We start from the raw sequence: 56,684 nt of genomic DNA, 5'->3' as shown, positions 1-56,684 counted from the left end.
AGGAGCGGCCCTGGTAGAGAAAGACCTCGCCCGGCGCTTCCTCGGTCCCGGCGAGAAGCGAGCCGACCATGACGCAATGGGCGCCGGCGGCGATCGCCTTGGCCATGTCGCCGGAGAATTTGATCCCGCCATCGGCGATGATGCAGGCATCCGTGCCTTCCGCAGCGCGGCGGGCATCCATGATCGCGGTCAGCTGCGGCACGCCGACACCGGCGACGATGCGGGTGGTGCAGATCGAGCCCGGCCCGATGCCAACCTTGACGCAATCGGCACCCGCCTCGATCAGCGCCTTGGCGCCGTCATAGGTGGCGACATTGCCGGCCACGACGCGCGCCAGGCTGGACGCCTTCTTCACGCGGGTGACCTGGTCGAGCACGGATCTGGACTGGCCGTGCGCCGTGTCGATCACGACGACATCGACACCGGCATCGATCAGCGCCTCGGCGCGCTCGAACCCGCTATCCCCGACCGTGGTCGCAGCCGCACAGCGCAGCGCGCCCTGGGCGTCCTTGGCGGCATTGGGGAAGGCCTGCGCCTTTTCCATGTCCTTGACGGTGATCAGGCCGATGCAGCGGCCTTCATCGTCGACGACCAGCAGTCGCTCGATGCGATGCTTGTGCAGCTTGGCGCGGGCTTCGTCCTGCGAGGCGCCGACCTTCACGGTGACAACCTCACGCGTCATCAGATTGCCGACCTTCTCGTTGGGATCATCGGCAAAGCGGACATCGCGATTGGTGATGATGCCGACCAGCTTGCCCGGTCGTGACGGCGTGGCGCCCTCGACCACGGGAATGCCGGAGATGCGATGCTGGGCGATCAGGGCGCGCAGATCGGCAAGCGTCGCTTCCGGCGAGATTGTCACCGGATTGACCACCATGCCGCTCTCATAGCGCTTTACCCGCCGCACTTCCTCGGCCTGTTCGGCAATGGTGAGATTGCGGTGGATGACCGCAAGGCCGCCAGCCTGGGCCATGGCGATCGCCATGCCGCTCTCGGACACGGTGTCCATGGCGGCGGCGAGCATCGGAATCTTCAACGCGACATCGCTGGCCACACGCGTGGAAACATCGGCATCGGCGGGAAGGACTTCGGACGGACCCGGTTGCAAGAGCACGTCATCGAAGGTGAGACCTTCGCGAATCTCCATGGGAGACTCCTCTAAGCTGCTTGCGGCGCGGCAATAGAATGGATTCGAGCGTGTGGCAAGGGAGGTCTGCGGGCGGCCGCTGAAATGTCGCGTTGTGGAGGTGTTCAATGGACCCGAACGCATGAAGCGCTGAACAACGCGTCTTCGAACGCGCGCGGCGCAGCAATCGCCATAATTTGCTTGTCAGCGAGCAAGCAAACAATGGGGCAGTCCGCGCGCTGTGGCGCCTGACATCAAGACACCCGCCCCAGCCTCACCGCAACCAGGCAAAGGCCCGCTTGAGAAAAGCGTGTGCATCGTCCCGCACCGGCGCACCATGGGCGAACAGGACGGTTCTGGCCGGCCAGGCGAGGACACGGTCGATGACGACTCGCGCTGCCCGTCGATCACGGAAGGCGAGACGGAACTTGCCGGGGACGGCCGGCTCCTCCCCGGTCATCCGGTCCCAGCGGGCGACCCAGCGACGCCAGCCGGAATACCAGTTATCCGGCAAGTGCTGGATCAGGTCGGTAAAGATCACCGTGCCGCTGGCCCGGTGGAAGAAGACGACTTCAGTGGTGATGCGGTTACCGGGCACGACGAGCTGATCGATCTGGCCGGCCCAGGCCGGATCGGCGGTGTCGGTCAGCACGCGGTCGAATTCAAGATCGGGGAGCCGGGCGGCCATCCCCGGCGCGCCGTGCAGGCACGCAGCCGGATAGGCAGACTGCCAGTCGGCCAGGGCGAGATGGTGCAGGCTGTTGGGTGCCACGATATGGGCGACCCGTCCGAGCGCATCGATCTCGCGCTTGCAGGCTTCATTCAGCGCTACCGGTGACCAGACCCACAGACTGTCATCATCAAGACGGATGACGACCATCCTTGTGGGGTAGTGGAACCCGGCGACACCCGTGACGACATCACCGGACGCGGTCCAGATACCGTCTGAAAGGCGTTGCAGCGCCGAACTGTCCGGGCGGGTGTCCATGAGATCACGCTAGGCACCGCGCGAGCTGCGGGCAAGGCGGGGCGAACACGCGCCAGCCTCTCGCCGCATTTGCGCCTGCAAATGACCTTCCCGTCGCAATGGGCGCCCATGGCGTCCCGATGTCGATCCAGCGGACGGAGGACAGGGCGGGCTGAGACCCTACCCCTTGAACCCCATCGCGACCACAAAGGTCTCGGCGCTTTCCGAGCGGCTGGCGTCCGGCTTGAAGTGGCGGACCTTCTCGAAATTGGCCTTGAGCAGGTTCAAGAGCTCGCCATCAGAGCCGCCCTGGAAGACCTTGGCGATGAAGAAGCCGCCGGGCTTCAAGGTCTCGACCGCAAAATGGGCCGCCATTTCAGCCAGGGCAACGATGCGCAAATGGTCCGTGCTCTTGTGGCCGGTCGTCCACGGGGCAAGATCGGAGATGACCGCGTCGGCAGCGCCGCCCATTTCGGCTTTTACCAGGGCGGGCGCGTCTTCCTCGGTGAAATCCTTTTGCAGCAGGGTCGCGCCGGCGATGGCCTCGATTTCCAGCAGGTCGATACCGACCACTTCCGAGGCGCCGGCCTTCAGCGCCACCTGCACCCAGCCGCCCGGCGCCGAGCCGAGATCGACCACGCGCATGCCCGGCCTGAGGAGTTTGAAACGCTCATCCAGCTGCAGCAGCTTGTAGGCCGCGCGCGAGCGATAGCCCTCCATCTGGGCTTTCTTCACATAGGGATCATTGAGCTGCCGCTGCAGCCAGCGCGTGGACGAGGTCTTGCGGCCGCGGGCCGTCTTGACCCGTTCGAACATCTGCTTGGCGGCGCGCGCGTCACCGCCCTTCTTCATCGGGCCGGAGACACGGCGGCGACGCTTGTCGCTGCTGCCCCAACCGGGGATTTCGCCATCACCATCGCCGCCAGCGCCCTCACCCGACGGCTCGCCATTGGGGGTCTGATCGTCCGGCGGTGTCTTGTCGTCGTCGCTCATTCGTCCGGTCCCGTGGTCTGCGTCGCCGGGCCAGCTGTCTCGCCCTTGCGGCGACGGCGCCTGCGCTTCTTGGACTTTCGCATCAGATTGAGCAACATGCCTTCGCGCAAGCCCCGGTCACCGACCCGCAGCCGGTCGGCGGGCCAGAGCTCGGCGACGGCCTCGTAAATGGCACAGCCGGCGAGCACCAGCTCGGCCCGGTCGGCACCGATCGTGGGCTCCTGGGAGCGGCCGTGAAAGTCCAGCTCGCGCAAGCGCTTGCAAGCATCCAGCGCCTCCTCGCCGGTCATCCACAGACCATCGACCTTAGAGCGGTCATAGCGCGGCAGACGAAGATGCACACCGGCCATCGAGGTGACGGTGCCCGATGTTCCCACGAGATGGGCGCGACCATCGCGGAACAGCGGCCGCATCGTCTTGGCGCCACGCGGCGTCTTCATCAGATCGCGCGCATAGGTCTTCATCTCCTGGTACCACTCGGCGCGATCCTCGCGCTCGGGGAAACGTTCGGACAGCGTCACAACACCGACGGGCGTCGAGGTCCAGGACTTCATCGGCGGGCGACCGCCACTGTCGCGACCGCCGCGCCGACGCCACTCTGACAGATCAACCCATGACAGTTCGGTCGAGCCACCGCCGATATCGATAACCAGGGCGGCATCCCTGTCCTCGTCGAGCAGGTCGACACAGCCGTGCACGGCAAGGCGGGCCTCTTCCTCGGCGGAAATGAGATCGAAAATGAGCCCGGTCTCGCGCTCGACGCGGTCGAGAAACTCCTGGCCATTGGCCGCCATGCGGCAGGCCTGGGTCGCGATCGAACGATGCTTGACGACATTCTGGCGACGGATCTTGTCGGCGCAGACCTTCAGCGCTTCAACGGCACGGTCCATGGCGTCCTGTGACAAGGCCCCGGAGCCGGTAATCCCCTCGCCCAGCCGCACAACGCGTGAGAAGGCGTCGACCACATGAAAGCTCGCGCCCGAGCGCTGCGCCAGGAGCATGCGGCAATTATTGGTTCCCAGATCGATCGCGCCGTACACGGGAGATGGCGCGCGATTGCGACCTCTCCGCTTGCGTGCGGCGGTGTCCGTGCCCGGAGAGCCCCGGGGCGATGGCTCCGCCATGATATACCTCTTGCCGACCGGCGCGCCGCTTGCGGGTTCGCGGGGCGCGGCTCGAATCGGACTGATCTCGTTGTTGGTTGCAGGATACAAGGAAGCGCCCGACCTGCAAGGATGGGTGACCTATGGCAGCACAGGCCGTAGCTTATTGCTCCAAACGCCCTAAATAGGGGCTGCCGTGCGAGGATGGTCCACGCCGGCAAGTTTGTGTCAGAGTGTTGAGCATGATCGTTCGCAACGCCAAATTCGGACTCGGCGATGTGGTACGCCACCGTCTCTTCCCCTTCCGCGGGGTGGTGGTCGATGTCGATCCGGAGTTCGCCAATACCGAGGAATGGTATGAATCCATCCCGGAAAACGTCCGCCCGTCCAAGGACCAGCCCTTCTACCACCTGCTGGCCGAGAACGAGGACAGCTATTACGGCGCCTATGTGTCAGAGGGCAATCTCCTGCCCGACGCCGAGAACGGGCCGGTCGAGCATCCCCAGATCGCCGAGGCCTTCGAGGGCTTTGACGGGACCCGCTATCAGCTCAAGATGACGCCGGACCAGGCGCACTAGGGTCCGTTTAGGCCCGCGCCCAGCGGTCTTGCAGCTCGCGCTTCAACACCTTGCCAATGGCGCTGCGGGGCAGTTCGGCCATCAGGCGGACCGCACTGATCCGCTGCATCTTGCCCAATTGCGCATTCGCGTAAGCCTTGAGCGCCTCGGGCGTCACTGAACTGCCCGCCACCGGAACAACACAGGCGACGGGCGTCTCGCCCCAATCGACCGAGGGCACGCCGATCACCGCGACATCGGCAACATCGCCATGCGCGCGCAGGATCGCTTCCAGGTCGGCGGGGTAGATATTCATGCCGCCGGAAATGATCATGTCCTTGGCCCGGCCGACAAGGGTGAAGAAGCCGTCCTCGTCGCGTGAGGCCAGGTCGCCGGTGCGGATGAAGCGCTCGCCGTCCGGGCTGTACCATTCCGCCTCGCGGGTCTTTTCCGGCTGACCGTGATAGCCGGTCATCATCGCACCGGACCGGCCGACGACTTCCCCGATCTCGCCGGGCGCGCATTCTTGCCCGCCGGCATTGATGACGCGGATATCGTGTCCCGGCATCGCCTTGCCGACCGTGTGCAGCTTGTCGGGATGCTCGTGGGCGACCAGAACACAGGTGCCGCCGCCTTCCGTCATGCCGTAATATTCGACCAGACCGCCGGGCCAGCGCTTGAGGACGTCCGCCTTCAGCCCGGCCGGGAAGGGCGCCGAGGTACAGAATTTGAGCCGGTAGGCCGACAGGTCGAAACGATCGAACTCCGGGTCGGCGAGGATGCGCTGATACTGCACGGGAACCAGCATGGAATGCGTCGCCCGGTGCTGCTGTGCCAGCTCCAGAAAGCCGCGCGCGTTGAATTTCGGCATCAGGACCAGCGTGCCACCGCCCGCCAGGGTCGGCAGGACGCTGACCAGGGTCGTGTTGGAATAGAGCGGCGTCGAACACAGCGTCACCGCGTCCGGACCGAAGCCGACCGGATCGGTGAGGCTGTGATGTGGCCAGCGCATGCGGTGCGACTGGACGATGCCCTTGGGTGTGCCCGTCGTGCCGGACGAATAGATGATGTTGAAGGCCATGTCCGGCGTGATGGTGACCGGCTCGGGCGTCGCATCGCCCTCACCCAGCCAGTCATCCAGCGCCTCCCCGGCTGCGCCGGGTTCCAGCGCCAGGATGCGGGCCTGCAGCTCGCCGATCTCGGCCGCAAGATGGGCCGAGACGGCGGCATCAAGGCCGACATGGCTGGCATCACAATCCCGGATCATCGCCGCCAGCTGGGCCGGCGTCGCGGAGGGCGAGAGCGGTGAGATCGCCGCGCCGGCGCGCAGCGTGCCGAGAAACAGGCACATGTAATCGATACAACTGGCGGCGCAGACCGCGACCACGCCGCCGGGTTGCACGCCGTCGGCCTGGAGCCGGGCCGTGATGGCGTTGGCGCGGGCGTCGAAGCCGCGATAATCGAGCCGGTCATCACCGCAGCGAAGCGCGTTCCGGTCAGGGAGCGCTGCGGCCTGCATGGCCACCAGGTCGGAGAAGGTCCCGAATGCCTGTTTCACATAGGCCTGAATGGTGGACATGACGCACTCCCCGACAAAATCGGGGGCGAGGTATGCCACCCCGCCCCTCATTATGCGTCTGGAAGACTAGTGATCGTCGATGCGGTATGGAAGCCGTTCATTCAGCCTGACGGTCAGGCCTTGACCACTTCCTGTTCGATCGCGCCGAAGATCGACTTGTTGTCCTTGTCCCTCATCTCGATGCGCACCGTATCGCCATACTGCATGAAGGGCGTCTTGGGCGCGCCGTCATTGATGGTTTCGATCATGCGGATTTCCGCGATGCAGGAATAGCCGACACCGCCCTCGCCGATCGGCTTGCCCGGACCGTCATCGAGCTTGTTGGACACTGTGCCCGAGCCGACGATCGTGCCGGCGGTGACCGGACGTGTCTTGGCGAGGTGGGCGATCAGCTGGCCGAAATCGAAGGTCATGTCGATGCCGCACTCGGCCTTGCCGAAGAGCTCGCCATTATATTTCACCAGCAGTGGCAGGTGCAGCTTCCTGCCGTCCCAGGCCTCGCCCAGCTCGTCCGGCGTCACGGCGACCGGTGAGAAGGCGGTCGGCGGCTTGGACTGGAAGAAACCGAATCCCTTGGCAAGCTCACCGGGAATCAGCCCGCGCAAGGACACGTCATTGACCAGCATGACCAGCCGGATCGTTTTCGCAGCGTCATCGACCGAACAGCCGGCCGGCGCGTCGCCGGTGATGACGGCAATCTCGCCTTCCATGTCACAGCCCCAGGCCGTATCGCCCAGCGGGATGTCCGCGCGCGGCGCGAGGAAGGCATCGGACCCGCCCTGATACATCAGTGGATCGGTCCAGAAGGTGGCCGGCATCTCGGCATTGCGGGCCTTGCGGACCAGTTCGACGTGATTGACGTAGGCCGATCCGTCCGCCCACTGATAGGCACGCGGCAGCGGTGACAGGGCTTCGCGCTCGTGGAAGCGCTCGCGCGGGATGGTCTCGCGCTCAAGCTCGTCGGACAGCGAACGCAAGGCTGGCTCGCAGCGCTCCCAGTCATCGAGCGCCGCCTGCAAGGTCGGGGCAACCTGATGCGCGTCGGCACACCAGGCGAGGTCCCGGGACACCACGACGAGGCGTCCATCGCGGCTATCTGATTTGAGTGTTGCGAGTTTCATCCGGTTTTCCCTGTTGCTTGTAAGTGGTTCCGGTCCGTTCCCGACCGGTTGATCAGCGCGTTATGGCGAGCCTGACGACTGTTCCGACCGGTTCAGGCTAAACCGGATGGAATTCGCCGTCTGCCCCCATCCATTCCAGTATCCCGTCATGAATCGAGAAGCGCGCGCCGTGCAATTGCAGCCCGCGCGTGGCGATGGCCTGCTCGACGAAGGGGAATTGATGCAGCCGCTCGATCGAGTGGCGAATGGAATTGAGTTCGAGCGCATCGCACAATTGTTCGGTATCGGCGTCGGCATGGACCGCATGGACTTCGGCGCGGGCCGGCTCGAGCGGTTCGAGCCAGGGTCCCAAATACTTGAAGGACAGTGTGTCGAGGCCGGCGACGCTGGCGGCCACGCCGCCGCACTGCCCGTGCCCCATCACCACGATATGCTCGACACCCAACGCGCTGACCGCAAACTCGATTGCGGCGGAGACACCGTGGCGCCCACCGTCATCATCGCGCGGCGGCACCAGATTGGCGACATTGCGGACCACGAAGAGGTCGCCAGGGCGGGCACTGAAGACGACCGCCGGATCCACACGACTGTCCGAGCAGGCAATGATCAGCGTGTGCGGGTTCTGGCCCTTGGCGAGCTCGGCATAGTGGCTGCGCTGCGTCTTGTACGCCTCGCGGCGAAAATCACGATAGCCGTCCAGCAATGGTTTGGGCGGGAGGATCGTCATGGCGTGTCCCCTGCGTCGACCGGGCCAGACCCCGATACTCACATCGATACCGCCGTTCTAGTTGCAAGCGAAACCATTTAGAAGCCTGCGACAGCAGCCGCGCTGGCCCGCACCTCCGCGCCTAAAAAAGCGGCCGGAGCACAACACGCCCCGGCCGCCAGTCTGTGCAGCTTACAAACCAGTCTGGGAGGATCAGCTTGCTGTCATGCACGTGACAAGTGCGAGATTCGCCATCACTTCGTCCTCGCCGGGCGAGGCCGCTTCGGCAGCCCGGAAATCCGCGGCCGCAGAGTCATGATTGCCGGCCAGCCAATGTGCTGCCCCGCGATTGTTGAGCGCGCGCCAGGCAGCGTCATTCAACGCGAGCGCCGAATTGCAGGCCGAGACGGCCGCTTCGAATTCACCGGAGCCGGCATAACCGGCGCACAGGTTCGAATAGGCCGCGATCTTGTTGCGCGACGAAAGGCCGGTTTCGACGACACCTTCGCCAATATGCACGGCATCAGCCCATTCACCGCGCTCGACCGCGTTGTACTGGGCCCGAACCGCGCCATTCGCGGTCCGGTGACCGGCGAGTTCCGGTGCGGCTTCGCAGGATTGCGCAAATGACATGGGAGAAACTGCAACAGCGAGGGTTGCAGCGAGCAGGATTGAACGCACGATCATTGCCTCCGATACGAGCGATGCGGTGAACACTGTTTATATTTAGAACGAAGTTCCGCGAATGGAATTGACGATATCATCATCATCGGAATACATAATCGTATGGATGACTGGTCTGATTATCTCGTCTGCCTCGCTGTATCCGAGGCCGGCAGCCTGACCGCCGCAGCGCATGAGCTCGGGGTCAGTCAACCCACGGTAACGCGCCGACTTCAGGCGCTGGAATCCCGCTTCGGTGAACCCCTGTTCGAGCGCGAACAGGGACAGACCCGGCTGACCCCGCTGGGTCAGAAGGTGACAGCCCATGCGGCTCGCATGCGCGATGAGGCCTCGGCGATTGAGCGTGCGGCGATGGCGCAGGACCAGTCACTGGCCGGTCTTGTCGTGGTCTCCGCGTCGGAGGGTCTGGGCGCCGACTGGCTGCCGCGCGCCCTGGTTAGTTTCCAGGTCGCCAATCCGGGTATCGGAATCGACATTGCCATCAAGAACAACTCGGCCAATCTTGCGGATCGCGAGGCCGATATCGCGCTTCGCTGGAACGGGCCGGGCACGCAACAGAGCCTGGTCGGTCGCCGCGGCGCCACGGTGGGTGCCGGCCTGTATGCCTCACGCACCTATCTCGACACGCATGGGCGTCCGGAAACCGTGGAAGACCTCGCCGATCACGCCGGTGTCGGCTGGTCGATCGGTGACTATTTCGGCTGGCCCGCGACTGCAGCCGGCGCGCCGGTCCTGCCACGACATGTCTCCTTCAAGTCGAACAGCCCGGCCAGCCATGTCAAAGGGCTGGAGGCGGGTTTCGGGGTCGGTGTGACCTCTCACCGCCTCGCCCGCAGCAGCGAGGTGCTGGAACGCATCCTGCCTGATTTCGAGAGTTCGCTGGATCTTTGGGTTGTCGCGCACGAAACCGTCCGCAAGAGCGCCCGGGTCCGGGCCGCCTTCGACCACATCATTTCACAAATGAAGGCCGACGCGGCCTATTTCAGCCGCGGCGAACCCTCCATTCTCTAGTCGCCATGGCCCCGAATGTCGCCGACCTGCGGGGTCGGCCCGTCCTGCAGCGGCAGACGAGGCTTTAATCCTCGTCGCCATAGATCGCGACCACGGCGTCGCCGCCCTCGTTCTGGCGGGCGCGATACATGCCGGGCGTGTTGAAGCTCCAGGCGATTTCGCCGCCCGGGGTCAGCGCGACAATCCCGCCATCGCCTTCCATCGCCGTCAGCTCGTCCTGGATGACCTGGTCCGCTGCCGCCTGCAGGCTCAATCCCTGCAGTTCAACCAGTGCACAAATACGGCTGGCGACCGTCAACCGGATGAAATACTCACCGGTCCCGGTCGCGGAAACGCCGCAGCTGGCATTGTTGGCATAAGTGCCGGCGCCGATGATCGGGCTGTCGCCGACCCGGCCCCAACGTTTGGCCGTTGTCCCGCCGGTTGAGGTCCCCGCCGCGATATTGCCGGCCCGGTCGAGCGCCACCACGCCGACGGTCCCGAAACGGTGTTCGCGGGCATCGCGTTCAAGCTCGCCATGATCCACCTCGGCCGGAGCGGGCACGCCGTCCGGGCGCGGCGGGATTGCAAGACCCATTGCACCTAGCGATCTTTCCATGGCGGCCCAGCGACGTTCCGTGAAGAACCAGGCTGCCGGCACGATTTCCAGCCCCTGCTCGCGGGCGAAGGTCTCCGCCCCCTCACCCTGCAGCATCACGTGGCGCGAATTGTCCATCACAGCGCGGGCGAGCGAAATCGGATGGCGGACCTGGGTCACGCCGGCGACAGCGCCGGCATTGAGCGTCGCCCCGTCCATGATGGAGGCATCCAGTTCATTGCGCCCGGCCGCCGTGAACACGGCGCCCCGACCGGAATTGAACATCGGATCGTCTTCCAGCCCGTGAATGACGGCCTCGATCGCATCCAGTGCACTGCCATCGCTGTCGAGGACGGCCTCGCCACGGGCCAGCGCGGCGGCCATCGCGCCGCGATATTCCGCCTCGCGTTCCGGCGTCATGGCGCCGCGTTCAATCACACCGGCGCCGCCATGAACGACGATGGCCCAGCGTGAGCCGCCATCGGATTGAGCCATGGCCGGCGACGCGAAACAGGCGGCTCCCACCGCCAGGAAAACCGGAATCAGGAAACGCAGCATGATCAAGTCTCTCCCCATGTACGGGGCAGAGCTTCACGTGTGCGACCGGCTTAGGCAAGAGAGGGCTTCAGGTGGAATCGACACACAGCGGGCGCATGCCGACAAGACTGGCATGGCTTCGCCCGCCCGAGGGGCCGTCAAAATAGAGCTGCAGCCCCTGTACGGTCCAACCGCGCTGACACCAAACCGTCCGGTATTCCGTCACACACGCGCCGGCGCGCGCTGTCACGGCCTCGCCTGAAAACCTGTAGAGACGGATCGCGCCCACCTGTTCGTCTTCGGTAAAGCAGGCGGAGACACCGTTCACGCGGTCACCTGGATCGAGCACGCCTGTCGCTGCCTCGGCAATGTGCCGGCTTGTGACCCGCCCGGCGCAGAACTGCGCGGCCCGCGGCGGGGCACCATGAAAGAAGGCACGCACCTGGCAAGGGTGATGGCGCCGCACCGCGATCTTCACACCGTAGAAATCGTGACCGGGCGGGCCGATCAGGCTCGCGTCATGATCGGTGATTTGCCCGACCACCATCTCTTCGCCCTCACCCATGAGGCCGAGACTGAGGACCAGGGAAACGATCAACGATGTCAGCATGCGGGTTCGGCCTCCTGATCCGGCCAGACTAGGCGATGCACCAAGGATTGTCCGGACACACATCAATCACAAGCGCGTGCACGATCACGCCCTCACCGGGCCTGTCCGGCGCCACCACGGACCCGGACGCTGACCCGGCTTGCGCGGCCGAATTCGTCGACGGCGCTGACCGAATAAAAGCCCGGCCCGGGCGGAACCCAAACCGGTTCTCCCAGGGCATTGAGATCGACGGCACGGCCGTCCGCATACCATCGAACAGGTCCCGGCGCCTGGGCCGCTAGGATGAATCCGCGACCGGTCCGATCGGACCACACTTCGGCACCATCCGGGGGAAAAAGGATGTGCGGCGCGGTGTCCGCACGAAAATCCGCAAGGGTGGCCGGCAAGGACTCGGGCAGTGCTCCGGCCTCGTCCTCGACGCCCATATGCGCATCCGGACGCAGCTGACTGACGCCGTCGGCGATCCGGAACAGGACCGGCAAGGCTGCCTCCCGACCGGTCACGCCGTCGCGCGGCGCTCCATCGGCCCGGCCCGACCAGACCACAATCGTGTAGCGCCCGGCCACACCGGCAGCCCAGGCATCGCGGAAGCCGTAGGACGTGCCGGTCTTGAAGGCGATATCCGGCGCACCCCGGGCCAGAAGGGCCGGCATGCGGCCGCCCGGATGCGGCGCCCGGCGCAGCACGTCCAGGATTTCACCGGCAGACTCCGCCGACAGGATCCGGAAGCTGCCGCGCGGCTGGTCCGGGCCCGCCATGTCATCCTCGAGCCAGACCAGCGGTCGCGCCTCCCCGCCATCGCCGAGGGCGGCATACAGCGTCGCGACCTGCCGGACGGTCAGCCCGGCCCCGCCCAGGGCAACGGCCAGCCCGCTGTCCTGTCCTGCCTGGCGTGGCCGCAAGGGAGAGGCACCGGCAAAGCCGAGCGCGGCGTTGAAGCGGCGGGCGCCGACGCCGTCCAGCGTCGTCACCGCAGGAATATTGAGCGAATGTTGCAGGGCCTCGGCAATCGTGACATCGCCGCGAAAGCGCCGGTCGAAATTATCGGGCTGGTAGCCGGAGAAACGGCGCGGCAGATCTTCGATGCGCGTGCCGGGCGCGGCAATTCCGTCGTCAAACGCCATGCCATAGATGAAGGGTTTCAGGGTCGATCCCGGCGAGCGCGGCCGGTCGGTGAGATCGATCCAGCCACCGGGCCGGGTCCGGCTCGCAGATCCGGCCAGGGCGCGCACGGCCCGGCTTTCGGTCTCGATGATGATGGCGGCGAACTGGACGTCCTCGCCCGTCCCCGGCAGTTCCGCAGCGAGACGGTCCTGCAGCATGAGCTGGAGCGGACGCTCGATCGTCGACACCTGGTCGACAGCATCCGGACGGGCTGTCCGCAGCGCATCGGCTGCATGCCAGGCGTCGGCGGGAAAGGCGCGACGGGATGGCGCCGGATCACCAGCGGCGTCGATTGACGCACCCACCCGGGCCAGGCCGACCGAAGCGAGGCGGTCCAGCACCCGGCCGCGGGCCAGAATGGCTGCCGCCGGCCGACGGTCGGGCCGACGCGCTTCAGGCGATTGCGGCAGTGCAATCAGCATCGCGATCTGGTCGATCGTCAGATCATTCGGCTCACGACCGAAATAGGCCCAGCTGGCCGCCCTCACCCCTTCCAGATTGCCGCCATAGGGCGCCAGGGTGAGATAGAGCTCGAGAATCTCGGCCTTGCTGAGCCGCAATTCCAGCTGCACCGCACGAGCCATCTGGATCAGCTTGGCGCCGAACGTCCGCTCGCGCGGCTCGATGAGACGGGCCAGCTGCATGGTGATGGTCGACCCGCCGGACACGATCCGGCCCGCCGCCAGGCTGTCGCGACTGGCGCGGACCAGGGCGGGAAGGTCGACCCCCCAATGATCAAAGAAGCGCTCATCCTCATAGGCCAACAGGGCGGTGATGAAATCCGGATCGAGCTGATCGAGATCGGCGGCCAGCCGCCAGCGCCCTCCATCAACCGGGAAGGCACGCAGGACCTCGCCATTGCGATCGCGGACGACGGCCGACACCTCACCCGGTTCCGGCAGGGGCGGCGGCAGGGCACGGTCCAGCGCCAGCAGGCCGACCAGGGCGACCAGCGGTGCCAGGATGATCCAGTATGCCCGCCCCAGTCCGAACATGGTCAGTCGCGCGGCACAATCACGATGCGACGCGTCTCCGACCGGGCATAGACATCGCTGCGATACATGTCCTCGACCACGGCGCCGGGCAGGGTGTACTCACCCGGCGTCACGGCCCGGACGATATAGGCCAGGCGGCGCGGGCGCCGGTTGGTAAGATCCATTGCCGCTGCGTAGCGGTCATCCCGCGTCTCGCTCATCGCGGGTGAATAAATCTCGCCCAGCCAGCGATAGGGTCCCCGGGCGCCGGCATCGGACGGATTGAGTTCCGTCTCGATTTCAAAACCCGGCGGCAGGAGATCGACAAGGATCGCGGGGATCAGACGCTGTTCATGCGGCGAGACCGTGATGTCAATCATCAGGCGGTCGCCCTGGACCAGGCGTTCCAGGTCCACGGCCGAGCCGTCGAGCGCAAGCACGCGCTTTTGGACCGAAATCCCTTCGGCGGCTGCGCCGGGGGCTGCGCGGCTTTCACCATGGGCCAGCTGGGTGACCCAGACCGGCCCCGCACCGGCCGCCGAGAACTCAAGCGGCGTCCCGATCATGTCAGGCGTCAGCCGGAAGACCGGGCGGGCTGGATCATCGGCCTCGACCGGCCCCTCGATCACGACCGCGTCCGCGCCGCCGGACAAGCCCTGCGCGGCAAACAGCAAGAAAGCCTTCTCCTGCGTCGTCAGGCGCGACGGTTCGGGCAGCTCGGCGACAACACGTTCTGCCAGGCGGGCAATCCGCTCGGCGTCACCGGTTTCGGCGGCATAGGCGACCACACCGGCGAGATCGCGGCGGGCACTCTGGTACCAGTCGCCCGGGTTTTCGTATCCAAGCGCGGCCTCGGCGGCATCAAGGGCACTGCGGGATCGCGCCCGGTCACCGATCAGGTGCAAGGCGGCGCCGAGCTGGGCCAGGGCCAGCGGGCTGTCGATCCGGTCGAGCCTTTCATCATGCATGTAACGCAGGCGCGAGCGATCGACACGTCCGCCGCGGGCCAGCACGTAAAGCGCATAGGCCGCGCTGCGATCCGACAGGCGCTCCGCGGTGTCGGTCTGGCCACGCCAGGAATAGATGCTCGTATTGTAGCCGCTGGCGCGCCAGTTCTCCTGCGCCGCAACATGTTCAAGGACCGCATAGGCGCGATCGAGCGCGGTATCCGGGACGGTGAAACCGGCCTCTTTGGCGCGCGCCAGGAAATCGACGGCATAGGCGCCGATCCAGGGACGGCTCTGACGGTCGCCGATCTGCCAGAGCCCGATGGAACCATCATTGGCCTGGCGGTTGAGCAAGGTCGCAACGGCTTCCTGGATAATCGCCCGGCTGCCATCGATATCATCCAGCCCGGCGGCGCCCGACAGCGGTGCGGCCATCAGGAGCGGCATCGCCCGGCTGGTGATCTGCTCGGTACAGCCATAGGGGTAGCGCGACAGCGAGCGCAACAGGGCGGCCTCGTCGAGCGGGGTCGGCGAAAAGCTCAGCGTGACGGCTGAATTGCCCGGCAGATACGCAGCCAGCGCTTCGGAACCCAGGGTCCAGCGCTCTCCGGGCAGAAGGCGGCCGCGCGTCACCGTGGACGAGGGCAGCCAGGCCGAGCGCACTTCGATGGGATAGCCGCGCGAAACCGCGAAGCTGTCGGGACCGGCCACGTCCAGCCCGACCGACCCGATGCCGGCATCTTCGCCGGTCAGCGGGTAGCGGCGATCGGCCCGTTCGCCCTGTTCCAGGCGCAGGCTGTCATCAGCCGAAGCCGACACGGCGCCGGTGGCCGAGACGGTGGTCAGATACTCGCCAGCGACGCCATCGACATTGTCGATGGTCAAGGTCGCGGTGGACACGTCGCCGGGAGCCAGGAAACGCGGCAGGACGAGTTCGGCCGGAACATCGTCCCTGACGGTCAGGGGCTGCGAGAGCCCGCCAACTGCCGATGGGCTCCAGGCGACGGCCATCAGTCGCAATTCACCATTGAAATCGGGGATGTCCAGGCTGACCGTCGTGCGGCCATTGCGATCGACAGAGACCGGGCCGGAGAACAGCGCCACGGTGCGCGTCGGCACCACGGTCAGACCGGCCCCCCCAATCTGGTCGCCCCCGGAGCGCACGGCCGCCGCTGCGCCCTGGTTGGGATCGAGCAGGCGGCCATAATCGTCGTACAGCGCCACATCGAGGGCGGCCTGGCCAAAGAACCAGCTGACCGGATCGGGCGAGGCAAAACGGGTCAGGGCGAGAATGCCCTCATCGATAGCCGCCACCGTCACAAAGGCGCCTTCGCGCACGGGACCGTCGAGCGTCAGACCCAGGTCCAGCGTCTGGCGGGGATGGATGCGCTCGGGCACGTCGAATGCGAGTTCGAAGGTCCGACCGCCCATATCGACGGGCAGATAGGCAACGCCCACGGCGCGGCGCGGCGCCGGCTGGTCCACCGGGTGACGCGGGGTGAACAGCGAGACCATCGCATAGGCCCCGGCCCCCCATTCTTCGGTGACGCGGAAGCTCAGCTCGGCGCCTTCCGGCGGGATGGTGATCGAGCGGGTCTCGATCACATGGTCGCTGGCGATCACAATCTCGGCCTCGCCGGCATAAGGCGGCAGGAGGCTGAGCGTGACCTGGTCGCCCACCGCGGTCGGCGTGTCAGGCGTCGACAGCGCGACCCGGTCGGGCGCTTCGCTGCCGGACTCGGCAGTCGAACCCCAGCCGACCCAGAAATCGGTTGACGCGGTCTGCCCGCTCGCCGCATCGGTCACGACGAGGCGGTAGCTGCCCCAGTCCAGGGCACGGATATCGATCGAGGCCGGCCCGTCTGCCGGCGTCGTGACCACGCCTTGTTCGATCGGAATGATCTCGCGCGTGCGACGCCATTGCCAGCGACCACCATCGACCCGGTACCAGTCATACTGCCAGTCGATCCGGACCAGCTGCCAGTCGAGTGGCACGGCCAGTGCTTCGCCTGCCGGATCGAGGGCAATGACGTCGATCGCGGTTTCGCGATTGCGTTCGGCGCGACCGTCGAATTGGGGACGCAGGCCGAGATAGAGATCGGCCGGGCGATAGGGAATGCGCACATCATCAGCAACCGGACGACCGCCCGGCTCGATGGCCGCGATCACGGCGCGCAGACGCAGCGGCTGCGTCGCATCACGGCCGGATTCGCCCAGATCGATCGTCTGCACGGCGCGGCCCGCCCCGTCGGCCACCGTGTCAGGCAGGTCCTGCGTGAATTCGCGGAAGGGCTCGTCGCTGCGACCGAACCGGAAATCGGCGCGCTCGTCGAACGGGCTGGGATCGACCTCGACGCGCACCCGCCCCTCAACAACGAGTCCAGCGCCCGGGGCGCCATAGAGGAAGCGGACATTGGCCTCGACATCGCGCGCTTCGCCGGCACGGACAGGCGTCGCGTCGTCGGCATCGAGCGTCAGCGCCACGCGTTGCGGCACAAAGTCCTCGACCGAGAAGCTGACCTGTCCGACACGGCCATATCCGTCCATCTCGGCAAGAATGCGCCATTCGCCGCGGGCGGCATTGCGCGGGATATCCCAGGTCCAGGAAACGCCGCCGGCCTGTTCGGCAGCGGGGAAGCGGATATTGGCAGCCTCGATCCCGTTGGGTCCGAAAACAGTCAGGTCAACCGGGCGATCGCTGATCGCGCGCGCTTCGGCATCGCGCATCAGGGCGCTGACCTGAACGGCCTCGCCGGGCCGATAAATGCCGCGGTCGAGATAGACGAACCCGTCTGCCCCGTCCGGACGCTGACGCCCGGAAGTGTCAAGGCCGGACAGGTCGACCGGATTGCGCTGGAAATCGAGAATCGCGAAGTCATTGTCCGGCCCGTAGGCCGTCAGCATGCGCGGAGCCATGGCACCCTCGCCGCGGGTCAGCGGGCCGTCAAACCGGGCCCGCCCGCTGGAATCGGTGGTGGCACTGGCGAGGACCTCGTTCGATCGCGCCACCAGTTCGACCCGGACCCCGGCAACCGGGCGGGCGGTCTGCAGCGAGCGGACCATGAAGTCGACACCGTCAGTGCCGCGATAGGCCGTCAGGGCCAGATCGGTGATCACCAGCCAGCGGGTCGCCCGGGCAGGCGTACGGTAGTCGTCCTCGGCCTCGGCCGCATCGACAACGGTGATGTGATAGGCGCCCGGCTCCAGCGTGCCGATTGCTTCGGCAATCGGGAACACCGTACTGACCGGCGTATTGAGCAGGCCGGCAGTATCCATCTCGCCGCGCCAGATGGTCTCCCCAACCCCGTCAGGATCCTCCTCCTGACCGGTCCAGTAATAATCGCCGGCCGCGACATTGGCGCCGGACGTGATCGAGCGAAAGGCGAGCGCGCGATCATTGATGCGGTGAAGAGTAACCGCAACACTGTCGACATTGACCGTCTCGATCGCCAGGCCATCGGCATCGAGACGCGGCAGGATCACGCCGTCGCCGGCAATCCCGACATAAGCAGGCCGGTCACCGAAATCGACATCGACAGTTTCGTCTGCGAGCAGGCCATCGCCATTGGCGGCGGGCAGGCCGGCGCGCAGGGTCAGCGATTGTCCCTCTCCAAAGCCCAGACCACCGACGCACAGGGTCTGGCCATCCGCATCGAGAGCGATGGGACGCGCCGGTGTGACCGATACATAAGAGGTGTAGTCCGCTTCAGGATCGAGCGGATGGGTGAAGCCGAGGCACAGGGTTGGCGCGTCGCCGTCGACATCAATGGCATAGCGCAGGAATCCGAACTGGCCGGGGGTCGGCTCCGTGGCCCGAGGCGCGGAGGCATCGCGGGTTTCGAAGGTCGGCCCGTTGCTGGCCTCGTCCGAACCCCCTGAACAGGCGGCCAGAGCCATTGCGAGCATCCCGACAAGCCAGATCGCGGACCGTTGCACCATTACTGTCTCTCCCTGTCACAGCGGCGCAACCATAGGCCAACGCGACGCCGAGCGCATCCACAAAGCTTACGAAACATTAGGTTTTCTGGCGCTCGCCCCGATGGGCTGCAGAACGGCTCGCGGCTGTTCAGTCGAGCGGCAAGCCGCACAGCGCCGCGATGGTGCGCCACGGCACCGCGGCAGAGGCAAAGCCCAAAACCACGATGGCCAGCCCCACGCCCCATCGCAGGCGCGGCGTCCGCGCCAGCGCGAGGAATTGCGTCACGCCAAACGCGGCAGCCGTCACGGCGGGCAGGGTTCCAAGGCCAAAGCCCAGCATGATCAGGGCGCCGGACACTACCGACCCGGACAAGAGCGCGTAGAACAGCGTCGCATAGACCATCCCGCAAGGAAGCAGCCCCCAGACCAGGCCAGCGAGGACCGGGCTGGCGGCATGCAGGCGGTGGCCGAGCCGCGCTGAGACGAACGACTGGAAAGCGGCACCGGCCCGGTCAAGTCCGGCCAGCGATGGCGCCCAGCCTGCGACCGACAGGCCGATATAGACCAGAACCAGCGCCCCGGCCCAGCGCAGCACGAGATGGGCCGCCGCGCGATCGAACTCGAAATAGACCTGCGAACCCAGCGCCGCCAGCACAGCTCCCGCCGCGATATAGGCCGCCACACGGCCCAGCTGCGCGAGCAGAAGCGTGCGGATGCGGTCCGCCTTGCCCGCCGATGGCGACAGGGTCATCGTCAGGCTCGCCGCGATGCCGCCGCACATCCCGACGCAATGCAGGCTGGATGCGAAACCGGCGAGAAAACCGCCGACGATGCTGAGTTGTACGAGAGTTGCGTCCGTCATGACCGCTCCTTGCCACGAGGCTGGGGCCCGGGCCACTGTCAAGAAAGCTGGAAAGCCACAAAAAAAGTGTGGCGTAATGCCGCAAAGCCGACTTCAATCGGTACGCCAAGATGCATGGGGGAAAGCACGATGATGCCACTTCGGACCGTTAGACGCGATGCGCCTTGGCAATGGTTGCGCGCCGGCTGGAATGATTTCCGCCGGGCGCCCGGTGTCTGCCTCGCCTATGGCGGCATTTTCGTTGCGCTTGGCGCTCTGGTCATTCTCGGCCTGGTGGCGGTGGGAATGAGTTCGACCATCCCGGTCGCACTCAGCGGGTTTGCGCTGGTCGGCCCGGCGCTCGCCGTAGGCATCTACCAGGTCAGCCGGGCGTTCGAAAAAGGCGAGACACCCCGGTTTCGCGTCATCATTTCCCGCTTTCCCCAGCGCATTGCGCAGATCGGCTTTCTGAGCATCCTGCTCGGCCTGCTCTTGATGATCTGGATGCGCGTCGCGCAAATCCTGCTGGTCGTCCTCGCGCCGTTCGCGCCGCTGGAACCGGGCGCCTTCCTCAACTTCCTGCTGACGGATGGCGCCGGGCTTACGCTGCTGGCCGTCGGCACCGTCTTCGGCGGCGCGCTGGCCACGCTGTCCTTCGCCATTTCGGTCATCGCCTTTCCGCTGCTGGTCGATCGCGATGTCGATGCCATCACCGCGCTCGCGACCAGCTTCAATGCGGTCTTGAAACAGCCCTTCGTGATGGTCACCTGGGCCTGGCTGATCGCCTTCATTATCGGAGCCGGGATCGCCGCTTTCGGGATCGGGCTGGCAGTCGCCTTCCCCTGGATTGCGCTGGCCACTTGGCATGCCTATCGCGACTTCATGCCAAAGGACGAGGCCTGATCCGCTCAGCCCTCGCCCGGCTTGCTCTGGCCAAGCTTGATGTTGCCCGATTTGCCTTGCCCCGGCTCGGCCTGACCTGGCTTGGCCTGCACAGGCTTGGCCTGCCCTGGCTTGGCGTGCCCTGGCAGGGGTTCGTCATCATCCATCAGGATCCGCTGGGCCGCCCCGTCCATATCGTCGAACTGACCACTGCGCAGGCTCCACAGGAAGCCCACAAGGCCCAGCGCGCCCATGGTCAGGGCAACCGGTATGAGCCAGATCAGGACAGACATCAGCGACCGCTCCGTGCCAGCCGCAGCGCGTTGAGTGTCACCAGAACCGAGGAGGCAGACATGGCGATGGCGGCAATCAGCGGCGTCACCAGACCGGCAACCGCCATCGGTACGGCGATCGCATTATAGCCCGCCGCAAGCGCAAAATTCTCAAGCACCCGGCGCCTGGCGCCACGTGACACGTCCAGCGTCACCAGGCAGGCGGCGAGGCGATCGCCCTGCAGCACGAAATCAGCCGCTGCCTGGGATATCTCGGCCGCCGAGGCCAGTGAGACCGAGACATTGGCAGCCGCGAGGGCCGGCGCGTCATTGATACCGTCGCCGATCATCGCGACGCTCCCGCCATCGGCCTTGATGGCTTCCAGCCGGGTGATCTTGTCTCTTGGCTGCAATTCGGCCTGCCAGTCGGCAATGCCCAGTGATGCCGCCACGGCCGCGACAGGTCCCTCGCGGTCACCGGAAAGCAGCTCGACCCGGCAGCCGCGGGCCACGAGGCCGGCAACGGTTTCGGCCGCATCACTGCGCACACGGTCTTCAAACCGGAAGCGCACCGGCTCGCCCTCGCCGAGCTTCAGCCAGGCCTCGGTATGCGGATCACTCTTCGCGGTGATGCCAAGCCAGCGCGCCGCGCCAAAGCGGATCGTCGTGCCGTCGACCTCGGCTTCCAGCCCGCCGCCGGGCACTTCACGGACATTGGCCGCAGCCTCGCCCATGCCCGCCGCATCGGCGATGGCACGTGACAGGGGGTGGCGGCTGGTGCGGGCGAGCCTGGCGGCCTGATCGAGCGCCCCTTCGGGCAGGCTTTCAGGCGCGACGAGGCGCGGACGGCCCTCGGTCAGAGTGCCGGTCTTGTCAAACACGACGGTGTCGACGCCGGCAAAGCGTTCCAGCGCATCGCCGGACTTGACCAGCACGCCCTCGCGATAAAGCCGACCGGACGCCACCACCTGGACGGCCGGCACGGCCAGTCCCAGCGCACAGGGACAGGTGATGATCAGCACGGCGATCGCATTGATGATGGCCGGCCGCACCTCGCCACCAATCAGCAACCAGCCGACCAGGGTCAGCGCGGCGAGACCGTGCACGACCGGCACGTAGAGCCGCGCCGCATGGTCGGCCAGGCGCACATAGCGCGAGCGGGCCTGTTCACCGGCCTCCACCAGGCGCGTGACCTCGGCGAGCAGGGAATTGTCACGGTCAGCGCGCGCTTCCAGCACCAGCTTGCCGTCCAGATTGAGCATGCCGGACCAGACATCCAGCCCCGGCGTCGCCGTCACCGGTGCCGTCTCGCCGGTCACCAGAGAGCCGTCCAGCGCGCCCTCGCCTTCCAGGATGCGCGCATCCACGGGCACCCGGTCACCGGCAGCGAGGACCAGGTGATCGCCGGCCCGGACATCGCGCGCCGGTATGGCCCGGATACTGCCATCAGCCTCGAGCCGGTTGGCCGTGGCCGCCTGCATCGCGGCAAGACCGCGGGCCGCCTCGCCGGCACGCGCGCGCAGGCGCATGTCGAGAAAGCGTCCGATCAGCAGGAAGAAGAGCAGCATCACGGCGGCGTCGTAATAGGTCTGGCCGTGACCGATGAATGTCTCCCAGACCGACAGGCCGCACGCCAGCAGCACGGCCAGCGAGATCGGCACGTCCATATTGACATGACCGGACTTCAGGGCCGCAAGGGCCGAGCGGAAGAAGGGCTGACCGGCAAAGGCGGCGGCCGGCAGCACGATGAGCGCCGAGATCCGGTGCATCAAGGCCTGCATCGTCTCGGTCATCTCCAGCCCGCCGGACCAGACCGAGATCGACAACAGCATGACATTCATCATCGCGAAACCGGCCACCGCCATCGCGCGCAGCAGGCGTTTTTCTTCCTCACGCTGCGGGTCGGCATCGCTTTCCGGTTCATACGGCGTCGCCGGGTAGCCGAGCTGGCCGAGCTGGCGGACATAGCCGGAGGCCAGGGCCTCGTCGCCGTGCCAGCTCAGGGCCAGCCGGCCAGTCGACAGGTTCAGACGCGCGGTCTCGACCCGGTCATCGGCCTTCAATCCGCTCTCGATACGGGCGATGCATCCGGCACAGGTGGCGCCGCGAACCAGAAGGTCGAGATGGGACACGCCATCCTGCCGGCGCACGAAAGCCCGCGGGTCAGCGCCGCCTTGCGGGCGGGCATCGCCGGAATGAATGTCTAGGGCAGCCATAGTTCACTGACCATTTCAAACGGAGCATCGCCAAGTGTGTGCACCTGCAGCCGCCAGTCACCGGTCCCGCCGCAGGGCAGTGCCACACGGTAGACCCCGGGCCGCGCTTCGGCAAAATCAAGCGGGCAGTCGCGTCCGGTATCGGCCCGGTGGATCAGCGTACCGACCAGAGCCAGACCGGTCACCGGCGCGCCGTCGGCATCGGAAATGGCCACCAGCAAGTCCTGCTCGACCAGATTGACCCGGGCCTGCCAGCCCAGCGCCGCCTGGGCCTCACGGCGATCCAGCGTGTCGTTGTAATTCAGCCCCTGAACATAGGAGCGCGGCACGTCCTCGCCGGGATGGGTTTGCAGGGCCAGCGTGATGAAGGTGGCGTTGACGCCGATCGTGACGCCAAAGAAGGCGAGGATCATGATCAGCACATGCCAGCCGCGCAGCGGATTGAGCGGATTGCGCATCAGGGGGCTCCCGTGATCAGCACCGAGCGTGTGGTTGCGACCTCGCCGGTTTCCAGATCGACGACACGGAACCGGATTTCCTCGCGCGGGCCGTCAATCGCATCCGCCGGCAGGGTCAGATAGACAACATAATCCTGCGACCGGTCCGGCCCGATCAGGATCTGGTCTGGCTGTTCATCGCTGGCACCGAGAATACGCGGGCGGATCGCTGCGCCGCCCTCGACCTCGAGACGCATCACACGCCCGGAATTGGCCTTGTTGATGACATTGACCGTATAGCCGTTTCGCACCGATCCGTCTGACAGGCGCACATAATTGGGATTGCGGTCCCGCTGCGAATTCAGCTCAAGCTCGGTGCGCGTCAGCAGGGCGCCCAGCATGAGCGCCGAGACGATCACCAGCGCGACCGCATAGACCATGGTCCGCGGCCGCACGAAGCGGTAGATCGGTTTCTCGCCAGCCACGTAGCGATCAATATTGTCGTCGGTCTCGTAGGTGATGAGCCCGGTCGGGCGGCCGACCTTTTCCATGATGTCGTCACAGGCATCAATGCACAGGGCGCACTGGATGCATTCCAGTTGCGAGCCGTCGCGGATATCGATCCCCATCGGGCAGACGGCGACGCATTGCTTGCAGTCGACGCAGTCGCCGCGATCGTCCCAGCTATCCGATTTCTTGTGGGCACCCCGAGGCTCACCCCGGTCGATCCGGTAGGTGACATTGAGCGCATCGCGATCGGTCATCGCCGCCTGGATACGCGGCCAGGGGCACATATATGTGCAGACCTGCTCGCGCATGGTGCCGGCCAGCGTATAGGTGGTGAAGGTCAGGACCCCGGCGAACACATAGGATGACGGCGCTGCCGTCCCGGAGAAGAAATTGGCCAGCGTGTCCCAGGCATCGTGGAAATACAGGATCCAGGCCCCGCCGGTGGCAAAGGCGATGACCAGCCAGATCGCGTGCTTGCCGATCTTGCGCCAGGCCTTGTCGAACGACCACGGCGCCCGGTCCAGCTTGATACGGGCATTGCGGTCGCCCTCGAACAGGCGTTCGACCATGATGAAGAGATCGGTCCAGACCGTCTGCGGACAGGCATAGCCGCACCAGACCCGGCCAAACAGTGCGCTGGCGAGGAAGAGTCCGAGCGCGGCCATGATCAGCAAGCCGGTGATGTAGTAGATTTCCTGCGGCCAGACCTCGATGAAGAAGAAGTAGAAGCGACCGTGGGCGAAATCGACCAGGACGGCCTGGTCGGGCGCGTCCGGACCGCGGTCCCAGCGCAGGAAGGGGATGAGATAATACACCCCCAGCGCCAGGGCCATGATCACCCATTTGGCAAAGCGGAACTTGCCATGCGCGAGCTTGGGATAAATCGGCTCGCGCTTCTTGTAGAGCTCCCGGGTCTCGGCGGCATTGACGGCCTCGGCCCGGGATTGCGTGATACCGGGCGCGGCCATGCCCTGTTCGGCGGTGTCAGACATGACTGCTTTGAACCCGATCCATCACGCGTGCGCCATGCGACCTAGCGCCCCGTGGGACGAGCTGTCGCATCCTCGCCACCGCCCAGCAGGAAGACATAGGCCGCCAGGGCGTCAATCGTGGCCTCGTCAAGACGGTCCTCCCAGGCCGGCATCACACCGTAGGGGCCGCGGTGAATGATCGCCATGACCTGCTCGCGCGTACCACCATAGAGCCAGTCCTGATCGGTCAGGTTCGGGGCGCCCTGCAGGCGGTCTCCGCGACCGTCCGCCATGTGGCAGCTGGCACACTGGGCCTCGAAAATGGCCTCGCCGCGCTGGATGGCGCCGACATCGGCACTGGTGCCGGACAGGGACAGGACATAGTCGGTCACATCGCCGATCTGGGACCGGCTGAGCAGCTCGTCACGACCGAAGGCCGGCATCTGGGAAAAGCGCGTGTCGGGATGCTCGGAGCGGATGCCGACTGTCAGGGTGGTGCGGATATCCTCATAACTTCCGCCCCACAGCCAGACATCATCATTGAGATTGGGATAGCCGACAAAGCCCTGCGCGCCGACACCGTGACAGGTCGCACAATTATCACCGAACACCGCATCCCCCGCGGCCAGGACAAAGCCGAGCAGCTGCGGATCGTTTTCGATCTCCGCTATGGAAGCCCCCTCAAGCGCCGCGAAGCCGCCAGCCCGCTCTGCATCGAGCGCGTCCAGCGCCGCCGCGACATTGGCCCGCTCGGAGTGATTGCGAAGACCACGGGTGTGGTCGGTCTCGCCTGCGAGGCCCGGCAAGGCCGGCCAGGCAGGCATGAAGACCCAGTAGATCACGGCCCAGACGATGCAGCCGTAGAAGATATACAACCACCAACGCGGCAGTGGCGTGTCGAGTTCCTTGATGCCATCCCATTCGTGACCGGTCGTCTCGGTACCGCTGTGGGCATCGGTTTCGCGCTTGCTGTCATGCTCGGACATGGGTCTCGTCCTCGGTCTCACCGGCCATCGCCGGCGTGTCGTTTTCAGTCAGGGGCGCACTGGCTGCCGCGTCGAAACGGGCCTGGTTGCGCGGCCAAAGGGCATAGACCAGCGCCGCGCCGAACAGCGCCACGAAGATCAGGAGGCCCCAAGTCTGTGCGAAGGTGGAGAGGATCTCATACATGACGCTACCTCAGATTCTCGTCGGCTTCGGCTTCATAGGTGGAGAAGTCCACCATGGTGCCGAGCACCTGCAGATAGGCGATGAGCGCATCGAGCTCGGTCACCAGATCCGGATTGCCATCGAAATCGCGCATCACCGCTCCGGGATAGCGTTCCTGGAAGCCGTCATAGTCCTCGGCGAACGGGTCGAGCTGGGTTTCGATGTCCGAGACGGCCGCCCCCAGCATGTCGTCGCTATAGGGCACACCAACCGTGCGGAGGGCCCGCAGATTGGCTTCGACATTGTCGAAGGCCAGTTCGGACGTCTCGAGGAAGGGGTAGGCCGGCATCACCGATTCCGGCACCACGGCCTGGGGCAGGCGCATGTGATCGCGGTGCCATTCGTCGGAATAGCGGCCGCCGACGCGGGCGAGGTCCGGCCCTGTCCGTTTCGAGCCCCACTGGAAGGGGTGGTCGTACATGCTCTCGGCCGCCAGCGAGTAATGGCCGTAACGTTCCACTTCGTCACGCAGCGGGCGGATCATCTGCGAGTGGCAGTTATAGCACCCCTCGCGGATGTAGATGTCCCGGCCGAGCTGTTCGAGCGGCGTGTAGGGCCGCACGCCATCGACCTCCTCGATGGTTGAATCGAGATAGAAGAGCGGGGCGATTTCGACGATCCCGCCAATGGACACGGTCACCAGCACACCGACGGTGAGGATGAGCGAGTTCTTTTCGAAGAGCGATTTGTGCAGATCGCTCCAGAGAGATTTTTTCCCTGACATGACGACCTCCTATTTCGCCGCTTCGAGTGCGGGCTGATCGATGACGTTCTCGTCAACCTCAACCGCATCACCGCGCACGGTACGGTACACATTGTAGACCATGATCAGGGCACCCGCGAGGTAGAGCACGCCACCAACGGCCCGGATGATATAGGGGATGTACATGGCCTCGACGGTCTCGACGAAGGAGTATTCCAGGAAGCCGAGCGCATTATAGGTCCGCCACCACAGGCCCTGGAGGATGCCGGCCGTCCACATCGAGGTGATGTAGAGCAGGATGCCGATGGTCGCGATCCAGAAATGCCAGTCGACCAGCGCCTTGGAATACATGCCCTTGCGCTTCCACAGCCAGGGAACCAGGCAATAGAGCGCGCCGAAGGAGACGAAGCCGACCCAGCCGAGCGCACCGGAGTGCACATGGCCAATGGTCCAGTCGGTATAGTGTGACAGCGCATTCACGGCGCGGATCGACATCACCGGCCCCTCAAAGGTCGACATGCCATAGAAGGCAACCGACATGACCAGCATGCGAACCACCGGGTCGGTACGCAGCTTGTCCCAGGCGCCCGAGAGCGTCATCAGCCCGTTGATCATCCCGCCCCAGGACGGCATCCACAGCATGATCGAGAAGGTCATGCCCAGCGTCTGCGCCCATTCCGGCAGCGCCGTATAGTGCAGGTGGTGCGGACCGGCCCAGATATAGATGAAGATCAGAGACCAGAAGTGGATGATCGACAGGCGGTAGGAATAGACCGGCCGGTTCACCCGCTTGGGGATGAAGTAATACATGATCCCGAGGAAGCCGGCGGTCAGGAAGAAGCCGACCGCGTTATGGCCGTACCACCACTGGGTCAGGGCATCTTGGACCCCGGCAAAGGCCGAGTAGGAGCGCGAGCCAAGCCAGGAAACCGGCATGGCCAGGTTATTGATCACATGCAGGACGGCAATCGTGACGATGAAGGCCAGGTAGAACCAGTTCGCCACATAGATATGCGGTTCCTTGCGCTTCCAGAGCGTGCCGAGGAAGACCAGGAGATAGACGACCCAGACCAGGGTCAGCCAGATATCGGCATACCATTCCGGCTCGGCGTACTCCTTGCCCTGGGTGATCCCGATGAGATAGCCCGAAGCGGCAATCAGGATGAAGAACTGATAGCCCCAGAACACGAACCAAGGCCAGATTCCGCCGGCAATCCGGGTCCGGCAGGTCCGCTGGACGACATAGAAGGAGGTCGCAATCAGAACATTGCCGCCGAAGGCAAAGATCACCGCAGATGTGTGCAGCGGACGCAGACGGCCGAAACTCGTGAAGCCGAAAGCTTCCAGGTTGAGGACCGGAAAGGCGAGCTGGAAGGCGATGACAACGCCAACCAGAAGGCCGGCCACACCCCAGAATAGCGAGGCGATAACCCCAGCCTTGATAAGGCTTTCGTTATACTCGCGCTCGTCGGTGACGACCCCGCCCCCTGCGATCGCGCCGACCAGCAGGATAATCCCGGTCAGGAATCCGCCAAGAATGAGCCAGGACTGGCCGCGCATGGCGGCATCCGGCGCATAGGCCGCCGCGAAAAGTGCCCACAGGGCACCCAATACGGTAATGAGGAGAACGATGGCTGTGGACGGGTCGGACCCGGCTCGTTTCAGCCCGTGTGCGGATATCATGTGCGCCCCCGGAGATTGGCTTTCATGGTCCGGGTGTAGCGCAGTTTCCCACAAAATATCTATGGCAATTTGTCACGTGCGACAAAGCTGGCCTGCGCGACATCCTTGACGCGACGCTAGCACGCGAACCCGCCCTGCCAAAGCAGGCGGACGGCTGTGGACTGTCATCCCCGGCCCGGCAGCTTGATCGAAACCGGGAACCCGTCAACTCTGCCCGCAACAGACCGCCGAGACGGTCGATCAACGGGAGAGAGATCATGAACTGGGCCTTGTCCATTGACCGCAAGACCATCACCGATGTGGCCATCATCGAGGAAACGCCGCGCCCGCTGGATGCCGGCGAGGCACGCCTGGCAATCGACAGCTTCGCGCTGACCGCCAACAATATCACCTATGCCGCCTTCGGTGACGCCATGCGTTATTGGGACTTCTTTCCCGGTTCGGACGGTCGCTGCCGCCTGCCCGTCTGGGGTTTTGCCGAAGTTTCGGAAACGCGCGCTGACGGGCTGCAGGCCGGTGAGCGAATCTACGGGTATTTTCCGGCGGCGAGCGAGCTGATCGTCACACCCGGAAAAATCTCGCCGGGCGCCTTCATCGACTCGGCACCACATCGGGCCGACCTGCCGCCGGCCTATAACAATTATGTCCGCTGCAGCGTTGATCCCGGCTGGACTTCGGCCGGCGAGCCGGCCCAGATGGTGCTGCAACCGCTCTTCATCACCGCCTGGCTGCTCGACTTCTTTCTGCGTGATCCGGCAAACGGTTTCACCGATGCGCCGGTCCTTCTGACCAGTGCGTCGAGCAAGACCGCGATCGCCCTCGCCTTCGCGCTCAAGGCCGGTGGCGGCCGCGAGGCGATCGGCCTCACCTCGTCACGCAATGCGGAGTTTGTTGCCGGCCTCGACCTGTACGACACGGTGATCACCTATGATGCGGTCGATACGCTGGATCCGCAGCACCCGGCCGTGATTGTCGACTTCGCCGGCGATGCCGGTCTAAACCGGGTCCTGCATACCCACCTTGCCGGACGGCTGGCCGGCAATGTCCGGGTCGGTGGCGCCCATTGGGAGCAATCCGCCCCGCCGCGCGACCTGCCGCCGCCACGCCCGCAATTCTTCTTCGCGCCGGACGCGGCACGGACCCTGATCAAACAGTGGGGTCCGGAGGTGTTCGACCAGCGCTACAAGGCGGCCTGGCGGACCTTTGCCGACGCCGCGCCAGGCTATTTCGACTTCCGGTCAGCGGACGGGGCAGAGGGCGCACTGGCAACCTATCAGGCGCTCCTTGATGGCAAGGCCAAACCCCGCGACGGCGTGACGATCAACACCTGACCGTCGCGACAGCCTGGCCGCCTCAGGCCTCGGCATCGCCGGTCACCGGCGGGCTTGGTATTTCAGGACCGGTCGATTGCGGCTGGTTGAGGCTGGCCCGCATCAGCTGACGCAGGCGGGCATAATAGGCGAGCTTGTCGATATAGGTCTCGATCGCGTGGTCACCGAGACCGGCCGCCCCCCAGCTGACAAGCAGGCGCCGGCCGCTTTGCCACCAGCGCTCGATCAGGCTGGGATTGTTCATGAACGCCATGCCTGGAAAGTCGATCTTGCCGGCCGGGGTCTCCGACGCGGTCGCCGGTCCGAGATAGCGCAGATCGCCGCCATGGCGGTATTCGCGAACCCGTTCGAGATAGGGCGAGAGCTTCGAGACGACCGGCAGCCAGCGGACGAGCATGCGTACCACATTGATCACGGTCGAGCTCAGCGGCACGGCCGTGACGATGTCGGCCGCATTCACGATCCGGTAGACCGGTGTGAATATCTGGTTGGTGAAGGCCTGGTTGGAGACCCGCGGCGCGCCGAATGTATAACAGGCGCCGCGCGATCCATTGGCCACGAAACGGGTCGCCACCACAGCGAGCCCGCCGCCCAGGCTGTGCCCGGTGATGAAGAGAGGCAGGTCCATGCAATCTTCGCGCTCCAGCACGGCGGCGATCTGGTCCTCGACCGAGCGATAGGCGCGATAGAAGCCCTTGTGGACCTTGGCCACGCCCCCCTCGAGCGTTCGCCCGTGCGGCAATTCCATCAGTTCAAGATCAAGGTCGGTACGCAGGTCCGCCATCCGGGTCGGCTCGGTGCCGCGAAAGGACAGCACCAGCATTTCCTCCGGCGGACGGTCGGGCCGGACCGGGCGGCTCAGCCGGGCGAGGAAGCATTGCGTATCGTGTCGCAATCCCTCGCTCAGGCTGATCGTCGAGAGCAGCTCGAAATCGAACGCGTCGAGCAGGCCGCGCAATTGCTCGCGCCCCGCCTCGCCCTCGCCGGGCCGGATCAGGCGCGACAATTCGGCCATGATGGCGGCAATATCAGCCTTGCCGACAAGCGCCTCGGCAACCCGGCGCAAGGCGGTCTGGTCCAACGGATTCTCGAACGGCAGATAGGCGAACAGCGACATAACCGACATCAGCCAGGCCGTCCGGTCCGAATAGGCGGCCCGTTTGACCGGTTGGGTCGCCAGATCGGCGTCGAAATGTCCCGCAAACTGCATCCGCCCCTCCCTCACCCGGAAGGGTTCAGTCTAGCGATACAGCCGCACGGCGTCACCCCTAGATTGAGCCATGCCTCACGACACGCTGGCATCGCGCGAACACGACGGATGCATCACCCTGTGATCAGAGAATGCTCTGGGTGATCAGAGAATGCTCTGGCCGGTCTTCTTCCAGTCGCTCATGAAGGCTTCCAGACCCTTGTCGGTAAGCTGGTGCTTGACCAGATTCCTGAGCACGGACGGCGGCACGGTGGCGACGTCGGCCCCGATCAGCGCGCATTGCTGGACATGATCGGCCGAGCGGATCGAGGCGGCGAGGATCTGGGTGTCGAAGGCGTAATTGTCGAAGATGGTCCGCAGGTTGGCGATCAGCTCCATGCCGTCGACGCCGAGATCATCAAGGCGGCCGATGAAGGGCGAGACATAGGTTGCGCCGGCCTTCGCCGCGAGCAGGCCCTGATTGGCCGAGAAGCACAGCGTGACATTGGTCTGGATGTTTTCCGCGGTCAGAGCCTGGCAGGCTTTGAGCCCTTCAAAGGTCAGCGGCAGCTTGACCACGACATTGTCAGCCAGCTCGGCCAGCTTGCGGCCCTCGGTGATCATCGCCGGCGCCTCGAGTGCCGTGACTTCGGCGCTCACCGGGCCATCGACGAGGTCGCAGATTTCCTTGACCACTTCCAGGAAATCCCGGCCCGACTTGGCAATCAGCGAGGGATTGGTGGTGACGCCATCAACCAGGCCGGCCTCGGCCAGCTCGGCGATCTCGGACGTTTCGGCGGTGTCGACAAAGAATTTCATGGCAGGCTCCTCGCAGGCGGTCGGACTTTGGCGCTTTGGTTACCGGTAACGGCCCGGTGTGACAATTCAAGCGGGCTCGAACAGGAAAACTCAGTACCCCGCCGGCTCGGCCCGGAAACCGGCACCCCGCAGGGCGGCGCGGATCCGGTCCATATGGTTGGCGTCCTGGGCCTCCAGCGAGATGTCGATATAGGTCACCTTGGCCGGCAGGTCGGAGAAGGTCTTGTGATAGGCGACATCGGTGACATTGCCGCCGGCCCGCGAGATCACGTCGGACACGGCCGAGAGCTGCCCCGGCACATCGACCAGCTCGATCCTGAACCGCGCAAGCCGGTTGGAGCGGGCGAGATCGCGCAGCAATAGCGACGACAGGAGCCGGGTATCGACATTGCCGCCGGACAGGACCAGCCCGACCTTGCGGCCGGCAAAGCGGTCGGGATGCGCCAGCACGGCCGCGAGCCCGGCCGCACCCGCCCCCTCCGGCAGGACCCGCATCTGCGAGATGAAGAGGTTGAGGGCACGTTCGATCTGGCGCTCGTCGACCAGCAGGACATCGTCGAGCAGGTCCATCAGGATGTCACCGGTCAGCCCGCCGGGTTCCCGCACCGCGATGCCTTCGGCCAGCGTGAAGCCGCCAACCGGCCGGTTCTCGCCGAGAAAGCGGTTGGCGAAGGACGGGAAGAGATCAGCCTGCACGCCGACGAGCTCGATATCCGGCTTGATGCGGCGCGCCGCCAGCCCGGCGCCTGCGGCCAGCCCGCCGCCGCCGACCGGAAAGACCAGCACGTCGAGATCGGGCTGATCCTCCAGCATCTCCATCGCCAGTGTTCCCTGCCCGGCCAGCACCACAGGGTCGTCGAACGGGTGGATGAAGACGGCGCCGGTCGCTTGCGCCTCGGCCAGTGCCAGCGCCTTGGCGGCGTCGAAATCCTCGCCGGCGATCTCGACCTCGGCCCCGAAGCCGCGCGTTGCATGGATCTTCACCATGGGCGTACCGTCCGGCATGAAGATGCGCGCCCTGATGCCCATCGCGGCGGCGCTGCGTGCCACGCCCTGGGCATGATTGCCCGCCGAGGCCGCGACAACACCGCGCGCCCTTTCCGCCGGCGAGAGCGCCGCCATCCGGGCATAGGCGCCGCGCTCCTTGAAGGACCCCGTGACCTGGAGGTTCTCCAGCTTGACGTGCAGGTCGCAGCCGGCCGCCGCTGCAAGACCGGGCGAGGCAATCATCGGGGCGCGCAGAATGCCGCCAAACCCGTCCGCGCGCAGGCGGTCGACATGGACAAATGCATCGGCGAGGCGATGGTCGGTCGTTCGAGCCGCCATGAATTGGCGGGATGTCTCGGGCAAGGTCATGCTGTCGCTCCGGGTGACCGCACAGAAAAAACCCCGCTCCTGGGTGCCAGGAGCGGGGTCAAACTGCACGATACCTAATTAAGGGGTCAGGTCGTGATCGTCGTCGCTCCAACTGGCGCTATGACGGGAATAATCGAATTGAGCGGAAGACGGCGCACAGCCATATCGGACATGGCGACGGCCATCCCCCGGCACGCCTGCAAGATTTTACCCACCAACTGGCGCATAACATCAACTTCCAACAAGATTTCACCACAACCATGCCGAAGCCCGGCAACTCTGTCCAGCGATAAACCGCACCGACCTAACCGGCAGCGTCATAGGCCTGCCTCAACCAGCCCAGCACCTCGCCATCTATCGCATCAACGGTGTCAAGTCGGACGCGGTGCGTGCACATCGCGTTGAAGGCGCCAGACGCTTCCAGCCGACCGGACGGCTCGACCCCTTTGAGATTGAGGCCGAGATCGAGGCGCGTCTTGGTCGATGGCTGGACCAGGCCGAACTGCCTGGCCCGGCGCAGCGAGACATAGGCCTTCTTGGGCGCCAGCTCGACATCTTCGCCAAACGCTTCCACGGCCTTGACCAGCCGGTCATGGATCGGCTTCAGCCCGGCCTTGGGGCCGGCATATTGTGCGGCGACGAGATCCTCCGCCGGCGCCGGAGCCGAGACCACCCGCCCTCTCGCCTCATGCGCCACCAGATTGGCGAAACCATGCGTCATGCCGTGCTCGCCCTTGAGCAGCTTGATCATCTCGCCATGCTTTTCCAGCCCGCTCGCCTTGACGATCGTGACCCATTCATCGAGCGATTTTCCGGTCTTGGCCGGCATGTTGTTGATCATGGCCTGGGCCATGTCCTCGGGGGAATTTGCCATGATCAGGCCTCCTCGACGGTCTTGATCACCGCAAGATCAGGCGCCCGCTCAAGCGGCCAGTTTTCCGTCAGGGCGGACTTCGGCGTGATTGGCGCCATCAGCGAGAACATGAACAGCATCATGCGGCCGCCGGTCGTCGCCTTGCCGGTCTCCACCAGCGCCTTGAGGTTCTCGCAGATGAACTTCGCCCCCTGGGCCATCTGCTTTTCGGACTTCGAAACCGGATCGCTGGCGGCGTGCTCGTTGATCAGGGTGAATTCGACCCCGCCCTCGATCGCCTTGAGGACATAGCGAACGATCGAGACCGGATCATCGGACGTCGTGAAACGGAAGGTATGGGCGTAGCGATGGGGCGGCTCGAACTCGATGACCTTGCCCATAACCAGTGTGTGGCGGCCATCCGGCGTGCGCATGGCAAAGGCTGCCCCCTCGGCCAGGCCCGGCGTGTCGTATTGCCCGTTGAAGAAGAAGGGCAGCGGCCGGTCGGTACGGATCAGCTCGGACCAGACCTGGTCGATCGTCGCCCGGATCACCACCCGGTACATCGAGGTCCGGATCTCTCCGGACAGGGTTTTGGCGTGTGGTTCACTCATCCTGGCTCCCCCTTCTTGTGAGCAATATCGGCGGTCTCCGGGCCACTGCCCTCGCGGGCGCGGCGCTGTTCGGCGAGGTATTTGATGTCCAGCATGCGACCGGACCAGAGCGCGGAATACTCGCTCGCCCACCGGTCATGGATCATCTGGATCGGCACCGCATTCATGTAGAGATGCCGCGTCCGGCCCCGCTTGTCCGAGATGATGAGACCCGCCGCCTCCAGCACGGACAGATGACGCATCACCGCGATCCGGCTGACATCGAAACGGCTGGCCACCGCCCCGACCGAACACCCCGGCTCATTGCGAACGATGTCGAGCATCTCGCGCCGCGTTGTGCTGGCAAGCGCCTGAAACACCGCATCCATCGTGTCCGGAGACATCATTTCATCACCTCATGTAATATATCTATTACATTTCGCATCCTGGATGACAAGCAATATCAATGAACCTGGCAATATTTCGCCATTAGACCCATGCCATGATTACCTATTTGGCGTCGCGAATAGGACTTGCTCGGGCGCCGCCGAGCCCGCCACATCAACTCGGGCTGAACCAGGCGCCAGCGAAAGCATGCCGGTTGAAGTCGCCCCCAAAACCCGTCACCCTGTCCTTTCGCACCGCAACATTTCGCTTCCATACCCGCCCCGAAGCGGGTTTCATGGTACCGGTACCAGCGCACTGGCCGGCGCGCGCCACCCCTGACCCAATCGGGAGACACCACTTGCCTACCGAAAAACTCCTCATCGCCAATCGCAGTGAAATCGCCATCCGCATCATGCGGGCCGCCACCGAACTCGGCCTGCGCACGGTCGCGATCTATGCCGAGGAGGACAAGCTGGCGCTCCACCGCTTCAAGGCGGATGAAAGCTATCGGGTGGGTGCCGGTCTCGGTCCGGTGAAGGCCTATCTCGATATCGACGGCATCATCGCGATCGCCAGGAAGTGCGGCGCCACCCTCATCCATCCCGGCTATGGCTTCCTGTCGGAGAACCCAGACTTCGCCGAAGCCTGCGCCGCTGCCGGCCTGACCTTTATCGGCCCCTCGCCGGATGTGATGAAGTCGCTCGGCAACAAGGTCGCTGCCCGCAATATGGCAGTCGAGGCCGATGTCCCGGTGGTGCCCGCAACAGGCCCCCTGCCCGACGCGTCGGATGACTGGGCGGCGATGGCGAGCGCTGTTGGTTATCCGCTGATGCTGAAAGCCAGCTGGGGCGGCGGCGGGCGCGGCATGCGGGTGATCGAGGATGAAAGCCAGCTGCACGACCAGGCCAGGGCCGGCCGCCGCGAGGCCGAAGCGGCCTTCGGCAATGGCGAGGTCTATCTGGAAAAGCTGATCCGCAAGGCGCGCCATATCGAGGTCCAGATCCTCGGCGACAGCCATGGCAATCTGGTCCATCTCTTCGAGCGCGACTGCACCGTCCAGCGCCGCAACCAGAAAGTCGTCGAGCGCGCGCCGGCGCCGGACATGGCCGAGGAAACCCGTACCGCCATCTGCGAAGCCGCCCTGCGGCTGGTGCGCCATGCCGGTTATTGCGGCGCCGGCACGGTGGAATTCCTGCTCGATGCCGAGACCGGGAAATTCTACTTCATCGAGGTCAATCCGCGCGTCCAGGTCGAGCATACCGTGACCGAGGAAGTCACCGGGATCGACATTGTGCGGGCCCAGATCCAGATCGCCCGCGGCGGTCATATCGGGGTGGAGAGCGAAACCGGCATTCCCGAACAATCAAGGATCACCCTGCACGGCCATGCCCTGCAATGCCGGGTTACCACGGAAGATCCGCAGAATAATTTCACCCCGGATTATGGCCGCATCACCGCCTATCGCGGCGCCACCGGCTTCGGCATCCGGCTCGATGGCGGTACCGCCTATTCCGGCGCCGTGATCACCCGCTATTTCGACAGCCTGCTGGAAAAGGTCACCGCCTGGGCCGCCACGCCAGAGGAGGCCGTGCGTCGCATGGACCGCGCCCTGCGGGAGTTCCGCATCCGCGGCGTCTCGACCAATATCGCCTTCCTGGAAAACGTCATCAATCACCCCGATTTCGTCTCGGGCAACATCACCACCCGCTTCATCGACACCACGCCTTCCCTGTTCGATTTTCCCAAGCGCCGCGACCGCGCGACCCGGCTCCTGGGCTTCATCGCCGACGTCTCGGTCAACGGAAATCCGGAAGTCGCCGGTCGCCCCGTGCCGCCCTCGCACGCTGTCATCCCCGTGCCCCCGACGAGCACCGGCCAGGCGCCCGACGGGACCAAACAATTGCTCGACCGGCTGGGTCCGGAAGGCTTCCGCGACTGGATGCTGGCCCAGGAGCGCGTGCTGATCACCGACACAACGATGCGCGATGGTCACCAATCCCTGCTGGCCACCCGCATGCGCTCGCACGACATGGTCACCGTATCGGAGGCCTATGCCGAGCATCTCTCCCAGCTTTTCTCGGTCGAGTGCTGGGGCGGCGCGACCTTTGACGTTGCCCTGCGCTTTTTGAAGGAAGACAGCTGGGACCGGCTCGCCGACCTGCGCCAGCGCATGCCCAATATCATGCTGCAAATGCTGCTGCGGGCCTCCAATGCGGTCGGCTACACGAATTATCCCGACAATGCGGTCGATCTCTTCGTCCGCCAGGCGGCCGAGACCGGGATCGATGTCTTTCGCGTCTTCGACAGTCTCAACTGGGCCGAGAACATGAAAGTCGCCATGGAGTCGGTGCTCAAGACCGACCGGCTGTGCGAGGCGGCGATCTGCTATACCGGCGATCTCGGTCATCCCGACCGGCCGAAATACCAGCTCGACTATTATCTCGGCCTGGCCCGGGAGCTGAAATCCGCCGGCGCCCATATCATCGGCATCAAGGACATGGCCGGCCTGTGCCGTCCGGCCCAGATCCGCACCCTGGTGAAGGCCCTGAAGGACGAGACCGGCCTGCCGATCCACTATCACACCCACGACACGTCCGGCATTGCCGCCGCGACCGTGCTGGCCGCCTGCGAGGCCGGCGCCGATGCGGTGGATGCCGCCATGGACAGTTTTTCCGGCCTCACCTCGCAGCCCAATCTGGGCTCGATCGTCACCGCCCTGGGCGACACGCCGCGCGCCAGCGGACTGGACCCGGCCGTGATTCGCCGCTTCTCGGATTACTGGGAGGATGTGCGCACCCAGTATGCCGCTTTCGAGCCGGACCTGCGGGCCGGCGCATCCGAGGTCTATCTGCACGAAATGCCGGGCGGCCAGTTCACCAATCTCAAGGAACAGGCCCGCTCGATGGGTCTGGCCGAGCGCTGGCATGAGGTCGCCAAGATGTATGCCGCGGTCAACATGATGTTCGGCGATATCGTCAAGGTGACGCCCTCCTCCAAGGTCGTCGGCGACATGGCGCTCTACATGGTCTCCTCCGGCCTGACGCCGCAAGACGTGCTCGACCCGGACACCGAGATCAATTTCCCGGAAAGCGTGATCGGCCTGCTGCGCGGCGATCTCGGCCAACCGCCCGGCGGCTGGCCGCCAGCCCTGCAGGCCAAGGCCCTCAAGGGTGAAAAACCCCGCACCGACCGGCCGGGCCAGCATCTCGACCCGGTCGATTTCGACGCCGTTCGCAAGACCATCAAGGGCCATGGCGAGCGCGCGGTGAACGACAATGACCTGTGTTCGGCCATCATGTACCCACGAGTCTTCGCCGATTATGAAGACCACCGCCGCGAATTCGGACGGGTCGACCGACTGCCGACGCCGGTCTTCTTCTATGGCATGGAGCCTGGCGATGAGATCTCGGTCGATATCGATCCGGGCAAGGCGCTCAATATCCGCTTCATGGCCATCGGCGAACCGAATGACCATGGCGAGCGGGAAGTCTTCTTCGAACTCAATGGCCAGCCGCGCGTGGTCCGGGTCGATGACAAGTCGGTCGCCTCAACCGTGATCGCCAATGAGAAGGCCGACATGGCCAATACGGCGCATATCCCCGCCCCCATGCCCGGCCTGATCGCTACCGTCGCCGCGAAAGAGGGCGAAACCGTCAAGGCCGGCGAACTCCTCATGACCCTGGAAGCGATGAAGATGGAAACCTCGATCACCGCACCCCAGGCCGGCACGGTCAAACGCCTGCCCGTCAGCGCGGGCACGCAGGTTGACGCCAAGGATCTGCTGGCTGTGGTGGAGTGAGGCGCGTACGGGCGCCCTTCTCCCGTGGGAGAAGGTGTCGCGAAGCGACGGATGAGGGGGATCAGCACCCCTTCACCGGGAGTCCCCCCTCACCCGGCCTTCGGCCACCCTCTCCCGGGGGAGAGGGAAAGACATCACGTCACTCGCCACCCCGTTGTCATCCCGGACGTAGCCCTGACTTGATCAGGGCGAAGATCCGGGACCCATCAGCCCAGTGCGGCCGATATCGGCGCATATAGGTCCCGGCTCTGCGACCCGCCTATGCGGGTCATCCGGCCGGGATGACAATGTATGGGGCCAGAAAAGCGCCCCTACCCCAGCTTGCCCGCCATGCGCTCGATGAAGATCTGCAGGCGGTCCGGCTCGATGACCGGCGGCATGTGGCCGCGTTCCTCCATCGTTTCGACATCAGCCTCTGGCAGAGCTTCGGTCAGGGCCGCAATCTGTTCCGGTGCCGACAGGATGCGGTCCTCCAGCCCGTAGAAGAGCCCCACCGGCACGGAGATTTCCGACAGGCGCGCGGTGATGGCATCCATGTCGAGACCGACCGCATGCATGTCGGTGGCGGCGGCGTAGAAGGCCTTCGGGCGCAGGGACAGCAGGCCGCCGCCCCTGAAGCGGAAATCCTCCGGCGCCGCATCCGGTCCGAAGACAATGGCCAGCGTCTTGGCGCCATTGCGGATCGACATCGGGATGGCCAGCGTCTCGGAGACAAAGCGGCGCATGCCTGGATTGGCAACATTGATGCCGGAAAAGGCCTCCGACGGGGTTTCCGGTGCCTTGATCAGGGCCGAGACCAGGGCGAGGCCACCGACCTGGTCGGCATGGTTCAGGGCCAGGGCCAGCGAGACCGCCCCGCCCAGCGAGTGACCGACCAGGAGCGGCCGCTCAATCCCCTCCTTGGCGAGCATTTCGGCGATCATGCGGGCCTGCTCGGGAATGCGCGCCTGCTCGTCCGTGTCACGCTCGGACCAGCCGCAACCGGGCCGGTCGATGGCGATGGCGCGATAACCGGCCGCCGCCAGCCGGTCGACCATCGCATAGGTGAAATTGTGCAGATTGCCGGCGAGACCGTGGATCATGACGACCGGACGCCCCTCGCCCTTTTCGATCCAATGCAGCCGTCCGCCAGCGACCTCGGTGAAATGGCCTTTCGGCGGGATCGCGGCAGACGCCTTGGCCGATACCGCGTGCGAGAAACGCCAGGCCACAAGAAGACCGACCAGAAGAAGCAGGCCAATGCCGCCAATGATGGACAGGATGATGGTGAGCATGAACTCCCCCTAGGACGAGGCCTTGGAACCGGACCGGCGCGCGCCGACCATGGATTGCATGAGGGACCAGTAGCGGGTCGGAAACAGGCGCTCGAGCCACATCATGGTGTGGGCGTCCCGTCCCACGAAGATACGGGGTTTCCGGCGCGCCACACCATTGAGAATGAGGCGGGCAGCCTCCGGCGGCGGCATGACCAGCAGGCGCTGGGTCTGCCGTTTCGCCGCGGCGATCTCGGCCGCGCTGGCGCTTGGCGGCGCTTTGGCGCTGGCGGCAATATTGGTCGCCACGCCGCCGGGATGGACGGTTGTCACACCGATCGATGATCCGGCGAGCTCATGCCGCAGGGCGTTGGAAAACCCCTTCACGCCGAACTTGGCGGTCGCGTATGCTGCCTGTCCAGCCGGAGCGACGATACCGAAGATGCTGGATATATTGACAATATGTGCCTCTTCGACCGCGCGAAGTCTGGGCAGGAAAGCGCGGGTCATGCGGATAACGCCGTAGAGATTGATGGCCAGAAGCCGTTCGAAATCGGCCATGTCGACTTCCTCGAACAGACCTCCCAGGGCGATTCCGGCATTGTTGATCAGCAGATGGACGGGCTCCCCCGCGTCAGTGACATCCTTGGCCAGCTGTTCGATCGCATCGGCATCGGCCATGTCGACCACAAAGGTCGCGACCGTGCGCCCGTCGGCACGCAGCGGCGCCGCGACCGCCTCCAGCCCGTCGGCATTGATATCGACGAGGATCAGATGCGCCCCGCGTCCCGCGAGGTCGGCGGCCAGGGCCGCGCCAATGCCGCTGGCGGCCCCGGTGATCAGCGCCGTTCGCCCTGCAAAATCAAAACGGTCCGTCATTCCGCAGCCTCCCGGGCCTGGCTGCCGACGACAGGACCCGGTGCCTTGGCAAAGGTCATATATCCGTCCTCGAGCTTGCCGAAGCGGATGGTCAGCATGTCCTGGACATAGTTCTGATAGGTCTTCCAGGGTGCACGATCACCCTGCCTGGGAAGGTGGGCTATCGCCCGCTGGACATAGCCCGACGAGAAATCGAGCAGCGGTTCCGGCCTGATGTCGTCCGGCACTTTCGGGACCGCGATATCGGTACCGGTCTTCTTCATGTGGTTCAGCATGCGACAGACCCGTTCGCAGGTCAGGTCAACCTTGAGCGTCCAGGAGGCATTGGTATAGCCAAACGCCAGCGCCAGGTTGGGCACATCACCCAGCATCATGCCGCGATAGGTGTAAAGGTCGGCCGGATCGACAACCTCTCCATCGAGCGAGATTTGCGCGGCCCCGGCCAGCTGCATCTCGAGACCGGTCGCCGGCACGATGATATCGGCCTCAATTTGCGCCCCGGATTTCAGCTGGATCCCGGTCGCGGTGAAGCGCTCGATATGGTCGGTGACAATGTCCGCCCTGCCCGATTTCAGCGCCTCGAAGAAGTCGCCATCGGGAGCAAGACAGAAGCGCTGGTCCCAGGGATTATAGCTCGGCGTGAAATGCGTCTCGACATCGAACCCCTCACCCAGCTGGTCCTTCACCGCCTTGATGACCGCCTTCTTGACGAAGGCCGGCCAGCGTTTGGATATCTGATAAATATAGATGGCCAAGCCGATATTCTTGATCCTGGAAACGAGGTAGGCGAGCTTTGCCGGCAGGGCCTTGCGCAGGGTCTCGGCAATGACATCGCGCGAGGGTCGGGCTGCGATATAGGTCGGTGAGCGCTGCAGCATCGTGACATGCGCTGCCGTCTCTGCCATGGCCGGTACCAGGGTCACCGCGGTTGCGCCGGAACCGATGACCACGACCTTCTTGCCGGCATAGTCGAGCTCACTGTCCCAGTGCTGCGGATGCGCGATGGCGCCCTTGAAGTCCTCATAGCCTGCAAATGCGGGCAGATAGCCCTCGTCATAGCGGTAATAGCCCGAGCACAGCATGAGGAAACGGGCCGTCAGCACGGTCTCGCCACCCTGCCCGTCCGTGGAGCGAACCTGCCAGCGTGCCGCGTTGCTGTCCCAATTGGCAGCCAGGACCTTGTGGCCAAAGCGGATATGCCGGTCGATCCCGTTCTCGCTTGCGGTGTCGCGGACATATTGCCGGATGGACGGTCCGTCGGCGAAGGCCTTGCCGCCGGTCCAGGGCCGGAAGGCGTAGCCGAACGTGTACATGTCACTGTCCGAGCGGATACCGGGATAGCGAAAAAGGTCCCACGTCCCGCCGATCGCATCGCGCGCCTCGAGGATGGCATAACTGCGCTCCGGACAACGCGTCTGCAGGTGATAAGCGGCACCAATGCCGGACAGACCGGCGCCGACGATCAGGACATCAAAATCAGTCGCGGACATCTTTCCTCCCGTACCGCATCTTCGGCGTCAGTCGAAAAGTGAACACCGTTTTCTACTCGGCGCAAGGGGCCGGTGTTGCGCCGAGCCAGGCTTCACGTACCGCCGCAGCCCAGAACAGACCGCCCAGCGCGACGACCTCACGCCGCTCGGGCATGGCCAGAGCAAGCGCCACGGCTGCACTTGCCTTGTTCGCGATCAACACATGAGCGGTCGCATTCCGGGCCTTGTAGGCAGCCGCCAGATCCGCCGCCGGCACACCGCCAGGCAAAGTAGACACAATCACCCGCTCGAAGGCCGGCGCGAGCACATCGAGCATGGCCGCGACCGGCTTGTCCGCTGACATGCCGAGCAGCAGCACGGCCTTGCGGCGGTTCAGCAGCGTCTCGACCCCGGCTACCGCCGCCGCAATCCCCGCGGGCGTATGACCGGCATCGACCAACAGGCCCGGCTCACCGGGCAGATACTCCATCCGGGCGGGATTGCTGCACCCAGCCAGTGCCGGAGCAATGAGATCCGGCCAAGCGCCCGGGAACAGATCAGGGCGCGCGTCGGCGAAGGCTTCCAGCGCCACTTCCAGATTGTCGAGCTGGAAGCGTCCATGCATCGCCATTGTTAGATCGAGCGGCCCGCGCACGGCATGGTCCAGCCTCACCACATGGCCCGAGAGCGCGTCGCTCGATCGAGATGGGCGATACTGATCAGCCACCCAGCCCAGCGCGACTTGCTTGAGGCCGGCGACGGTCTCGATGGCCGGGCGCTCGCTGGCCAGGCTGCGACCAAGAATGATCCGCCCGCCGGGTGGCGCGATGTCGAGCTTGTCCAGCGCCACTTCCCGCAGGCTGGAACCGAGAAGCGGCATGTGTTCGAAGTCGAGGCTGACCAGGGCTGCATGCGGCGCCATGAGCAGCCGGGTCGGGTCATAGCGCCCGCCAATGCCGGCCTCGATCACCAGGCGCTCAGCGCCGGCCTCCTGGAACCAGAGGAGCGCGGTCAGGAAACCGGCCTCGAAGGCTCCGGGCTGATCCCAGCCCTGCTGGTGAATGTGCGCCTCGATCGCCTCACCGACCCGCGCTTCCAGCACCGTGAGCGAACCATCATCGATCATCTCGCCGCGCAGCACGAAACGCTCGTTGAAGGCGTGCAGGTGTGGCGAGGTGAACAGCCCGGTCCGCTCGCCCGCAGCCGTGAACAGGCTGGCCAGCATGCGCGAGACGCTGCCCTTGCCATTGCTGCCGGTGATCACCATCGCGCGGCGCCCGATCGCGGCCAGGTCGAGGCCGAGGCGCCTGGCGATGGCAGACGTCCGTGCCAGTCCGATACCGGCACCGAAGCGCGGCAGGTCGAGCGTGCTCATCTTCATGGCGCCACCTCCAGCGCGCGGCGCAGGACATCCGCCCAGATCGCCTCTGCCAGCTTCTCCTCACCGAGTCCCTCCAACGAGGCAAAGCTGGGATTGCCATTGACCTCCAGAACGAGCGGCTCACCCGCGTCCGGCGCAAACAGATCAACGCCCGCCACATCGAGACCCAAGGCGGACGTGGCAGCAATGGCGAGGGCGCCGAGCGCCGGATCGACATCCGTTCGGAACCCTACCGGATAGCCGCCGGTCGCCAGATTGCGACGCCCGCCAAGTGGCAGGCGCTGTCCGGTTCTGGCGATATCGGATGGTGAGGCCGATATCGCGGCGAGGCCGGTCGAGAAAGCACTCGCCGGAACCAGGCTGAGCGCATCGGCGGCCAATCGGGCATTGAGGCTTTCGAACAGGTCGGTCCAGGTCGATACCCCGTCACCGCCAAGTCCGCCCTCGGCCTTGCCATACTGGAAGCGCGCCCGCCCGCCGACCACGAAAACGCGGTACTCCGCCGCCTCGACGAGCGGCTGGATCACAATCTGGTCATGCGCCCGGGCGACACGGGCAAGATAGTCCAGCAGGGCAGCAGACGTTTCGATCCGTTCAGCGAAGTCACCATGAGCGCCGCGATTGGGCTTGGCAAACAGCGGATAGGTCAGCGAACCGGCCTGCGCCTCGAGGTCAGCCCGCTCGCGGCCCGGGGGTCGCAGATGCCGGCGCGCGGTTCCGATGAACCAGAGCGAGGTCGGCACATGCGCGAGGCCTTCACCGGCGAGCGCAGCCGCCGTGAACGCCTTGTCGCGCGCAATCGTGTAAGCCGTTGCCGGGTTGGTCGGATAGGCACAGATCGCACCCGCCCCCGTCAGGACACGCCGACCGCCAGCCTCGACGGCAAACAGATAGCCGCCTCCCCCATCCAGATCGACCATGTTCCAGCCCTGGCGCGCGCAAACGCGGCGCACGAAGCGGGCATTGAAAGGCTGTGGATCGGGCGAAACGGTTTCCGGCATCGGATTCTTCTACAAGTCTGCTGCGGGTCCGCCTATCCCCGCCCCGCACGCGCCGCGCCGCACGGCCGCAAGGATTTCGCTGCGCCGCCGCAAAATGCATGGGTCAAATACATACCGAAGGGTCGATTTTGCCACAAAGCCCATTACATCTTGAGCGAGTTCAATTCTCAAGGATCACCGCATGACCTCGACCGACGCCCTGTTCCGCCCCTTCTCGCTGGGCTCGCTGACCCTGCCCAACCGCATCGTGATGGCCCCGATGACACGCTCGAAGAGCCCGGGCGGCGTGCCGGGCCAGCCGGTCGTCGACTATTATCGTCGCCGCGCCGAAAATGCGGTCGGACTGATCATCACCGAGGGCACGACTGTCGACCGCCCGGGCGCCAGCTTCGACCCGGCCATACCGAATTTTCATGAACCGGCCTCGCTGGCCGGGTGGAAGGCGGTTGTCGATGCGGTCCATGCCGCTGGCGGCAAGATCGCGCCGCAGCTCTGGCATGTCGGGCTCGCCCGCAAGCCCGGCACCGGACCACATCCCGAGGCCAAGTCCGACAGCCCGTCCGGCATTGTCCCGGGCGGCAAGCAGGTCGGCGAACCGATGAGCGCCGAGGATATTGCCGACACCATCGCCGCCTTCGCCAAGGCAGCCCGGGCCGCCGCCGAAATCGGTTTTGACGCCATCGAACTGCATGGCGCACACGGCTATCTTCTCGACCAGTTCTTCTGGGAGGGCATGAACCAGCGCGATGACCGTTTCGGTGGCGGGCTCGTCGAACGCACCACGATCGTTCAGGAAATCGTCAAGGCGGTGCGCGCGGAAATTCCCGCCGACCTGCCCCTCATCCTGCGTTATTCGCAGTGGAAACAGCAGGATTACAATGCCCGCCTCGCCGATGCGCCCGAGGCGCTGGGCGAATTCCTCGGCCCGCTTTCGGATGCCGGCGTCGACATCTTCCACGCCTCGACCCGCCGTTTCTGGATTCCGGAATTCGAAGGTTCCGACCTCAATCTCGCCGGCTGGACCCAGAAACTCACCGGCAAGCCGGCCATAACCGTCGGCTCGGTCGGCCTGAACTCCGACTTCATTGGCGCCTTCATGGGCGAGAACTCCCCGGCCTCCTCACTCGACGGGCTGATTGAACGCCTGGAGCGCGACGAATTCGACCTGGTCGCCGTCGGCCGCGCCCTCATCTCCGACCCGGAATGGGCCGCCAAGGTCCGCGACGGCCGGTTTGACGAGCTGGAGGACTTCAGCGCGGAGAAGCTGAAAGAGCTGGTCTGACCTGAAAAAGGCGGTCAGCCAAAAAAAACGCCCGGCTGAACAACCGGGCGTTTTTGCAATCCAAGGCCTTCGCGCCTAATCGAATCAAGTGTTCGAGCTGAACGCGTTCAGATCAAGAATCGCAGCTTTTTTCCTCGTAAAGCTCATACAGCCAAGTCTGACGATCTTGGGCGGCCTCCAGAGCTTGGTCCGCAGATAGGTAATTGCCAACAGCAGCGGGCCAGAACAGAAGAACCGCGGTAACATTCGCCGTGTTCACACCTCGATCACCTTGCGCGTCATCCATCACGCGCTCGATCTCGCTGAACTCCCGCTGAAGTTCACTGCAGGACATGGCCCTGTCGCCCGGCTGCTGCACCGTCAAGACTTGCGACGTGGTGCACCCGGCGAGCGCCAACGCACCAGCCGCAAGAAAAACTACTGATTTGAACGACATGTTGTCCCCTAACTAGTCATGTCCCGCAGTTTTGGAGGTGGCGCGTTGCTACGTCAAGGTGCAATCCATCAAGCGGGCCGCGAGGCGCTTGTTCCATCACAAGACAGAATCCCGAATTCGGAGCAGATACTGACCGCCTACCACCGGGCCTACCGACTAAGCCATCGGAAAACCATTCGTGAAACGGTCATGTCAGAGGTGCGAGTTTTGAAGGAAAAATGGTGCCCGGGGGCGGAATCGAACCACCGACACGCGGATTTTCAATCCGCTGCTCTACCCCTGAGCTACCCGGGCACCGTGTCGACCAACTGCCATGGCAGCCAATCGAGAGCGCGGTTTATAGGTCGGGCATGGATGCGTGTCCATGGCCCTTTTCAGCGAAATCACAACCGGTGGCAGTCGCGGCCATTTGGCCATGCCCGCACCTGTGGCTATTGATCTTCTTCCGTCGCGGGATTGTCTTCGGCCACATCGGCGGGCTCACCGGGGATGGCATAGGATCCACTGACCCATTTGCCCAGATCGACATCAGCGCAGCGCTTGGAACAGAAGGGTTTGAAATCGGGTTCGGCCGGCTGGCGGCAGATCGGACATTTCATGATCTAGGCTCCTTTGTGGGGAGGCGGTTGAGGCAGACACGCTCAGGCGCGCGCCACACGACAGGTTTCGCGATCGAGCTCAATGCTCTCGGCAAGTTCGAAGCGCTGACCGATCCGGTCGGCGAGCGCGGCGCGCCAGGCGATGGTATCGCCATCAAGCCAGGCGAAGACCTCGGCCCCGACCGTCAGGCGCAGCTTGCGCGACCGGTCGGACCGCGCCTCGCCCTCGAGCCGCCGCAAAGCGGCCAGGGCTGCGGTCTCGACGGTCGGGCGGCCATCGGCGGCCAGCATGATCTCGGACAGGGTGCGGCCGCGACGCTGGCGCGCGACTTCACCGATGCAGAATTGCGAAAGCGGTGCCACATCAACCTTGGCGCGGTCACGCCGGAAGGCGCCGCGCAGGGTCTGCTCGACTGCCTTGCGATCAGGCTGCCCGCGCATGTGCACGAAATCGATCGCGATCATGCCGCCAATACCGCGCATGCGGGCCTGACGCGCGGCTTCCTTGGCCGCCGAATTATTGAGCTGAACGGCGAGCTGGGCCGCATTGCCCTGGCCCTTGCGGCCATCGGCGTCGATATCGACCGTGGTCATCGCCCGCGTCGCCTCGATATAGAGCGAGCCGCCGCCGGGAATGGCGACACGTGTTTGAAGCGCCTCGTCAAAGGCGGCCTCGAGATCATGGTCGGTCTCGTCGGCCCAGACGGGCTCGGCATCGCTGAAGGCGCGCACCAGGCGCTGGGCGAGAATATCGGCTGGTTCGAGACAATCGGGGGCCTCGCCGGCCTCGACCTCGACAATGGACAGGTTCGGGCCCTTTTCGGCATAGGCCTCGCGGGCGACCCGCACCCCCAGGGCGGCGCCCTCGTGCAGCCCCTTGGGACGGCCGGTCTTGCCAAAGGGCAGAAAACCTTCCTCGCCAACGCCCAGATCGACAAAGGCCGCATTCAGGGCCGGTTCGACGCGGCGAATGCGACCGCGATAAATCTCGCCCTCGACAGCGCGCTGTCCGGCTTCCGACCAGCGATCGAGATGCAGCTCGACGATGCGGCCATTCTCGGCCACAGCGGCCCGGGTCTCGCCGATATTCTCCTCGATCAGGATCTGCCGGTTCATGCCGAACCTCCCTCACCCATCCGCGCCGTCACCGGATAACCCAGCCCGTTCAGCAGATTGGCGGTTTCATAGAGCGGCAGGCCGACAACGCCGGTGAAGGAGCCGATCAGATTGATCACAAAACACCCTGCCCGGCCCTGGATGGCATAACCGCCCGCCTTGCCACGCCATTCGCCCGTGGCAATGTAGGCGTCGATCTCGGGCTTGGACAGACGCTTGAACTTGACCCGGGTCTCGACCAGACGCGCCGCAAACCGGGCTTCAGGCCCGCGCGCGGCAATACCGGTGAAAACGCGATGATTGCGCCCCGACAGAAGCGCCAGGCAGTGCCGCGCCTCATCCTCGGTTTCCGTCTTGGGCAGGATTCGCCGGCCAACGCCGACCACCGTGTCGGCCGCCAGCACAAAGGCATCCTCGGCGCCGGGATGGGCCATCGCCTTTTCCTGCGCCAGGCGCAGGGCGAGCGGCCCGGGCAGCTCGCCGGGGATCTCGTGCTCGTCGATATGGGTTGGTTCGACCGCGTCCGGCGTCAGTCCCGCCCCGCTCAGCAGGTCAAAGCGACGGGGCGAGGCACTGGCCAGGATCAGGCGCGGGCGGGGATTTGCCGGGTCGGCAAGCGTCATCGCGTCACCACGCCTGAAAGAGCTTACTTGAAGCGATAGGTGATCCGGCCCTTGGTCAGATCATAGGGCGTCATCTCGACCAGGACCTTGTCGCCGGCGAGCACGCGGATACGGTTCTTGCGCATCTTGCCCGCAGTATGGGCAATGATTTCGTGTTCATTCTCGAGTTTGACCCGGAAGGTCGCATTCGGAAGCAGTTCCGTGACTTCGCCCGGAAACTCCAACAGCTCTTCTTTCGCCATGCGGCTCCTCGTTTCTGACCCTGTGGGGGCATAGAATTTGGGGTGTGTGGGCCGACTCGCCGAGCGGCCGGCGCCCCGGAGCGCGCTGTATACTCCCCCTTGCGGGCAAAAGTCGAGTGTTCAGGCGCTTTTTGACGTGGGCTGCCACTGGGCGATACGGGTCGCGATGGCGTCACGGGTTTCGCGATAGGCCGCGATCTTCATGTCACGATTGCCGCCGGTCTCGCTGGGATCGGGGATTGGCCAGGCCTGGAACTCTGCCCCGGTGCGCGCGGCATACTCCTTTGCCATGCGATCGGCCGCTGTCGAGAGCGAGACAATGAGGTCGGCCGGCGGTTCACCGACACCATTCAGGGCGATCGGCGAGAAGTCCTCGAGATCGACCTTCTTTTCCAGCATGACCGAGACCATGAAGGGGTCCACGAAAGCGGCCGGAATGACCCCGCAGGAGCGCGCCGTGGCGGTGTCGCCAAAGCGCAGCCGCCAGAGCGCCTCGCCCATCGGTGATCGGATTGCGTTGCGGCCGCAGACGAAGAGCACCGAGGGCAGGCTCATGACGCGGCCCGCCTGTGCAGGGCGCAGATCAGCGTGAAGAGGCGCCGCGCCGTATCGAAATCGACCTCGATCTTGCCGGTCAGGCGCTCGCGCAACAAGGTCGACCCCTCATTGTGGACACCGCGCCGCGCCATGTCGATGGCCTCGATCCGCTCCAGCGGAGCATCGCGCACGGCCTCGTAATAGCTCTCGCAGATCAGAAAATAATCCTTGATGATGCGGCGCAGCGGCCCCAGCGCAAAGACAAATCCCCGCACCGGCGTCTGATCCTCCTGCCGGACATCGAAGACCAGCCGGTCATGCTCGATCGCCAGACGCAGCGCGAACGGGCCGTCGGCTTCACCGTCGGGACGGAAGCGATTGCCCTCCAGCAGGTCGGCAATTGCGACGCGGCGTTCGTGATCCGCATTGACGTCACCCGGCCCCATGCTGGCGCCATCCAGGTCAATACTGACAATCCTGTCTCCGGACTGGCTCATCGTGTGTGCGTGTCTCCGTCCGGCTCGCCGGATGTGGCGTCGTCGTGACCAGGCCGGGCTATCGCTCGCCAGGAGCGGCTGAGATCGGCCAGGACCACGTCCAGGCATTCGACATCAAGCTGCAGCTCTCCGCCACCGGAAAATGTGCAAATCACCTGTCCGGACGGCAATTGACCGGGTTCGAAGCGGATATTGAGCAGATTGACCACCGCATCCTCGGCGCCCTGGCGGATATTGCGCGAGCGGGCCGCGGTGACATGGCCGACCTGGACTCCGCAACGAACCCGCCGGTTCTTGCGCCCTGCCTCCCAGCAAAAGCGGTTGAAGGCCATGGTGAAGCTTTTCAGACGTTGCGAATGCTCGAAATCACCCAGCAGGGCGACGGCGTCCTGGAGCGCCGCCGAGACCGCTTCCAGGTCCTGTTCATCAAGGGCAGCGAGCCGCAAGGCTTTCGTCATCGCGCATTGTCCTGTCGTCTATGCCCCGTCAGGGAGGCGTTCGATACGGGCACCGCAGCCGGACAGTTTGGCCTCCAGCCGCTCGAAACCGCGATCGAGATGATAGACCCGGTTGACCACGGTTTCCCCTTCCGCCGCAAGACCGGCGATGACAAGACTGACCGAGGCTCGCAGATCGGTTGCCATGACCGGGGCGCCCTTCAGCCGTTCGACGCCTCGAACCACCGCCTCATTGCCGTGCACGGTGATGTCGGCGCCAAGCCGCGCCAGCTCCGGCGCGTGCATGAACCGGTTCTCGAAAATCGTCTCGCGGATGACCGAGGACCCGGTCGCCAGCGACATCAGGGCCATGAATTGGGCTTGGGCGTCCGTTGGAAAGCCCGGAAAGGGCTGGGTCTCGATGTCGACGCTGTTGAGGCGGCTGCCATTGCGGGCAACCCGGATGCCGTCCGAGACAGGCTCGACGGTCACGCCAGCCTCGTGCATGGCCGACCACAGCGCCTTGTTATGCTGCAGCACAGCCCCTTCGAGTACGGCATCACCACCGGCGGCCGCCACCGCGAGAGCATAGGTCGCCGTCTCGATCCGGTCGGCGACAACCTTGTGGGTTACGCCGGACAGGCGCGGCTGTCCCTGGATGTGGATGGTTGAGGAGCCTGCGCCTTCAATGGTCGCACCCATCGCCGTCAGGCAATCCGCCAGGTCCTTGATCTCCGGTTCGCGGGCCGCGTTCTCGATGACGGTCTCGCCACGTGCCAGGGCGGCTGCCAGCATGGCGTGCTCGGTGGCGCCGACCGAGGCGAAGGGCAAATCGATCTCGGCGCCGACCAGACCGCCGGACGGTGCCCTGGCCGATACATAGCCTTCGGAAATCTCGATCTCGGCTCCCAGCGCCTTGAGCGCCTTGAGGTGCAGATCGACGGGGCGCGCACCGATCGCACAACCGCCGGGCAGCGAGACCCGGGCATGACCTTCACGCGCCAACAGCGGACCCAGCACATTGAAACTCGCCCGCATTTTTCGCACCAGATCATAGGGCGCAAACGTGTCGGCGATGGTCTCGGCGTGCAGCGTCAATTGTGCATCCTCGCCATCGCTGACCGTGACACCCAGCTTTTCGAGCAGGTGACCGAGAAAGCGGCTGTCCGCCAGGCGCGGCATGCGCGTGAGAATGACCGGCTCATCGGTAAGCAGCGCGGCGGCCATCAGCTTCAACGCGGAATTCTTGGCTCCGCTGATTTCGATACGGCCTTCAAGGCGCGCGCCGCCCTGGATGACAATCCGGTCCATGTGAACTCCTGAGACGCTTGTGCCCCTGAGAGGCTTGTGCCCTGAGCGGCTTGTGCCCTGAGCGGCTTGTGAATGATGCCCGCAGTCGGGAGGCAATGAATGGGCGCCATCCCAGTGCCCGAACCAGGCGGCATTATGACGGGTCGGGGGACTTTTCTGAGGCAGTTTGTGCAGCGTCGCTGTCATTTTCCGCCGGCTCATCCACGGGCGTTCTTGTGGCAGCCTTGCGGCGGCGCAGATTGGCCCGCAACGCCTCGGCCAGGCGAGCCTCCCGGGAGTTCGGATCGGCTTGCGCGCGCTTGCCGCGCGGCGGCGTGGCGGGAGGATCAACGGGTTTGTTCATGCAAAAGGTCATGTCGAACGCAGCAGATCACGTCAAGACTCTCTTGGCGCGGCGGCGGGCTTGCGTTATATGCCCGGCTCTCGCTCGCCGAAAGGCGACCCGGCGCCGCTATAGCTCAGGGGTAGAGCGTTCCCTTGGTAAGGGAGAGGTCGAGTGTTCAATTCACTCTAGCGGCACCATTACCCCACACGACTGCAGCTTTGGCCCGCCTGCGGGCTTGCCGCATAGCAGCCGTCTGGCTATTGCCTGATATTGACAGGATGAGCGGCGTGATGCCGATGCGTCCGGGGATGATGGGGCAGGATTTGGCTTTTTTTCAATCGGATTGGCTGCGTGCGCTGAGCGCCCTTGCGGTCACGCTTGGCGGCGCGATCCATATCCTGGCGTCCCAGGCTGATGCCGGCGCGCGCCCTGCGCAACCGCCCGTCGTCTACAGTATCCTCAACATGACCGAACGCATGGCCGACCGGCAGGCCTGTCCGCTGGACCTGCGCGACGCGCGAGAGACCATCGAAGCGGGTTATGCGGCCCACGGCCACAGGCTGGAATTCAGCCCGCTGGCGGAGGGTCCGGAGGTCCTGCTCCACGAGATCGCTGCAACCGTTACGACACCGCTCGGCGCAGCCGCCCCGGCTTGCGCCTGGACCGTCCGGGTGAGCTTTCAGGGCCAGTCGAGAACGCGCGAATCGCTGACCCATCCGACGCACACGCCCACCCGCCTCGATACCATCGTGGCCGAGCCTCATCCGCTCATCGCTGCACCGGCGCGATGACGGCCTTTTTTCCCGACCCCGACATCCGCGAGACAGGGCGCCTCCCGGTCAGCGACGGGCATGAGCTGCATTGGGAGTGCTGCGGCAATCCGGACGGCCAGCCACTGGTATTCCTGCATGGCGGCCCGGGATCCGGCATCTCCGCCAAATTCCGCCGCATGTTCGATCCGGAAATCCACAATCTGATCCTGTTCGACCAGCGCGGCACCGGGCGTTCAACGCCGCACCTTTCCCTGACCGGCAATACGACCCAACACCTGGTCGCCGACATCGAGGCCCTGCGAGCCCATCTGGGTATCGAAAAATGGATGGTGTTCGGGCCGTCCTGGGGCTCCACCCTCGCCCTTGTCTACGCCCAGGCACATCCCGGGGTCGTCAGCGCGCTTGTTGTGGAAGCGGTGTTCACGGCACGACCGGACGAGCTGGCCTGGTGGCACGGGCCGGACGGCGCCCGCCGCTTCTTCCCGGACGCCTTTGCAGACTTCATCGCGCCGGTTCCCACGCATTTGCATGGCGATCACACGGCGATCGCGAACTGGTATCTTGACGCCATGCTCGGGGAAATCGCGGAGGGCCTGCCAGCGCTGAGGGCCCTGGCAGACCCCGCTGTGCCGCTGGACGCCTTGCGCCAGTCTGCCGTCTATCGCTGGACGGAATACGAGGACCGCCTGTCCTATCTCGACAATCCGCCTGAGGCCGTGCGGGCCGCACTGATCCCGCGGGGGCGCGATTTCATGGCAGCCCACTCCCTGATCGAAGCCCATTATTTCAGCCAGGCGTGTTTCCTGGGCGACAACGAAATTCACGCGAGACTCAACCGGCTGGCCGAGATTCCGATGGGAATCCTGCATTCACGCTATGACATGGTATGCCCTGCTCGCAGCGCCTTCGATCTGGCCGCGGCCTGCCCGCACGCCGACTTCCGGCTGGTTGCCGTCAACGGTCACGGCATGACCGAGGCCACCCAGCTTGAGCTGAACGATCTCATGGCGACGGTCACAGCCAGGATTGGCTGATCAATCGATGGCCGGGGCAACCGGCAGCCAGGCATGAATGGCCAGTGCGACTTCTCCGCCGCTGAAGTCGCCACCATTTGCGGTCAGGACAAGCGGTGTATCGCTGTAGAATGCCGTCGGGCCAACAACACCCAGATTGGCGGCACCGGCACCGACGCCCAGCGATCCTCCGAATTTCGACGTTTCGCCGGCAATCCCGCAATCAAAGGACAGCGCACCACTGACAGCCTCCCGCGTCCGGACCGAGACGCAGAAAACGACCGATCTGGCAGGGATGGCCACAGACGTTTCCACGCTGCTGCCCGCCAGGCCGGACAATGTTTCCTCGATGATCACTGCCCGACTCGCCGCGCCGCCGGCACCAGCCGCCAATGTCGTGATGGTCGACGCCGCGCGCCAGATGCCGGACGCCTCGCTCCAGTGAAGCTGGACCTCGAGATCGCGAACATGAACTCGCCAACCATCGCGCGGTTGAAGGGCCGACCAGCACCCGTCGCGGAATATCGCAAGTGTACCAACGGGATAGTTTGCCCAATCCGGACCACTGGCGCCTGATGGGATAATCCAGCCCGCGCCTTCGGCCGGGTCCGCGGGCTGCTCGCTGACGGTTCGGCTCTCCACGACAGGCTGGACCAGCGCGTCGAGGCGCAGGAGGGCCTCATTCACCGTGACGTGTTTTTGTGCCTGGGCTGGCATGACGAGCGGCAGATCGAGTGTCGGACTGGTCTGTGACATGGGGTTTCTCCTCGCTGGCCCGCCAGTCTGTGGCAGAATGTCGAAGCGGGGACAGGCAGACGCACTGTCCTCGTCTCAGCCGCGCACTTGACGCACAGCCCGTGCGCGCTTTTTCTCCGCGGCAGAACAACGATACGAAGATCGAGGAAAACCGGGCATGACTGACACTATCCGCGCGCTCGCCGGGGATTTCCCGCCGCAAACCCCTGAGATGTGGACGGTCCTGGCCGAAAAAGCGCTACGGGGTGCCGATCTCGGCGACACGCTCGGGCGCACCACAATCGATGGAATCACGCGCGGACCGGTTTTCTTCACGCGACCCGACGGATGCCATGCCGTCGACGCCACCCCGCGGGATCTTCACCTGCCCTGGGGCATGCGCCAGACCCTGGTCGAGGCGAGTCCTCAAGCGGCCAATGCGGCCGCGCTGGACGATCTGATGGGCGGCGTTTCCGAGCTTGAGCTACGCCTTGATCCGACCGGCGCATTTGGTCTCAAAGCCAATGAGATCGAAACGCTGGATGCGGCCCTCACCGGTGTCGACCTGACGCTCGCACCGATCCATCTCGATTGCCTCGGCGGCCAGGGCCATCACGCCCATCTTCTCCTGACCCTGTTTGCCCGCCGCCGGATTGATGGCGAGACCGTCGAGGGCGGGCTCGGCCTGCACCCGGTGGAACGGGCGGCACGCCAGGGCATCGCGCTGGACGAGCAATGCTTCCCCAAGGCGATCGAGCTGACCCAGCTGGCCCAGGCGGCCTTCCCCAATCTCAAAATCTTCCGCTGCGAGGCGGCCCACATGTTCGAGGCCGGCGCCAGCGAGACCCAGGAACTGGCCATCATGGCCGCCTCCGCTGCAACCTATATGCGGCTGATGATGGAGACCGGTCTCGACGCCAACAGCGCCGCCCGCGCCATCGAGGCGCGCCTTGCCGCCGATGCCGACATTCACCTGACCATCGCCAAGCTGCGCGCGGCCCGACGCATCTTTGCCCGCATCGCCGAGAGTTTTGGCGCCACCGGCGAAGCCAGGCGCCTGACCCTGCACGTCACCACGGCCCGGCGCATGCTGTCAGCCAGCGATGCCTGGACCAATCTCATCCGCAATGCCTGTGCCGGCTTTGCGGCGGCCGCCGGGGGCGCGGATGCGATCACCGTGCGCCCGATGACGGAGGCGATCGGGCGGCCGACCGGCTTTGCCCGCCGTGTCGCCCGCAATCTCCACATCCTGCTGGCCGAGGAAAGCCATCTCGGCAAGGTCACCGACCCGGCCGCCGGCGCCTTCCTGCACGAAACCCTCGCCGACAGCCTCGCACAGTCTGCCTGGGAAGAATTCCAGGAGATCGAGCGGCGTGGTGGCCTCGTTGAAGCCTTCGCCACGGGTTGGCTGCAGGGCGAAATCGCCAAGTCACGTACCGCGCACCTTGCCCGCATCGCCGAAGGCAAGGCGCCGATCCTCGGTGTCACCCAGTATCGCGACCCGGATCCCAGACCGGTGGAAACCGACGGGGTCTGGCCAGAGACCGACCTGCCCGACACGGCCCTCAATGCCGTACGTTTTGCCGCGCTGCATGAGACCGCGCTGGAGGCCGCCCAATGAGCCAGCACCCCGACTTCACGCAGATCGATCTCGGTGAGACCCGCAGCCCGGGCGGCGGGACGCGCGAACCCTGGGACACCGCCGAAGGCCTCGCCATCCGCTCGCAATACCGCGCCGAGGACAGTGCCGGTATCGACTTCCTTGGCTCCGTCCCGGGCGCCGCACCCTTCGTGCGCGGCCCCTATCCGACCATGTATGGCCAGCGCCCCTGGACGATCCGGCAATATGCCGGTTTCTCGACCGCAGAGGACTCCAACGCCTTCTACCGCCGCAATCTCGCAGCCGGTCAGAAAGGCCTCTCGGTCGCCTTCGACCTGGCCACCCACCGCGGCTATGACAGTGACCATCCGCGCGTTGCTGGCGATGTCGGCATGGCCGGCGTGGCGATCGACTCGATCTACGACACACGCACCCTGTTTGACGGCATTCCGCTCGATGAAATGTCGGTCTCGATGACGATGAATGGCGCCGTCCTGCCGATCATGGCGCTCTATATCGTGGCCGCCGAGGAACAGGGCGTCACGCCGGA

Annotated in this window: 52 protein-coding genes and 2 tRNA genes (1 of these 54 running past the window's edge); 11 read left to right on the top strand and 43 right to left on the bottom strand. The window is 65.1% G+C overall.

Annotation, left to right across the window (positions count from 1 at the left end; all coding sequences use genetic code 11):
• The 4 genes from guaB to QZZ02_RS11685 all read right to left on the bottom strand — a co-directional run.
• Positions 1-1,147: the 5' portion of an IMP dehydrogenase gene (gene guaB / locus QZZ02_RS11700; protein ID WP_291844656.1), read on the bottom strand. Its footprint begins 323 nt before the window's first position; only the first 1,147 of its 1,470 coding nucleotides appear in the window; the start codon lies at positions 1,145-1,147; its stop codon lies off the left edge, out of view.
• Positions 1,148-1,400: 253 nt separating this feature from the next.
• The gene (locus tag QZZ02_RS11695) at positions 1,401-2,114 is read right to left on the bottom strand and encodes a DUF4336 domain-containing protein (RefSeq protein ID WP_291844655.1); all 714 of its coding nucleotides are present in this window, start codon (positions 2,112-2,114) and stop codon (positions 1,401-1,403) included.
• Between the two features lie 159 nt (positions 2,115-2,273).
• Positions 2,274-3,086 carry an RlmE family RNA methyltransferase gene (locus QZZ02_RS11690; protein ID WP_291844654.1) on the bottom strand — a complete coding sequence of 271 codons (813 nt, stop codon included), beginning with the start codon at positions 3,084-3,086 and terminating at the stop codon, positions 2,274-2,276.
• Positions 3,083-4,126: a Ppx/GppA phosphatase family protein gene (locus QZZ02_RS11685; RefSeq protein WP_291844653.1), complete on the bottom strand. Its 1,044-nt coding sequence runs from the start codon at positions 4,124-4,126 to the stop codon at positions 3,083-3,085. Before QZZ02_RS11685 ends, QZZ02_RS11690 begins: the two co-directional genes overlap by 4 nt.
• A 305-nt stretch (positions 4,127-4,431) precedes the next feature.
• On the opposite strand from QZZ02_RS11685, the gene hspQ reads away from it, so the two are divergent.
• Positions 4,432-4,767, top strand: a complete 336-nt coding sequence (gene hspQ / locus QZZ02_RS11680) for a heat shock protein HspQ (RefSeq protein ID WP_291844652.1) — start codon at positions 4,432-4,434, stop codon at positions 4,765-4,767.
• A gap of 7 nt (positions 4,768-4,774) precedes the next feature.
• Here hspQ and QZZ02_RS11675 read toward each other — a convergent pair whose 3' ends face one another.
• From QZZ02_RS11675 to QZZ02_RS11660, 4 genes are all read right to left on the bottom strand, one after another.
• On the bottom strand, positions 4,775-6,325 hold the full coding sequence (locus tag QZZ02_RS11675; RefSeq protein WP_291844651.1) for a class I adenylate-forming enzyme family protein: 1,551 nt from the start codon (positions 6,323-6,325) through the stop codon (positions 4,775-4,777).
• Positions 6,326-6,438: 113 nt separating this feature from the next.
• Positions 6,439-7,446: a fumarylacetoacetate hydrolase family protein gene (locus QZZ02_RS11670; RefSeq protein ID WP_291844649.1), complete on the bottom strand. Its 1,008-nt coding sequence runs from the start codon at positions 7,444-7,446 to the stop codon at positions 6,439-6,441.
• A 97-nt stretch (positions 7,447-7,543) separates the two neighbouring features.
• Positions 7,544-8,173 carry a carbonic anhydrase gene (locus QZZ02_RS11665; protein ID WP_291844647.1) on the bottom strand — a complete coding sequence of 210 codons (630 nt, stop codon included), beginning with the start codon at positions 8,171-8,173 and terminating at the stop codon, positions 7,544-7,546.
• A gap of 192 nt (positions 8,174-8,365) precedes the next feature.
• The gene (locus QZZ02_RS11660; RefSeq protein WP_291844646.1) at positions 8,366-8,785 is read right to left on the bottom strand and encodes a hypothetical protein; all 420 of its coding nucleotides are present in this window, start codon (positions 8,783-8,785) and stop codon (positions 8,366-8,368) included.
• Between the two features lie 153 nt (positions 8,786-8,938).
• Between QZZ02_RS11660 and QZZ02_RS11655 the strand changes: the two genes are divergently transcribed.
• Entirely contained in the window at positions 8,939-9,847 is a 909-nt protein-coding gene (locus QZZ02_RS11655) for a LysR family transcriptional regulator (RefSeq protein WP_291844645.1), read from the top strand.
• 64 nt (positions 9,848-9,911) lie between these two features.
• Here the strand turns inward: QZZ02_RS11655 and QZZ02_RS11650 are convergent, their stop codons facing one another.
• From QZZ02_RS11650 to QZZ02_RS11630, 5 genes are all read right to left on the bottom strand, one after another.
• A complete protein-coding gene (locus tag QZZ02_RS11650) occupies positions 9,912-10,982 on the bottom strand; it encodes an isoaspartyl peptidase/L-asparaginase (RefSeq protein ID WP_291844644.1) in 1,071 nt (356 codons plus the stop codon).
• Positions 10,983-11,049: 67 nt separating this feature from the next.
• Positions 11,050-11,571 (bottom strand): hypothetical protein, encoded by a 522-nt coding sequence (locus tag QZZ02_RS11645; RefSeq protein WP_291844643.1) that lies wholly within the window; start codon positions 11,569-11,571, stop codon positions 11,050-11,052.
• 92 nt (positions 11,572-11,663) lie between these two features.
• Positions 11,664-13,730, bottom strand: a complete 2,067-nt coding sequence (pbpC, locus tag QZZ02_RS11640) for a penicillin-binding protein 1C (protein WP_291844642.1) — start codon at positions 13,728-13,730, stop codon at positions 11,664-11,666.
• A 2-nt stretch (positions 13,731-13,732) separates the two neighbouring features.
• Positions 13,733-18,595, bottom strand: a complete 4,863-nt coding sequence (locus QZZ02_RS11635) for an alpha-2-macroglobulin (RefSeq protein WP_291844640.1) — start codon at positions 18,593-18,595, stop codon at positions 13,733-13,735.
• A gap of 127 nt (positions 18,596-18,722) precedes the next feature.
• Positions 18,723-19,436 (bottom strand): sulfite exporter TauE/SafE family protein, encoded by a 714-nt coding sequence (locus QZZ02_RS11630; RefSeq protein ID WP_291844639.1) that lies wholly within the window; start codon positions 19,434-19,436, stop codon positions 18,723-18,725.
• A 129-nt stretch (positions 19,437-19,565) separates the two neighbouring features.
• Between QZZ02_RS11630 and QZZ02_RS11625 the strand changes: the two genes are divergently transcribed.
• The gene (locus tag QZZ02_RS11625) at positions 19,566-20,318 is read left to right on the top strand and encodes a DUF2189 domain-containing protein (protein ID WP_291844637.1); all 753 of its coding nucleotides are present in this window, start codon (positions 19,566-19,568) and stop codon (positions 20,316-20,318) included.
• A gap of 5 nt (positions 20,319-20,323) precedes the next feature.
• On the opposite strand, the gene ccoS is transcribed toward QZZ02_RS11625, so the two are convergent.
• From ccoS to ccoN, 8 genes are read right to left on the bottom strand one after another with little or no spacing between them, the layout of a single operon-like run.
• Positions 20,324-20,590 carry a cbb3-type cytochrome oxidase assembly protein CcoS gene (ccoS, locus tag QZZ02_RS11620; protein WP_291844636.1) on the bottom strand — a complete coding sequence of 89 codons (267 nt, stop codon included), beginning with the start codon at positions 20,588-20,590 and terminating at the stop codon, positions 20,324-20,326.
• Complete coding sequence (locus QZZ02_RS11615; protein WP_291844635.1) at positions 20,590-22,785, bottom strand: heavy metal translocating P-type ATPase; 2,196 nt, start codon at positions 22,783-22,785, stop codon at positions 20,590-20,592. Before QZZ02_RS11615 ends, ccoS begins: the two co-directional genes overlap by 1 nt.
• A complete protein-coding gene (locus QZZ02_RS11610) occupies positions 22,773-23,243 on the bottom strand; it encodes a FixH family protein (protein WP_291844634.1) in 471 nt (156 codons plus the stop codon). The genes QZZ02_RS11615 and QZZ02_RS11610 overlap by 13 nt, the downstream gene beginning before the upstream one ends.
• A complete protein-coding gene (ccoG, locus tag QZZ02_RS11605) occupies positions 23,243-24,724 on the bottom strand; it encodes a cytochrome c oxidase accessory protein CcoG (RefSeq protein WP_291844633.1) in 1,482 nt (493 codons plus the stop codon). Before ccoG ends, QZZ02_RS11610 begins: the two co-directional genes overlap by 1 nt.
• 41 nt (positions 24,725-24,765) lie before the next feature.
• Positions 24,766-25,689 (bottom strand): cytochrome-c oxidase, cbb3-type subunit III, encoded by a 924-nt coding sequence (ccoP, locus tag QZZ02_RS11600; RefSeq protein WP_291844631.1) that lies wholly within the window; start codon positions 25,687-25,689, stop codon positions 24,766-24,768.
• Complete coding sequence (locus QZZ02_RS11595) at positions 25,676-25,873, bottom strand: cbb3-type cytochrome c oxidase subunit 3 (RefSeq protein ID WP_291844630.1); 198 nt, start codon at positions 25,871-25,873, stop codon at positions 25,676-25,678. The genes ccoP and QZZ02_RS11595 overlap by 14 nt, the downstream gene beginning before the upstream one ends.
• A 4-nt stretch (positions 25,874-25,877) precedes the next feature.
• On the bottom strand, positions 25,878-26,636 hold the full coding sequence (ccoO, locus tag QZZ02_RS11590; RefSeq protein WP_291844629.1) for a cytochrome-c oxidase, cbb3-type subunit II: 759 nt from the start codon (positions 26,634-26,636) through the stop codon (positions 25,878-25,880).
• Positions 26,637-26,645: 9 nt separating this feature from the next.
• Positions 26,646-28,298 carry a cytochrome-c oxidase, cbb3-type subunit I gene (gene ccoN / locus QZZ02_RS11585; protein WP_291844628.1) on the bottom strand — a complete coding sequence of 551 codons (1,653 nt, stop codon included), beginning with the start codon at positions 28,296-28,298 and terminating at the stop codon, positions 26,646-26,648.
• A 257-nt stretch (positions 28,299-28,555) separates the two neighbouring features.
• On the opposite strand from ccoN, the gene QZZ02_RS11580 reads away from it, so the two are divergent.
• On the top strand, positions 28,556-29,629 hold the full coding sequence (locus QZZ02_RS11580) for a DUF2855 family protein (RefSeq protein WP_291844627.1): 1,074 nt from the start codon (positions 28,556-28,558) through the stop codon (positions 29,627-29,629).
• A gap of 22 nt (positions 29,630-29,651) precedes the next feature.
• Here QZZ02_RS11580 and QZZ02_RS11575 read toward each other — a convergent pair whose 3' ends face one another.
• From QZZ02_RS11575 to QZZ02_RS11550, 6 genes are all read right to left on the bottom strand, one after another.
• The gene (locus tag QZZ02_RS11575) at positions 29,652-30,839 is read right to left on the bottom strand and encodes a lipase family protein (protein WP_291844626.1); all 1,188 of its coding nucleotides are present in this window, start codon (positions 30,837-30,839) and stop codon (positions 29,652-29,654) included.
• Positions 30,840-30,983: 144 nt separating this feature from the next.
• Positions 30,984-31,637 carry a fructose-6-phosphate aldolase gene (fsa, locus tag QZZ02_RS11570; protein ID WP_291844625.1) on the bottom strand — a complete coding sequence of 218 codons (654 nt, stop codon included), beginning with the start codon at positions 31,635-31,637 and terminating at the stop codon, positions 30,984-30,986.
• Between the two features lie 90 nt (positions 31,638-31,727).
• Positions 31,728-32,993, bottom strand: coding sequence for a threonine ammonia-lyase (locus tag QZZ02_RS11565; protein WP_291844624.1), 1,266 nt, complete (start codon positions 32,991-32,993; stop codon positions 31,728-31,730).
• Between the two features lie 304 nt (positions 32,994-33,297).
• Positions 33,298-33,867 (bottom strand): DUF4287 domain-containing protein, encoded by a 570-nt coding sequence (locus tag QZZ02_RS11560; RefSeq protein ID WP_291844622.1) that lies wholly within the window; start codon positions 33,865-33,867, stop codon positions 33,298-33,300.
• Positions 33,868-33,869: 2 nt separating this feature from the next.
• Positions 33,870-34,460, bottom strand: coding sequence for an SRPBCC domain-containing protein (locus QZZ02_RS11555; protein ID WP_291844620.1), 591 nt, complete (start codon positions 34,458-34,460; stop codon positions 33,870-33,872).
• Positions 34,457-34,846: a helix-turn-helix transcriptional regulator gene (locus QZZ02_RS11550; protein ID WP_291844619.1), complete on the bottom strand. Its 390-nt coding sequence runs from the start codon at positions 34,844-34,846 to the stop codon at positions 34,457-34,459. The genes QZZ02_RS11555 and QZZ02_RS11550 overlap by 4 nt, the downstream gene beginning before the upstream one ends.
• 338 nt (positions 34,847-35,184) lie before the next feature.
• Here QZZ02_RS11550 and QZZ02_RS11545 point away from each other — a divergent pair, with 338 nt between their 5' ends.
• A complete protein-coding gene (locus QZZ02_RS11545; protein ID WP_291844618.1) occupies positions 35,185-38,625 on the top strand; it encodes a pyruvate carboxylase in 3,441 nt (1,146 codons plus the stop codon).
• Positions 38,626-38,936: 311 nt separating this feature from the next.
• Here the strand turns inward: QZZ02_RS11545 and QZZ02_RS11540 are convergent, their stop codons facing one another.
• From QZZ02_RS11540 to QZZ02_RS11520, 5 genes are read right to left on the bottom strand one after another with little or no spacing between them, the layout of a single operon-like run.
• Positions 38,937-39,899 (bottom strand): alpha/beta hydrolase, encoded by a 963-nt coding sequence (locus tag QZZ02_RS11540; RefSeq protein WP_291844617.1) that lies wholly within the window; start codon positions 39,897-39,899, stop codon positions 38,937-38,939.
• A gap of 9 nt (positions 39,900-39,908) precedes the next feature.
• The gene (locus tag QZZ02_RS11535; protein WP_291844616.1) at positions 39,909-40,757 is read right to left on the bottom strand and encodes an SDR family oxidoreductase; all 849 of its coding nucleotides are present in this window, start codon (positions 40,755-40,757) and stop codon (positions 39,909-39,911) included.
• A complete protein-coding gene (locus QZZ02_RS11530; protein WP_291844615.1) occupies positions 40,754-42,247 on the bottom strand; it encodes an NAD(P)/FAD-dependent oxidoreductase in 1,494 nt (497 codons plus the stop codon). Before QZZ02_RS11530 ends, QZZ02_RS11535 begins: the two co-directional genes overlap by 4 nt.
• A gap of 52 nt (positions 42,248-42,299) precedes the next feature.
• A complete protein-coding gene (locus tag QZZ02_RS11525; protein ID WP_291844613.1) occupies positions 42,300-43,607 on the bottom strand; it encodes a cyanophycin synthetase in 1,308 nt (435 codons plus the stop codon).
• Entirely contained in the window at positions 43,604-44,608 is a 1,005-nt protein-coding gene (locus tag QZZ02_RS11520) for a hypothetical protein (RefSeq protein ID WP_291844612.1), read from the bottom strand. Before QZZ02_RS11520 ends, QZZ02_RS11525 begins: the two co-directional genes overlap by 4 nt.
• Positions 44,609-44,789: 181 nt before the next feature.
• Here QZZ02_RS11520 and QZZ02_RS11515 point away from each other — a divergent pair, with 181 nt between their 5' ends.
• Entirely contained in the window at positions 44,790-45,890 is a 1,101-nt protein-coding gene (locus QZZ02_RS11515; protein WP_291844611.1) for an NADH:flavin oxidoreductase, read from the top strand.
• Positions 45,891-46,002: 112 nt separating this feature from the next.
• Here the strand turns inward: QZZ02_RS11515 and QZZ02_RS11510 are convergent, their stop codons facing one another.
• From QZZ02_RS11510 to murA, 10 genes are all read right to left on the bottom strand, one after another.
• Complete coding sequence (locus tag QZZ02_RS11510; RefSeq protein ID WP_291844609.1) at positions 46,003-46,326, bottom strand: hypothetical protein; 324 nt, start codon at positions 46,324-46,326, stop codon at positions 46,003-46,005.
• 219 nt (positions 46,327-46,545) lie between these two features.
• Positions 46,546-46,620 (bottom strand) — tRNA-Phe (locus QZZ02_RS11505).
• Between the two features lie 137 nt (positions 46,621-46,757).
• Positions 46,758-46,925: a DNA gyrase inhibitor YacG gene (yacG, locus tag QZZ02_RS11500; RefSeq protein WP_291844608.1), complete on the bottom strand. Its 168-nt coding sequence runs from the start codon at positions 46,923-46,925 to the stop codon at positions 46,758-46,760.
• 42 nt (positions 46,926-46,967) lie between these two features.
• A complete protein-coding gene (locus QZZ02_RS11495; protein WP_291844607.1) occupies positions 46,968-48,041 on the bottom strand; it encodes a ribonuclease E/G in 1,074 nt (357 codons plus the stop codon).
• Positions 48,038-48,664 (bottom strand): Maf family nucleotide pyrophosphatase, encoded by a 627-nt coding sequence (locus tag QZZ02_RS11490; RefSeq protein WP_291844606.1) that lies wholly within the window; start codon positions 48,662-48,664, stop codon positions 48,038-48,040. The genes QZZ02_RS11495 and QZZ02_RS11490 overlap by 4 nt, the downstream gene beginning before the upstream one ends.
• Positions 48,665-48,687: 23 nt before the next feature.
• Positions 48,688-48,906 (bottom strand): translation initiation factor IF-1, encoded by a 219-nt coding sequence (gene infA, locus QZZ02_RS11485; protein WP_011643070.1) that lies wholly within the window; start codon positions 48,904-48,906, stop codon positions 48,688-48,690.
• A gap of 120 nt (positions 48,907-49,026) precedes the next feature.
• On the bottom strand, positions 49,027-49,461 hold the full coding sequence (locus tag QZZ02_RS11480) for a low molecular weight phosphatase family protein (RefSeq protein ID WP_291844603.1): 435 nt from the start codon (positions 49,459-49,461) through the stop codon (positions 49,027-49,029).
• Positions 49,458-49,940 carry a UPF0262 family protein gene (locus QZZ02_RS11475; protein ID WP_291844602.1) on the bottom strand — a complete coding sequence of 161 codons (483 nt, stop codon included), beginning with the start codon at positions 49,938-49,940 and terminating at the stop codon, positions 49,458-49,460. The genes QZZ02_RS11480 and QZZ02_RS11475 overlap by 4 nt, the downstream gene beginning before the upstream one ends.
• Positions 49,937-50,398, bottom strand: a complete 462-nt coding sequence (locus tag QZZ02_RS11470; protein WP_291844601.1) for a DUF2948 family protein — start codon at positions 50,396-50,398, stop codon at positions 49,937-49,939. The genes QZZ02_RS11475 and QZZ02_RS11470 overlap by 4 nt, the downstream gene beginning before the upstream one ends.
• A gap of 18 nt (positions 50,399-50,416) precedes the next feature.
• Positions 50,417-51,688 (bottom strand): UDP-N-acetylglucosamine 1-carboxyvinyltransferase, encoded by a 1,272-nt coding sequence (gene murA, locus QZZ02_RS11465; protein WP_291844600.1) that lies wholly within the window; start codon positions 51,686-51,688, stop codon positions 50,417-50,419.
• Between the two features lie 447 nt (positions 51,689-52,135).
• Between murA and QZZ02_RS11460 the strand changes: the two genes are divergently transcribed.
• The 3 genes from QZZ02_RS11460 to pip all read left to right on the top strand — a co-directional run bounded on the left by QZZ02_RS11460 (position 52,136) and on the right by pip (position 53,820).
• A tRNA-Thr gene (locus QZZ02_RS11460) sits at positions 52,136-52,210 on the top strand.
• An 81-nt stretch (positions 52,211-52,291) separates the two neighbouring features.
• Entirely contained in the window at positions 52,292-52,804 is a 513-nt protein-coding gene (locus QZZ02_RS11455) for a hypothetical protein (protein ID WP_291844599.1), read from the top strand.
• Positions 52,801-53,820 carry a prolyl aminopeptidase gene (gene pip / locus QZZ02_RS11450; protein WP_291844597.1) on the top strand — a complete coding sequence of 340 codons (1,020 nt, stop codon included), beginning with the start codon at positions 52,801-52,803 and terminating at the stop codon, positions 53,818-53,820. Before QZZ02_RS11455 ends, pip begins: the two co-directional genes overlap by 4 nt.
• Here the strand turns inward: pip and QZZ02_RS11445 are convergent, their stop codons facing one another.
• Complete coding sequence (locus tag QZZ02_RS11445; protein WP_291844595.1) at positions 53,821-54,555, bottom strand: DUF2793 domain-containing protein; 735 nt, start codon at positions 54,553-54,555, stop codon at positions 53,821-53,823.
• Positions 54,556-54,712: 157 nt separating this feature from the next.
• Here QZZ02_RS11445 and QZZ02_RS11440 point away from each other — a divergent pair, with 157 nt between their 5' ends.
• Both QZZ02_RS11440 and QZZ02_RS11435 read left to right on the top strand, forming a co-directional pair.
• Positions 54,713-56,155 (top strand): methylmalonyl-CoA mutase family protein, encoded by a 1,443-nt coding sequence (locus tag QZZ02_RS11440; protein ID WP_291844594.1) that lies wholly within the window; start codon positions 54,713-54,715, stop codon positions 56,153-56,155.
• A partial coding sequence (locus QZZ02_RS11435; protein WP_291844593.1) for a methylmalonyl-CoA mutase family protein occupies positions 56,152-56,684 on the top strand: 533 nt, incomplete at its 3' end. The genes QZZ02_RS11440 and QZZ02_RS11435, both read left to right, overlap by 4 nt.

The sequence above is a fragment of the Maricaulis sp. genome, from assembly GCF_015665295.1.
Classification (GTDB): Bacteria; Pseudomonadota; Alphaproteobacteria; order Caulobacterales; family Maricaulaceae; genus Maricaulis.
Note: the sequence above shows the minus strand (reverse complement) of the source record. Positions and strands in the feature narration are given on the sequence as shown.

Excerpts from the sequence above, each read along its gene's own strand:
- QZZ02_RS11695 (WP_291844655.1), bottom strand. The coding sequence starts at position 2,114 with ATGGACACCCGCCCGGACAGTTCGGCGCTGCAACGCCTTTCAGACGGT.
- QZZ02_RS11690 (WP_291844654.1), bottom strand. The coding sequence starts at position 3,086 with ATGAGCGACGACGACAAGACACCGCCGGACGATCAGACCCCCAATGGC.
- hspQ (WP_291844652.1), top strand. The coding sequence starts at position 4,432 with ATGATCGTTCGCAACGCCAAATTCGGACTCGGCGATGTGGTACGCCAC.
- QZZ02_RS11675 (WP_291844651.1), bottom strand. The coding sequence starts at position 6,325 with ATGTCCACCATTCAGGCCTATGTGAAACAGGCATTCGGGACCTTCTCC.
- QZZ02_RS11670 (WP_291844649.1), bottom strand. The coding sequence starts at position 7,446 with ATGAAACTCGCAACACTCAAATCAGATAGCCGCGATGGACGCCTCGTC.
- QZZ02_RS11665 (WP_291844647.1), bottom strand. The coding sequence starts at position 8,173 with ATGACGATCCTCCCGCCCAAACCATTGCTGGACGGCTATCGTGATTTT.
- QZZ02_RS11660 (WP_291844646.1), bottom strand. The coding sequence starts at position 8,785 with ATGTCATTTGCGCAATCCTGCGAAGCCGCACCGGAACTCGCCGGTCAC.
- QZZ02_RS11655 (WP_291844645.1), top strand. The coding sequence starts at position 8,939 with ATGGATGACTGGTCTGATTATCTCGTCTGCCTCGCTGTATCCGAGGCC.
- QZZ02_RS11650 (WP_291844644.1), bottom strand. The coding sequence starts at position 10,982 with ATGCTGCGTTTCCTGATTCCGGTTTTCCTGGCGGTGGGAGCCGCCTGT.
- QZZ02_RS11645 (WP_291844643.1), bottom strand. The coding sequence starts at position 11,571 with ATGCTGACATCGTTGATCGTTTCCCTGGTCCTCAGTCTCGGCCTCATG.
- pbpC (WP_291844642.1), bottom strand. The coding sequence starts at position 13,730 with ATGTTCGGACTGGGGCGGGCATACTGGATCATCCTGGCACCGCTGGTC.
- QZZ02_RS11635 (WP_291844640.1), bottom strand. The coding sequence starts at position 18,595 with ATGGTGCAACGGTCCGCGATCTGGCTTGTCGGGATGCTCGCAATGGCT.
- QZZ02_RS11630 (WP_291844639.1), bottom strand. The coding sequence starts at position 19,436 with ATGACGGACGCAACTCTCGTACAACTCAGCATCGTCGGCGGTTTTCTC.
- QZZ02_RS11625 (WP_291844637.1), top strand. The coding sequence starts at position 19,566 with ATGATGCCACTTCGGACCGTTAGACGCGATGCGCCTTGGCAATGGTTG.
- ccoS (WP_291844636.1), bottom strand. The coding sequence starts at position 20,590 with ATGTCTGTCCTGATCTGGCTCATACCGGTTGCCCTGACCATGGGCGCG.
- QZZ02_RS11615 (WP_291844635.1), bottom strand. The coding sequence starts at position 22,785 with ATGGCTGCCCTAGACATTCATTCCGGCGATGCCCGCCCGCAAGGCGGC.
- QZZ02_RS11610 (WP_291844634.1), bottom strand. The coding sequence starts at position 23,243 with ATGCGCAATCCGCTCAATCCGCTGCGCGGCTGGCATGTGCTGATCATG.
- ccoG (WP_291844633.1), bottom strand. The coding sequence starts at position 24,724 with ATGTCTGACACCGCCGAACAGGGCATGGCCGCGCCCGGTATCACGCAA.
- ccoP (WP_291844631.1), bottom strand. The coding sequence starts at position 25,689 with ATGTCCGAGCATGACAGCAAGCGCGAAACCGATGCCCACAGCGGTACC.
- QZZ02_RS11595 (WP_291844630.1), bottom strand. The coding sequence starts at position 25,873 with ATGTATGAGATCCTCTCCACCTTCGCACAGACTTGGGGCCTCCTGATC.
- ccoO (WP_291844629.1), bottom strand. The coding sequence starts at position 26,636 with ATGTCAGGGAAAAAATCTCTCTGGAGCGATCTGCACAAATCGCTCTTC.
- ccoN (WP_291844628.1), bottom strand. The coding sequence starts at position 28,298 with ATGATATCCGCACACGGGCTGAAACGAGCCGGGTCCGACCCGTCCACA.
- QZZ02_RS11580 (WP_291844627.1), top strand. The coding sequence starts at position 28,556 with ATGAACTGGGCCTTGTCCATTGACCGCAAGACCATCACCGATGTGGCC.
- QZZ02_RS11575 (WP_291844626.1), bottom strand. The coding sequence starts at position 30,839 with ATGCAGTTTGCGGGACATTTCGACGCCGATCTGGCGACCCAACCGGTC.
- fsa (WP_291844625.1), bottom strand. The coding sequence starts at position 31,637 with ATGAAATTCTTTGTCGACACCGCCGAAACGTCCGAGATCGCCGAGCTG.
- QZZ02_RS11565 (WP_291844624.1), bottom strand. The coding sequence starts at position 32,993 with ATGACCTTGCCCGAGACATCCCGCCAATTCATGGCGGCTCGAACGACC.
- QZZ02_RS11560 (WP_291844622.1), bottom strand. The coding sequence starts at position 33,867 with ATGGCAAATTCCCCCGAGGACATGGCCCAGGCCATGATCAACAACATG.
- QZZ02_RS11555 (WP_291844620.1), bottom strand. The coding sequence starts at position 34,460 with ATGAGTGAACCACACGCCAAAACCCTGTCCGGAGAGATCCGGACCTCG.
- QZZ02_RS11550 (WP_291844619.1), bottom strand. The coding sequence starts at position 34,846 with ATGATGTCTCCGGACACGATGGATGCGGTGTTTCAGGCGCTTGCCAGC.
- QZZ02_RS11540 (WP_291844617.1), bottom strand. The coding sequence starts at position 39,899 with ATGCTCACCATCATCCTGTCCATCATTGGCGGCATTGGCCTGCTTCTT.
- QZZ02_RS11535 (WP_291844616.1), bottom strand. The coding sequence starts at position 40,757 with ATGACGGACCGTTTTGATTTTGCAGGGCGAACGGCGCTGATCACCGGG.
- QZZ02_RS11530 (WP_291844615.1), bottom strand. The coding sequence starts at position 42,247 with ATGTCCGCGACTGATTTTGATGTCCTGATCGTCGGCGCCGGTCTGTCC.
- QZZ02_RS11525 (WP_291844613.1), bottom strand. The coding sequence starts at position 43,607 with ATGAAGATGAGCACGCTCGACCTGCCGCGCTTCGGTGCCGGTATCGGA.
- QZZ02_RS11520 (WP_291844612.1), bottom strand. The coding sequence starts at position 44,608 with ATGCCGGAAACCGTTTCGCCCGATCCACAGCCTTTCAATGCCCGCTTC.
- QZZ02_RS11515 (WP_291844611.1), top strand. The coding sequence starts at position 44,790 with ATGACCTCGACCGACGCCCTGTTCCGCCCCTTCTCGCTGGGCTCGCTG.
- QZZ02_RS11510 (WP_291844609.1), bottom strand. The coding sequence starts at position 46,326 with ATGTCGTTCAAATCAGTAGTTTTTCTTGCGGCTGGTGCGTTGGCGCTC.
- yacG (WP_291844608.1), bottom strand. The coding sequence starts at position 46,925 with ATGAAATGTCCGATCTGCCGCCAGCCGGCCGAACCCGATTTCAAACCC.
- QZZ02_RS11495 (WP_291844607.1), bottom strand. The coding sequence starts at position 48,041 with ATGAACCGGCAGATCCTGATCGAGGAGAATATCGGCGAGACCCGGGCC.
- QZZ02_RS11490 (WP_291844606.1), bottom strand. The coding sequence starts at position 48,664 with ATGACGCTTGCCGACCCGGCAAATCCCCGCCCGCGCCTGATCCTGGCC.
- infA (WP_011643070.1), bottom strand. The coding sequence starts at position 48,906 with ATGGCGAAAGAAGAGCTGTTGGAGTTTCCGGGCGAAGTCACGGAACTG.
- QZZ02_RS11480 (WP_291844603.1), bottom strand. The coding sequence starts at position 49,461 with ATGAGCCTGCCCTCGGTGCTCTTCGTCTGCGGCCGCAACGCAATCCGA.
- QZZ02_RS11475 (WP_291844602.1), bottom strand. The coding sequence starts at position 49,940 with ATGAGCCAGTCCGGAGACAGGATTGTCAGTATTGACCTGGATGGCGCC.
- QZZ02_RS11470 (WP_291844601.1), bottom strand. The coding sequence starts at position 50,398 with ATGACGAAAGCCTTGCGGCTCGCTGCCCTTGATGAACAGGACCTGGAA.
- murA (WP_291844600.1), bottom strand. The coding sequence starts at position 51,688 with ATGGACCGGATTGTCATCCAGGGCGGCGCGCGCCTTGAAGGCCGTATC.
- QZZ02_RS11455 (WP_291844599.1), top strand. The coding sequence starts at position 52,292 with ATGAGCGGCGTGATGCCGATGCGTCCGGGGATGATGGGGCAGGATTTG.
- pip (WP_291844597.1), top strand. The coding sequence starts at position 52,801 with ATGACGGCCTTTTTTCCCGACCCCGACATCCGCGAGACAGGGCGCCTC.
- QZZ02_RS11445 (WP_291844595.1), bottom strand. The coding sequence starts at position 54,555 with ATGTCACAGACCAGTCCGACACTCGATCTGCCGCTCGTCATGCCAGCC.
- QZZ02_RS11440 (WP_291844594.1), top strand. The coding sequence starts at position 54,713 with ATGACTGACACTATCCGCGCGCTCGCCGGGGATTTCCCGCCGCAAACC.